This is a genomic window from Levilactobacillus fujinensis (assembly GCF_003946335.1).
Classification (GTDB): Bacteria; Bacillota; Bacilli; order Lactobacillales; family Lactobacillaceae; genus Levilactobacillus; species Levilactobacillus fujinensis.
This window is the reverse complement of record NZ_RHNX01000020.1, coordinates 1-55,386: the sequence shown is the minus strand read 5'-3', so window position 1 is coordinate 55,386 and position 55,386 is coordinate 1. Positions and strand designations below refer to the sequence as shown.

Sequence of the window (55,386 nt, the reverse complement as noted above, 5' to 3'; positions counted from 1 at the left end):
GAACTCAAACGTATATTTCTTCATAAAACCACCTCAAAATTATTAGTCTTTCTGTCTAATAATTTTACGGCACTTCATTTCGAACCGCTTACACCAAGTCACAAGACTGAACGCGTCAAAACACTCATTATGACTGTTGTCACAACGATACTGGGCCTAAAATTAGGCAACGCTGTCCAACCATCATCTTACCGGCTGACGCTTTTCCGGCTTACATCGTGGGACACCTGAGAGACGCCTGAACTTGGTGGCTTTCAGGCGAGTCGAAAGCCCGTCCTTTGGCTGGAGGCATTCCTCCATAGCCAGCGGAATCCCTGGTAGCCGGAGTACGGCTGTTTTCACTAATTTAGCCGTGATAATTCCTACTGTCACAAGAGCAACGCAAATATTTTGGCTTGACATATCACCACATGTCTTTAGTCAGTTAACTTAAAATAAACCGGTCACATTGCGGGAATGGCAATGTGACCGGTTTATTTATTAATCAAATTCAGTTTAGAGAAAGGACCCTAGTGGTGATCAAACATGTAACCACCAGCTTTTAGCCATGAACCCCCAAGGACACCTTCGCGTACCGGGTCATCTGCCCCATGTCCCAGGCTGGCTCCCAAACGAGATCAATATCACAGTGTTCGACACCGTCCACTGACAATGCGGCCGCTGTGATCTGGTCATTTAGCAGATCACTTAAGGGGCACCCCATCGTGGTCAACGTCATTTTAACAATACATTTATCGCCTTCAACGGTGACCCCATAAATGAGGCCTAAGTTCACAATATCAATCGTCAATTCTGGGTCAATGACCCCTTCTAACGCAGTCATGACAGCTTCTTCAACCTGTTCATTTTCAGCCATTCTAGTTTCCTCCTCTGACAGAAAAGCCGATAGCCAGTTTACCAGCTATTGGCCCTCCGTCTGTTGCTTTTCATTTTTAAGTCATTGGTGCCGGGTTGAAGATGCAGATATCGTTGTAGAGCTTCAAACGTTCTGCGGCTGGCTTTTCACCACTAGCGACATCCAAAATGAAGTTGAACAATTCCGTCCCGAGTTCTTCAACGGTCAAATCACCCGTTGCGACCTTGCCGGCGTTGATGTCGATCAAGTCGCTCCAGAATTCCTTCAGGTCAGTCCGCGTGCAGACCTTGATGACGGGCGCTGCTTGCAGGTTGTAAGGCGTGCCTCGGCCCGTAACGAAGACTTCCAGGCCCATCCCAGAAGCCAGTTGCATTGGTCCAGTCGTAAAGTCTCCAGCTGGCGTGGCATTGAAGATCAACCCACGTTTCGTTGGAATTTCACCGGCACTGACCACTTGGGAAATCGGTGCGGTCCCAGACTTCGCAATGGAGCCCATGGACTTTTCAACAATGGTGGATAACCCACCTTTGCGGTTACCTGGCGTTGGGTTGGCTGAACGGTCAACACCGCCCTTAGCCAAGTAGTTATCGTACCAAGACATTTCCTTAACCAGCTTATTACAGTTAGGTTGGTCTGGAATCCGTTGCGCAATGAAGTCGACCCCATCACGAACTTCGGTAACTTCGGAGAACATCGCAGTCCCCCCACCGGCAACTAACAGGTCGGACGCATACCCAGCGGATGGGTTGCCAGTCACACCGGAGAAGGCATCACTCCCACCGCATTGGAACCCAACGGATAGCTTCGACAATGGTTGTTCTGTCCGTCGATGGGTTTCCAAAACGGCCAATTTCTTATCAGCCATTTCCATAATAGCCGTGATCATTTTTTCAAAGCCCTTGTAGTTCTGGAGATACAAGAGGTTATCGTCATTAATATCTTCTGGGTCTAAGATTCGGTCTGGCGTCAACTTTTCACAGCCTAAGCCAACGACCATGATTTGACCACCAAAGTTCGGGTTCTTCACGATATTTCTGATTTCACGAATTGGGACCTTGGCTTCGGGTGCGTCAATGGCGACCCCACAACCGTACTGGTGACTGACAACCGTGACGTCATCCACGTGCGGATACTTCGGTAAAAGTTCCTGTTTGATCCGATCTACGGCAATCTTTAAGACCCCAACCACACATTGTACCGTGGTTTGAATCCCCAAAATGTTCCGCGTGCCGGCATACTTGTTCCCCGGCACTTCGTAGCCCATAAACGTGGTTCGTTTCGGCTTCGGTAAATCCTTACGAATGTTCGTACCATAAGTCAGCTTGTTCAAATCTGGCGACGGTGGTAATTCCAGACTGGTTTCATTGATCCAGTCCCCCGCCTGAATATCGCTCTTGGCATAACCCAGGACGACACCGTAACGTAAGACGGCATCACCCTTGGCTAAATTAACCAGGGCAATCTTATGGGCTTGGGGAATTTCGTCGTTGACGGTAATGTCGCCTTTAATCTTGTCCCCAACGTGTAAATCGTGGACCGCAATGGCAACGTTATCGTTTGGGCGCATTTTCACAACATGTTTGAGCATGGATGCAACCTCCTCAGCTTAGAAACAACTGTTAAATTTGGGATTTTTCCCTATGTAACACAGTTTTACTGCTCGCTTCAAAGCCAGCAGCAGGGTCGCCACCGTCCTTTTAAGCGCTTTCAACTTTACAACTACAATGTTAATTCCTTCACGTGATTGGAACAAGAGACAATCCGGCAAGGTTTTTGGCAAAACTTTAGTCAAATCAACAACGGGGTGTTTGCACGCCTTCTCTACGGGGTGGTCTCATTGCCTACCCCTCAGGTTACCGCGAGCCGCCAAAAATCACGGGTTAGTCCCAACATTTCATCCTAACTTATTTTCTCCTCGTGTACGATACTTTCCGTCCGTTCCTTTTATTGTAAGCATTCAGCGCACTCACCGCGACTAATCATCTAACCCGTGTAGTAATATTACATAGATGGGCACAAAACAGTAATGACAATGATATTGCCCCGCAACTATTCTGTAACCCAAAACGACTATCTTAGTAACTGAAGAGAATAAAAATTTACATATGAGGGATGGCAATATTCGATGAAAATCAAACAAATTAGTTTGGCCGTAGCATTTGCTGCAGCCGTCGTACCGGCTCTGAGCGTCGGTACCACCGCTCACGCCAACAGTACCAATACGATTCTCAGCACAACGTCCATGACAAATACGGCTTACGTCCGCAAGAGCACGACCGGGTGGACCTACAACCTAGGCGGAACGGCTAGCAACATGAGCTTTGGCAAGAAGACCCACTACCTGAAAAATTATCCCAACACCACTTGGCATGCAACGCAGAAGCGCTACATCGTTAAGAAAAATGGTGTCAAATACCTTTACTACTACGTCACCAACGGCCGGGGGACCGCGTCTGGCTGGATCTGGCACGGTTACCTGACGCCTAAGAGCTACGCGCACACCAACACGACCAGCGTCTCAACCACTGGTAACGGCACGTATGCCTCGATCCTGAGTGCAGCCAAGTCGCAGTTAGGAAAGCCCTATGCGTATGGGGGTAATGGTCCCAGTGCATTTGATTGCTCCGGTTTCACCAAATATGTCTTTAGTAAGGCCCTCGGGCAGACACTCCCCCGCACTGCCCAACAACAGTACAACAGTTACACTCACGTCAGTGCAGCTAATGCCCAGCCTGGCGACCTGATTTTCTTCGGCACTAGCGCGGCGGCTATCACGCACTGTGGGATCTACCTTGGCAATAACAAGATGATCGACGCCCAATTGAACGGCGTCATCACCGAGGCCACTAACGTTTCTTGGTGGCATACGGTCGGTTATTCACGGCCAGCCACTTTGAGCTAAGCCCAGATAGTGATCCATTGCATCGCCACGATTTTTAGTGACAATAATATTTCGACATCAATTCAGCACGCTGAGATTGTCTGTAAGCCAGACGATTTTAGCGTGTTTTTTCATCACCAAAAAGTTTTGTCACTGAAAATGGTCGTACACCGGCTGCCAAGGATTGCACTTACCGGGGGAAACACCACTAGTAAAGAGCCGACCTCAAGTTATGTTCGGCGCAATTTCAGTCCCTAGCGACTAGCAGGTAAGGCGAGGCAAGATTGCCTAATTTTAAGCACAGTATCACAGTGATAACCGTCATAGTAGGCATTGGGAAACTCACAATCCTTAGCTTCATCTCTTCAGAAATTGTGTCACGGGCCTGGAACACAGCCCCGGACTCCTTTGGTATTTCCGAATCTACATAGTTGAAACGCAGGACAGCGATCAACGCATTGATTATACCTTAATGCAAACGTTTACAAAACCGCAAAAAACAGCTAGACTTTTCAGTAAGACAAGTCAGCTAATTAACAGCTTGCCGGTTAATTCAATCTTAGATTAAGGAGTCTGACAGCATGAACGAACCCTTATTTCTACGCCCGGTGTTTCACGAAAAAATCTGGGGCGGCACCCGATTACATAGTAGATTCAACTACGACATTCCCTCGGATCAGACCGGTGAGTGCTGGGGAATCAGTGGTCATCCCAATGGTCTGACTCACGTCATGAACGGTCCCTTTAGCGGCATGGCACTCGACTCATTATGGCATCAGCACGCCGAACTTTTCGGCCACAAAGATACTAGCGGCGCTTTTCCTCTTCTGGTCAAAATTCTGGATGCTCACAACAACTTATCTATTCAGGTTCATCCCGCCAACCAGTACGCGGCGATCCACGCCCACGAGTTGGGGAAGACGGAATGCTGGTACATCATTGCAGCGGACCCGGGGGCTGTCCTGTATTACGGCCATAACGCAACCAGCCGGCAGCAGCTCACCAACTGGGTTGCTCAAGGGAACTGGGATAAATTATTGCGTGAAATCCCGATTCACGCTGGCCAGTTTGTCTACGTCCCAGCTGGTACCATTCATGCTCTGGGAAAAGGGGTCTTGGCACTCGAGACCCAACAGAGTTCCGACACGACTTACCGCCTCTACGACTTTGACCGCATCTCGCCTAAGACCCACCAGAAGAGACATTTGGATATTGCTGATGCCCTCAACGTGATCAGTGTCCCTCAAATCGACCCACAGTTGAAACGTACGACAACCACCAAGGAGGGCGCGACCCTCACGACATTTATCAAGAGTCCTTACTTTGGTGTCTACCAATGGCTTTTACCAAACGGAACATGTCACTTCGATCAACCCCAGACCAGCTTCACCCTGGCTTCCGTGCTCCACGGAACTGGGAGCCTTGGCATTGCTGGTACCGCTTATCCGTTGAAGACCGGCGATCACTTCATCTTGCCTTCTACGATTCAGCACTGGACAGTGACTGGTGAGGCACTAGAGATCATTGCCTCAACGCCTGGCCCTAAAATTGTCTAACTATGATACAGAGTGGGACATAACGAGCATTAACGTGATAACAGGAATTATGCCTGATTTTGGCATAACTTTTACTATCACGTTAAGCGCAATAAACTGCCTTATGGTGCACGTTTCAGCACCATAGTGGCATAAATAAAAGTTGCTGCTTTCAGAATTTAACGATTCTGAAAGCAGCAACTTTTAGAGTTAATCTTAGTATATTTAAGTCAATAGTCTTCTACTAAGCTGGTGAAACGCCCAATTTGTTGCCGCCGTTTAAAACCTTGAAGAAACTAGCGAGTTCCTTTTTCCGATAAGCAGCGGGAACGAATTCACGAATGGTTTCTAAGTCAAACCCAGTCGCTAACTTGTTACGATCGACCACGATTGGATTCTTCAAAATCCCGGGATTCTTTTGCAAGAGATCAACGAGTTCGTTCATCCCCATGTCTTGAACGGAAGCAGGAAGGGCCTTATAAGCCTTAGACCGGGTCGAAATCAAATCGTCGGTCCCCTCTTCGGTCAGAGACAACATGTAAAGAATCTCGTCTCGCGTTAATGGTTGTTTTTTAATGTCACGGGCGGTGAAAATGGCATCGTGGTTGGCAAGCCACTTCATAGCTTTAGTAACCGCCGTTGTTTTAGCATGAAAGTACATTTTAATCATATAGAATCGCCCTCCATTTGTTTGTCTTCGATGAGGTACTTCAGATTAGCACTCTTTTTCTTGAGTGCTAATTATGTTAATCATTGTACACCACATTAGGAAATGATGAAACCCATAACTCTCAGTATCGCGTACCTTTTAATACTTTCTCAAGAAACTCACTGATTAGCGATTATCTATAAACCCTAACTCTTCAGGCTTAAACTCACTTTAACAGGTGAATGCACCGGTTTTGCGACCTAAATTTGATTTTTTTTTGAAGATGCTAAATGTTGCTCTATTAGTATTGTAACAGCTTACATTATTTTTTGAGTTGACGCAAATCAATTCTACGATTTTTCGTTAAAAAGGTTCTGACTGAACAAACTGACGAATTCTGACTAAACGCTGTCGGCCCAGTTGCCAATCAGCCACAGCACATTAAAATCAGTAGAGAACGTGTCGCAAAAGCGAACAACTCACCTTAGCAGCCAGTAAGCTAGGCTCTCAATCCGGATCATTGCGCCCTGACACTAACAGTACCGACCAACTGCCTTTTCTCCGATCCAGCAATAGCGTTGGAAGACATCAAAAAGGAGTCTGGGGATTGTCCCAAACTCCTTTCACAGATTATCAATTATGAATTCAAGTCAAACGCCAGTGCCCGCGTCCAGAGGCCGTTTGCCAGCTGGTAGTAAGTCGTGACGTCACCGTTAGAATCCGTTCGCTTCGTTCGGTGCGTAATCGTCACCCGCCGTTCAGCAATATCTGCTGTGGTCCCCTTAGCCTTTGCTAATTGTGGATCATTGAACGGTAGAGAGTATACCGGATAGATCTTCATCAAGTTCAAATCCCGATCGTAAACTTCGGTTTCAAACTTGTCAAAATCCAAAGCACCAGCGCGAATCCAGTACTTCGTCGTTGCATTCTTACTGAAACGAATTCGGTACCATTTACCAGTATCGGCCGTAGCTCGCATATCAACATAAACCCGCTTGTTCTTCAAACTCTTCCAGTCATATTTCATAATGTTCCAGTTCTTATGACCACGAATATGATTGTACAACGAGTAGGTCTTGTAGTTGCTTGCCAGTTGCGCGTGTTGCGTGTTCAAACCGCTGACATACGCTTCACTCTTGTTGGTCTGCTTACGCTTCTTCAACTTTTGTGAGGTGGTTGGCTTTGGTTTAGGCTTGCTGCTATTTGAAGCCGTGTTATCAACCGTCGTGTCAGTGATCGTCTGCTGTGACGTCACACTCGTTGAGACGACCTTGCCCACAGTAATCTTGTTCTTAGAGATGCTCATCCCGGAACCCGTCAATGGGAAGTTTCCTTCCACGAAGGTTGACCCCTGACGTTGCGTGGTGACATTATTATTTTGAATCGTCACCCCAGTCATCGGATTAGTGGCGTCCGCCGTGTCGAGATAAACGTATTGTTTCGTAGGATTAACGTTGGTAAACGTATTATCCGTTACGTTTAAATTTGACATCTTGTAATCAGGTTCGGAATTGTACAGGTAAATGTAGGTTCCAGAACCTAACACATGTTGATTGATGAACTTGTTGCCGGTAATCCAAAGGTTAGACACACACTTAAAATGAATCGTTGCTACCCCATTAGATAACAGTGGTTTAGGATCAACGACCGTATTATTAGTGAAGTAGACATCGTGAATAATCCCAGCGGCACCGTGACCGTAGACTGCGTGTTCACCAATTGGATTTGGCGCATAAGAATCGACCTGCCCGGACTTCTTTGAAACTGGCAAAAATTGGTTATTGTCGACCTTCACATCGTAACTTGGTAAGTTATCGTACTGATCGCCAGGATTTTTATGCGACATCGCCTTCTTGTTTGAGTAATCAACTTGGATGGCTTCCTTAAAATCTTGGGAACCGTTGAAACCCGTAAAGACGGAGTTCGTAATGTCCACATTGTGGCTACCATCAATATCGATGTAGTGCCCAGTTGGTGATTCGGCGTTATCAAACACACATTTATCAAACGAAATGTTCTTAGCGTGGTGAATGCTTTGGGTAAAGACACTTTGTCCAGCCGCAGTATTATCACCTTGGAACGTTGCACCTTGCCACGTTACATTATTAATCCCGCCATCGTAGCCCGCTTCTGGACTAGGATACACGAAATTCACCCGGTTGCCATTAGTGATCCGGAAAACAGCACCTTTATCAAACTTAAAGGTCATGTTACCGTGTAAGACAATGTTGCCGGCGTCAAATAGATACGTTCCCTTCGGAACATGCACCGTAACGGCCCCATTGTCCCACTTGTCGATCAGCTTCTGTAGAGCGTCGTTGTTACTCGTCTTGGAATCACCCGTCATGCCTTGATGAACGGCATTAACAGTCGTATCAGCGTAAGCAACAGTTTCCCCAGTGGTCAGTCGTGGTGTTACTGAATTGACATTTAGTCCCAGTAACGTTGCTCCCACAGCAACCGACACGAACAGGCCAAGTTTTGCCCTCAATTTCAAAAAATCCCCTCCAGTTCCAAATTCTTTCCATCGGTTCCATTATAAGCTAAGACATGAAAGCGTTGGGTCATCTTAACCTAATTGTTACACGATTGAAAGATTCCGGACGTAAAGGGGAATCAAATTTTAATTGTAAATTAACTTTATCTTACATTAATTTGGCGATATCGTCATGTAAACCGTTTAAACGCGTAACCACTTGGCCACGTACTTGCGTGTAAACTTTAACCCCGTCTGGCGTCAGCTTCAGATTATGTTGGCGACGATCCACTTGTGACGCGATGCTTTCAATCAAACCAGCCCGCAGTAACCGTGAGATCTGGCCAGAGATCATCGACTTAGAGACGCCGATCTGACCGGCGAACTTTGTCGGTGTGAAATCTTCTCGTTGATCGGTGATCGCGTGTAGCAGATTAAATTGTTCCAGAGAAATTGTAATATCCTCCGTTTTGATAGTCGTTACTGGCCGCATAATTTTTTGGAGTTGTGAAAACCATTCCAAGGATTGGTTTAAATCGTTAGTTTGCGTCATTAAATTACTCTTCCTTTCCACATTAAAGACTAAGGGGGCCAGAACCAGTAGCTGTTACTATTCTGACCCACTAACCATTTATTATAGCCCTTATTTTCAGTCTTTATGTTACCGATTCATTAATAGTTTATAGCATTACGAATGAAAAAACTAGTGATTGCAATCAATTTATTATATTTACCCCAAACTACGGCATTGAATTCCCCGTAGCAACCCCTTATGATTAAAGTTAACAATATTTAAACTTTAACCAACTGAGGGAGACTGGTATGACACAGATTAAAATGATTGCAACCGACGTCGACGGAACATTTCTAAATGACCAACGACAGTACAACCACGAGCGGTTCTCAGCGCAACTTGCGCGCTTAAAGGCCGCTAACATTCGCTTCGCGGTCGCCAGTGGGAACCACCTTGGCCACTTACACAAGGTTTTCGCTCCCACCCCCGCTGTGCAGACGTTTGTGGCCGAGAACGGCGGTCTGATCGTTGATCACCATCACACGTTGTTCGAGGCCCCAATGCCAACAGATGTGGCCCACGCTGTTGTGGACGCCCTGATGACTGACGCCACCCTGCGACCCCACGCCTTCCGCTTATCCGGTGCTCATGGGACTTACGTGAGTCGCGACAGCAAGCCACTCGACCTTGACGCCCAGAACTACTTTTTCGACAATTTAGTTACAGTCGACGACCCCCGAAACGTCAACGATACCATCTACAAGGTCAATGGTGAGTGGCCTCACAGCTCGGTCCAACACGTTGTTGACCAGCTAAACACACGGTTTGCCAACCAAATTCACGCGACCCCCAGTGGCTTTGGTAGTATCGATATTATTGCCCCGCACATGAATAAAGCCGTCGGTGTCACCCAGCTCGCACAATCTTGGGGAATCGATTCCAGCGAAGTTGCGGCCTTCGGGGACAACGGGAACGACAAAGAAATGATCGCGCACGTTGGTCTCGGTATCGCAATGTGTAACGGTACCGAAGCAGTCCGCAGTGTTGCCGATCTGATAACCCCGACCGATAATAACCATGATGGGGTATTAGACGTTATCGATTCCATCTTAGCAGATAAAGTTTAAAGTCACCTAAACCTTTCAGTCATTGACCTAATTTGGTCGGTGACTTTTTTAATTCACCCATAGTAACTGGGCCACCAGCTGATACATCTGCCGAGCCGAATGTAATCGGCCGTGACCTAAACCCGCAATGTGATGTTCATCATAGCGAATCGCGCTATCAGCAACAATCTGCCGCAGGGCCGTGACTTGCTGAACCGGAACAGAGCCGTCCGTATGCCGTCCAGGAAGCGTGCCATAGACGTTGAACAGCTGGGCTTGCTCGTTAGCCCGCAATTGATGCCGCGCAGCTCTTAGACGCTCAAACGTGGCATCTACGGGGTGTTGGGCCGTGCCTTCATCCACCGGCGCGCCCAACAGGACCAATCGGTTTAACCGCGGAATATCCGGGGATGGACCGTGTAAGACCAGACTGTTCACGGCCGCACTGCCACCCCAGGAATGCCCCACCAGATTGTATTGACGAACGCCATACTGCCGATAGAGGTCCCTGAGAATGGCCGTGATCCATTGAATTTGTGGCTGATAGTCACGCGTTAAGCTATGATCAAACAACACCTGAATCAGAGGATTCGTAGCCTGTGAATCCCAGCTGCCAGAAAAATGACGTCTACCGGCCCAATCGACTCGAATCGTAGCGATCTTGTGCCCATATCCATGCCGCGCAAACCAGCGTAACATGCCATTATAGGTAATCGCACCACCACCCCACCCTGGAATGAACAAGGTGGGTATCGCCGCATAGTGGACGTCTGGTCGCTGCGTTACTAAAGGTTCTGGTCGTCCCGGCCGAGTCACCCACCGAACGCCCAGCCAACTCGACAGGCCCAGCGTCACTGCCACATGCCATTTTTTGATCATCTCAAAGCCCCCAGTAGCTCACCTATTATGCCAGTTATTTTGATTGTGTACAAGTGAAAATTAGTTCAGTCAACATTTATGCTAGTTAACCTTTGTCAACTGAAATTTATCCGCATAAAACTGGCAGTCACGAAATGGCGTAATCATTGGTAATTTAATTGGTTTTGCGCAAACTAACCGCTAATTATTGATTTTTTACCAGAAGTTCGGTTGACAGTTGTCCGTATAAAAATTTATAATGGACCTAAATATGAAAACGCTTTATTACATTAGAAATCGAGGACTTACTATGCAAACTACGACGAAACATTGGGATACGTATCAAGATCAAGCCGTGACTGAATATGCAATTGAAAACGACAATGGCGTTAAGTTGGCCATTTTAAGTTGGGGGGCCACGTTACACGCCCTCTCCGTGCCAACCGACAAAGGCGACAAGAATTTGGTCCTATCTTATCATAAGATGGCCCACTACTTGGACAATCCCTTCTACGTTTGCATGGGGATCGGCCGGACAGGCGGCCGTATCACACGGGGGACCTTTCCCCTGAACGGTACGACTTACAACGTTGACACCAATGAAGGCCGTAACACCCTTCACGGTGGTCCTCATGGTTTCAACACGGTCAACTGGGCCGGCGAACTGGATGCCACCGATCCTGAAATTGCCAAGATCACGTTAACGCACACGTTCAAGTCCAGTGACGACTCTTACCCAGGTGATCTAACCGCTAAGATGACGTACACGTTAGACAACCATGATGAAGTCACGCTAACTTTCGAAGCCAACTCGACTGATACCACGCTGTTCAACCCAACGTCTCATTGCTATTTCAACTTAAGCGACGACCAATTAATTTCCGGCCAGAAGTTGCAGGTCAACAGTACGGAGCATTTGGACCTCGATGGTGAAAAATTACCAACTGGGAAAATGATTGCTAACGCTGGTACCCCATTTGACTTCGCGCAAGGTCAAAACCTTGGCCAAGCCATCCGCGGGATGCAAGCTATCCCCGAAAAGGGCTTCGACGACGTTTATCACGTCACACCTACTGCCGACCAAACCATTGCCAAGCTGACCGACCCACAATCGAATCGGTCATTGACCATCAAGTCTGCTCGAAATGGTCTGGTCGTTTTCACCGCTAACTCCTTCACATCAAACATGAAGCTCGCTGCCGGTGCTGGTCAGCCTTACATGGGGGTTGCCCTTGAACCACAGACGTTACCAGACTCACCAAATCATCCAGAATTTGGCGACATCACCTTACCTGCTGGTAAGACACAGAGCTACCAAATCAAATACGATATCACTTATTAATAATTAAGTGAAGCGCCCACACACCACTCTGGTGTGCGAGCGTTTTTTATTGTCTATCTTTCCAAACGCCGCTTATGACTGGTGTAACCGATACCGAAGTCAAACTTAGGTAACTTAGTTCCGTCATCGCCTTACCGGGATATGAGCTGGATCGGTGCGAACACGCCTGAACCCATATCCGCCGAATTCTCGGTTTATTTGGGTGACCTGAGGCAACACGACTTATGCTTCTAGCAACGTTGTTGAATTAAGTTCAAACTCTGACAATCAACAGGGATTCAGCGCTTAAAATTGGCCTACCCAATTTAAGCCGGAGGCGGTCATTGCCACTCATTCAGCGGTAACGATTCTTACTATCCTACATTGAAGATGACCGAACCACGCTACCTAAGCCTAATCTCAGTATCATTGTTCCAACAACTATAAAGAGTTAGTCGTGACAATGTCAACCTTATCTAACCTAAACATTAAAACTAGCTAATAGTAAGACCACAGTTCTTCAATTAGTCTATCATACGATTTTTGAGATGTACACTAAAAATCACCCAACCCCTAAACTATTTTACCGTCTAACCGCTGAGTCGAGATAATTGACAGTTTTATGTGTGCATGCTAAGTTAGTAAAACGTAACTATTATCATTTAATGTGCTTGAATAGCGACTCTAAAAACCGTGAATCATTCACTGCTGAATGCTTCACAAAGGATTCTCGTATCACTATCTATTATAAAGGAGACTTCATTCATTGGCTAAGAAATCAAAAATTGCGAAAGCAAAACGCATCGCCGCAACCGTTGACCGTTACGCAGAACGTCGAACAGAACTTAAAGCAGCCGGCGATTATGCCGCATTGGCTCTACTTCCTCGTGATGCCTCACCGACGCGGATTCACCGACGTGACCATCTGGACGGTCGGCCTCACGCTTACATGCGCAAATTTGGGCTCTCCCGCCTGAATTTCCGGGAACTGGCCCACGCTGGGAAGATTCCTGGTGTTAAGAAAGCCAGTTGGTAGGTAGCATGCGGCGTCAGTCGGTCAACCCCTAAGAATTAACCCTAAGTAGCAGCCCACTAGAACTCCTGCTTGAGATTAAACAGAGAAGATTGCCTTAATTTCAGCAACTAAGGGTCAGACCTGCCACCGTGACACCCCGCGGAATCACGGTTTCCAGCAACAACTTCACCACAGACAGTGTCATTATATTTCGCGACTATTCGCGGCCAAAACAAGACACAAAGCCCGCATCAAACAGCCATTAACTGGCCGCTTGATGCGGGTTTTCTAGTGATTATTTCCACGACATATCTGGCACGTGTATAATAATAGATGTCAATTACGACACATAATTTATTTTGCACTGGTTAGTTCGCAATCTAGATAATTGGTCCCACACTTAGTCCAATCAATTTAAAGGGAGTTTTTCTAACATGAATGAAGTTTTAACGGTAATTCGTGAGTTCGACCTGTTCGGCGGCGACTCATCACAGTATGGCATTGAAACGCCCAAGATCAACGCGCAATTTGTCGGTGTCGAACCGGCCATGGTCTTTGACATCCACAATCAGCCCAAGCTGGCGCGCCAGACCGAACGACAACTGCGCACCATTGAAAATGAGATTCGTGACCAATTCCACGTTGAAATGGTCGACATGGGCGGCGGCGATATCAATCAAACCTTCCAAATCTTTCAAGCCATGATTACGATCTTCAAACAGCGGGTCGAAAAGGAATTGCTTATCGACAATCAACTCGCGTTAGAAAGTCTGACCACCAGCGGTGAATGGCTACTCTACTGGCACGAAGACGCGCCACTCGTCAAGGCTAAACGGCAGCAACAAGAGAATCTGCCACAGGACTTCTAGGCTGACCAAATCTGCTCACACTCTGGTTGTCAGGGATTCTGTTTGCTACGAGAAACGTCGTCAGCCCCAAAAAGCATTCTCCGGCTAGGAACATTTCTGGCCTCCTCTGGCTCCGAATATGCCGTCAGTTTCAAGCTCTAAACTCCAGCTGGTTATTGCAAGCTAGCTTGAAACTTATAACCCTTAGCAATACACAAAAGGAACGTCTCCCATCAACAATACAGTTGATGGGAGACGTTCCTTTCTTCTTCTAAGCTGTGATTCGAATCGTTGTCAGCCCTGACCGATTCAAGTTTTAGGTTGTACTCAAGTGGTGTCATGCCAACCTGGAAAGAGTCTCTCCGATTGGTTTCAACTTGTCAGAAACAATTTCCAAATCCGTAAGCTCGCCGGATATGGCCGGTTCTATTTCAAGTTAACAGCCACACCAGCAACATCGATAGTCAACGGATCGCCGCTGATCAGCTTAAAGTGAGGCCCATCTGCATGGACACTAACTTCAATCAAGCGGCCATGGAAGACCTGACGGAACGTGTAGCTGGTCCAGGTCTTAGGTAAGAATGGATCAAAGTGTAGCTTGTCATTGCGGACCCGCATGCCAGCGAACCCTTGAACAACAGCAATCCAACCACCAGTCATGGCCGTAATGTGCAGCCCATCTGTGGTGTCATTATTGTAGTTGTCCAGATCCAACCGTGCCGTCCGTGAGTACAGTTCGACGGCCTTGTCTTCGTAACCCAAGTCGGAAGCCAAAACGGAGTGAATGGCTGGTGACAAGCTGGATTCATGAACCGTAAGTGGTTCGTAGAAGTCAAAGTTAGCCTTCTTTTGGGCTTGTGTGTAATCGTCAATAAAGTCCCAGATACCTTGAAGGACATCCCCCTGCTTAATGTAAGGCGAACGTAAAATCTTGTCCCATGACCAATGTTGGTTGATTGGCCGTTGGTCGGCAGGAATAGAACTGGCTGGTTCGATATCTTTATCAAGGAACCCGTCGTGTTGAACAAAGATGTTTAGGTCCTTGTCATACGGCAGGTACATCCGATCAACAATGTCTTGCCACTTGGCCTTTTCTTCGTCGGAAACGGCAAGCTTCTTGGCGGTTTCCTTGTCGACTTGACCCAGGATCTCCAATGTATATTTCAGCGTCCACTGTGCCAGCATATTCGTGTCCCAGTTGTTATCGACGTTGTTCTCGTATTCATCAGCACCTGTGACCCCATGGATCATGTACTGCTGGTTACGTTTGCTGAAGTGTACCCGGTCGGCCCAGAAGCGAGACATTTCGCTCAGAACCTTGGCGCCTTCATGTAAGACGTAGCTGGTGTCGCCGGTATAACGTGTGTAGTTGTAAATGGCGAACGCAATGTCCCCATTTCGGTGAATCTCTTCAAAGGTAATTTCCCATTCGTTATGGCATTCGATCCCGTCGAATGTCACCATTGGGAATAAGGCGCCCTTTAAGCCTTGTTCTTGCGCATTGATGTAAGCACCGTCGAGTTGCTTATAACGGTACATCAACAGATTGCGAGTAACTTCTGGATTCGTAATTCCCAGGTAAACGGGAACAGCGAAGGCTTCGGTATCCCAGTAGGTCGCACCACCATACTTTTCGCCGGTGAACCCTTTTGGTCCGATATTCAACCGAGAATCTTTCCCATAATAGGTGGAGAAGAGCTGGAACAAGTTGAACCGAATCCCCTGTTGTGATTCGTCGTCGCCTTTGATGATAACGTCAGACTTTTCCCAACGAGCGGCCCAGACATCCGTATGGGCTTGTAAGAGGTCATCGTAGCTTTCTTGAGCAACCTTGTCACTTAGGTCGTGCATGGCAGCAGTCAGCTTTTCTTGCGTGTCATAATCACGAGAGGTGACGACGATGACCCGCTTCTCCAATTGCGTTTCCGCTTGGGGTGCCAAGCTACCAGTGTAAGCCGTCACAACTTCCTTGTCGCTCGGTTGAGTAACGGCAACGTTGTTGAGAGCCGTAACCAGTCGCATCTCCATGCCAGAAGTGAATTGTGGCGTGCCAAATGGATTAGGCGTTGTCTTAGCAACGATACTCCCACTGTCGGCTTGTTGGTCGGTCGCTAAGACATCCCAAAAACGTTCGTCGTAGTTGGCTTCTTCATTCTTAACGTCAGCATCAATACTTGGCTTGATCGTGATAGCAACGTTTGTATCACTTAAGTTTTTCACACTGACCCGTTGCACAGAAAGCTGCTGTTGACTAACACTTAAGAAACGTTCGAATTTGAAGGCTACCCGCGTCTTACCCCGTTCGAGGGTAAATGACCGGGTCAAAACGGCTGTCTTCATGTCGAGGTCCAGTGTGAAATCACTGATTTGATCCTTGGCGAGGTCAATGGCATCACCGTTGACTTCGATTGGCAGCTTGATAAAGTTGACGGCATTGACTACTTTTCCAAAGTACTTGGGATAACCGTTCTTCCACCAGCCGACCCGAGTCTTATCTGGATACCAGACACCGCCCAAGTAGATTCCTTGAAGGGAGTCGCCGCTGTAGCCTTCTTCAAAGTCCCCACGCATCCCCATGTATTCATTACCAAGGCTGGTCATGGATTCCTGGAGGCGCTTATCTTTGGGGTCAAAAGTATGGGTAATGACATTCCACGGTTGCACTTCAAAAATTCGTTTCATGCTAAACATTCTCCTTTTCTACGTTCCGCTCAAGAGCTGCTACCGGCGACTTTGAGGTCGCTCAGTTCACAACTTCATTGTAAGTTTTAAACGTGACAGTGCACGTAAATTGGCTTGATACGACCAAACGCTAACATCGACCCATACAACTCGTATCAGCTAATGTTAACGTCTGTTTTCCTTTAAAACACATTTAGATTAAGCGCGGTAAGTTTCCTTGATGGTGAAGACGGACAAAGCACCAATGGCCATGACGATCCCACCTAACAGGAACATGTTAGCTTGCGCACCACCCAATAATGGGAACAGCGCGAAGCTGGCTAATGAAGCCACGATTTGTGGCAAACAGATCGATCCGTTGAACAGACCCAGGTAAGTCCCCATGTGTGCACCGGATAACGCGTTGGTGACCATGGTCAGTGGGTAAGTGTTCATTGCAGCCCAAGCAATACCGACCAAGATGAAAGAAGCAATCAAGGTGTACTGGTTGTGAATGAAGAAAACGGAAACGAAGCCAATGGCCCCTAACCCTAAGCTCCCAGCGTAACCTAGCTTATGCACATTGTTAGGCAACTTAGCTAACACATAGGACCAGATAACAGCGGCGATAGATTGAACGGCAGCCAAGACCCCGTACCAATTCCCAGCAGCCTGGTAACCAGCAGAAGCGGCATTCGTTGTGTGCCAAACGTTAGAAGCAATGGCACCGGCGGAATAAGTCCAAAGGTATTGGAAAGCAACCCAACAGAAGAACTGAACTAAGGTAACGGTCCAGAAGACCTTGGGAGCAGACTTCAGTAACGTCCACCAGTTTCCACCTTCAGCGTTATCTTCCTTGGTGATTCCATGATATTTCGCATAAGTATCTGGATCATATTCCTTGACCCGGAAGATGGTAAATAGACTTGTGATGACCAAGAGAACGGCACCGACGTAGAAGGCAACCTTAACCGTTGAAGGAACGACACCCTTGCTGGCCGTGTTGGCAATCCCAATAGCGGCAAACAAGAATGGCAAGATAGCGGCTAAAACGGCACCCGTATTGGATAAGAAACTTTGAATCCCGTAAGCGTAACTCTTCTGGTCATCGTTGACCATGTCCCCAACCATCATCTTGAATGGCTGCATAGCAACGTTAGAAGACAAGTCCAGGAAGGCCACGGTGATGGCGCCGAAGAGTAAAGCCGCTAGTGACGCGTAGCCAAAGCCCATACTACCTGAGTTTGGCAGCAGACACATGACAATGACCGCAACAATAGTTCCTAATAACAGGTAAGGCAACCGGCGACCACCGAATTTTGGTGCCCAGGTCCGGTCAGAATAATAACCCACGATTGGTTGAACAATTAAACCAGCTAGTGGTGGCAAAATGAAGAACCATCCTAAACTGTTCGGGTCGGCCCCAATGGTCTGGAAAATCCGACTCATTTGGGAACTCTGTAATGTGAAGGCGGTTTGGACACCTAAGAAACCAAAGTTGATCATCCAAATCGTGCTAGCAGGTAATGTGGGTAAGCCACTCTTTGGCTTAGCCGCTACCTCAGCGGTGTTATCTGACATACGAAAACCTCCTAAGAAAACTGACAATTTTTAACTATAATGGCAACTCATTTAACTACATGTGTTATTATGGCACCGCTTTCATCTTAATGCAACCGTTTGCGCAAATCTTTTTTAGGAAATTGGTCTACCCTTTCCATACCATGACAATTAAAAAAGGCCTGTCCGTTGGCTTCAGCGCCAATCGAACCGACCGCAAAAATTTATTTGATTTCGTACGGAATTTTAATCTGACCTGGTGTACTTGTTTCCAACGGCTCACGGTCGCTGAACAGCAGCGCGACGGTTGCCGACCCCATTTTTTCCGGAAACAAATTAACCGAATGTAAGTCAGCATCGGTTAATCCAGCCGGCAACGACTGATTAAAGCTGACAATAGGGAAATGTCGCACGCCGAACTGTTCACGAACTAACCGATAAAATTCAATCGCATTGAAATCATCGGTAGCCATAATGCCATCAATTTCTGGGTGTTGCTTGATGAACTGACGAACACGGTCGAGTGCTCCCAACTTACAGGTCAAAGGTTCGACGTTAAAGCTAGCAGCAACTCGTTCGTATCCAGCCCGGCGTTGCTCTTCATACGCCCAATCGTGCGTGGATTCAACGAAGACGGGATGGGTCACGCCCAACTGATTCAGGAGAAAATTAGCGCCCCCAATACCTGCCTGTAAATTGTCATTATCAACAAAGTCGTCATTCGCGTTGTCCATGGGCTGGCCGATCGTGACGAACCGCAACTGATTCTGGCGTAAAAAGTTGGCGATAGGATCGTCCTTGTGTGCGTAGAAGAGGACAAAGCGCTTGATTTTCCCCTGCGCCACCATTGACTTCACGTTCTTTAAGAGGTCCTCAGCCGTCTTACTGATGGCCACGGACAAGACGTAATGGCGCTCGACCAGTTCCGAATTAATTCCCCGCAACAGGTCAATGTAAAATGGGTTCTCCGGCAAGCTGTGGTCCGCGGTGGGAAAGACGACCCCCACAGCGTTGGCTTCCCCGGACGTTAAGTTTTTAGCGTTATAGTTTGGTAAATACCCCTCGGCGGCGGCCAACGCCTGAATGCGCTCACGAGTCGCCTGACTGATACGAGGATTATTATTAAGTGCCCGCGAGGCAGTCGAGACCGACACCCCCGCCTTGGCAGCAATATCACGAATAGTTAACATTTTAATTTCGAAGCTCCTTATACGCTTAGACAGTTTCGGACGTGGACCACGAGATAACTTACTCATCCCCGTTACCACCTGGCCTGACAAACGGCCGAAACTCGGGCCGTTGCACTTAGACTAAGTGCCTGGCCGCCGTACTCTTAATGCCTTAAATCTTACCATACAAGCGCCCCCATTGGAACTCTTTCCCATACGGGCCGAACGATTACCCCCCATTTTGTTCGGTAAGCTCCTTTGGTTTCGTAAAAACGGGCATAATCCGTATTGTTTCTGAACCAGCAAGTAAGGATAACCAGACTTCACTACCTAACATTAGTCTCAGGCGCATCGTTCTACTAAGTCAGTGAGAAAAACCACCCACTGACTTAGTAGAAAACCAAATTTGGAGACTCAGTACTTTCGAGGCTTCAAGTTGTGTTCGCACCGGTCCAGCCCATATCTGCCAGCCGGTAAGGCGATGACTGGACAACGTTGCCTAGTTTTACTCTCAGTATTGCTGTTACAACAGTCATACTAGATGTTTTAGAACCTTCATTCTTTACACTGGACTAAAAAAGACGTTGCCATTATCCCAATCGGACAATTGTAACGCCTAGATTTGTTAAAAATCTACTAGCCTCGCTTTTGCGACTTACCACGGTGCGGTGTGATACCAGCGTTTGGATTCAGTGGTAGGGTCGTTACAAACTGACTACCTTGCGGCTGATTCTCCTTGACTGTAATGGCACCGTGATGGAGGTTAACGATCCAATGAGCGATCGACAACCCAAGCCCATTGCCGCCAGTTTGGCGACTACGAGACGTATCAACCCGGTAGAACCGGTCGAAGATCCGTTGCCGGTCACCGGCTTTGATACCAATGCCTTGGTCGGCCACAATCAGTTGCCATTTCCGACCGACCAGTTTGGCCGAAATCGTAATGGTACTGTCGCGTGGTGAATATTTTAAAGCATTATCAATCAAAATGTTCATGAGCTGATGTACCAGGCTCTGATCCAGAGTCGCTTTGAAATCGGTCACCGGTGCTAATACTAGCTTCTTCCCCTGACTCGCCGCAATTTCTGTGTACGGTTCCACCGTGCGTGTCAGGAATGGCGCGACCTGAGTCACCTCAAAGTTCGTCTGCAACGTGTTGGAGTCGGACCGGGCTAATGCCAGCAGGTCTTGCGTCAGTTTCTGTAGCCGTTGGCTTTCGCTATTGGCAATCGCAATATTTTCTGCCTGATCGATAATTTTATCGTTCGGTTTTGTCAATAGAATTTCCAACTTATTCTGAATGATGGTCAGTGGTGTCCGCAGCTCATGTGCGGCGTTCCCTACAAATTCGGTCTGGCGGCCCCACGACCGCAGAATCGGCCGCATCGTCATCCGTGACATCCAAATACTCATGATGATCGACAGAAGCCAAAAGACCCCCATCGTAATCAACATGACCCGCGTAAAGTTGCTCATCGCAGCCTTCTGAGGGTCAATATTTTCCATGATCAGTAAATACCGACCAGCCACCGACTTGTCTGCATTACTCTTGGGAACCTTGACTAACAATGTTCGGAAATTATACTTGCCGCTAACCACAATCGTGTGCAGCTGACCCTCCTGCGTTCGTTTCAACGTGATTCCCCGCAATGTGTCATAACGCGACCCTAACTGAGATTTATTCATAATCTTCCCGGCATCATTGAAGATCAGTGTGGTTGTAATGAACGGGTGAATGGCCTTTTTTTGTGCCTGCATCGCCTGCTGATTGTGTTGGGAGAACGGCTGAAGCTTATTCGTGTTTTGCTTAGGTGGTCCCGCCAATCGTGCCGACCGTTCCACGCGTAATGCCTGGTCCGTACTGGTCAGCATGGCCCGTTTAAACAGCACGAACACGATGACCCCCAGTAATAAGAAGATAATGGTAAACCCAATAAAACTACTGAGAAATAATCGTCGCCGTTGGGCCCGATTGACCTTATTGCTCATCTGGGGCCTCCACAATGTACCCGGCATTACGGATAGTCCGCAACGACAAGTCACTACCGGCGTGCTTGAGCTCCTTTCGCAGGTTACTCATGTACACTTCCACGACGGAGAGACTGGTCTCCGAATCAAAACCCCAGAGACGATTGAAGATCTGTTCCTTGGTGATAATTGTTCCCGGATTGGCTACAAGGTATGCGAGCAGATCAAACTCCCGGCCCTTGAGTGTCAATGGTTCCCCATTGAACGTTGCCAAATGTTTGCTGGTATTGATTTCTAATTGGCCTAGAGTAATCGTATCACTGTCATTCAGATGCCCGGTTCGTTTCAACAACGCCTTCATCCGCGCTAATAGTTCCTCACGGTGAAATGGCTTGGTCACGTAATCGTCGGCACCATCGTTAAAGCCCCGCAATTTATCGGCAATCGTATCTTTTGCAGTCAAAATCAATACGGGCGTCTTCACACCCTTACTGCGAATATGCAGCAGCAGATCCAACCCACTTTCGCCGGGTAACATCAGGTCTAAAATGATGGCGTCAAAGACATCCTGACTCGCCAAAAATTCTCCCTGTTCCCCGTCATAAGCAGTCGTGATTTCACAAATCGGTTTAATCAGTTCAACAATATCCGCGGATAATTCGCGCTCATCTTCAACAACTAAAACTTTCGCTGTGGTCGGCAACGGACATTCCTCCTTTTAAAAACTCTTGAATTTTTTCTTTGCGTGGGTGTGAGTGGCTTTCACTTGCTTAGCAAAAGCCAAGCTTGTAGCCGCGATATTTCGAGGCTTTAAGTTGTGCTCACATCGTTCCTGGCACCCGGTGACTCAGCTCCCTAATTTGGTCTCAATATCGATATCCCAACCGTCATCAGTGATGGTTGGGAACTTTTAATTCCTTGTAAAATAGCTACGATTTCACCCGTAACAGGAACCGTTTGATTATTTCTGACTGCTCATCCTTGCTTGTCATCTCAAAGCTTCCTTAATTTTGATTTTCATCATAGCTCATTCAGGCGCCACCAGACCGCTTACTCTATAGTATAAACATGTCCGCAACACTAGTCACGACACAATTACTTCCACCCAGTCAACTCGGCTGTAGCGAATTGATCCACGCGACCACGTTTTATCTCATCATTATCGCTAGTGTGCGCCGGTCCGGCGGCAAAACCGTCATTTAAAGTTACAGTCTACAGACCCAACGATAACGGAACCTTAAGCTGGCGGTCAAAACAGTAGCCATCTGGGATTCAAGGCTTGGCAGTCTGCACGATTGGCGCCGATAGAAGTTCGCTTTTCAGGCTGGTAGGATCCCCCCTAGCAGGTAGAATTTCACCAGCAAGTCGTATGACCATCTCCCACGTTAAGTTTTGTCAGCTAACTAAAGGCTAAGTTTTTGCCAAGATTAACCCGTTGTTCACGGAACTGTTCGAAAAATGCGGTAGACTTTCGTCAAAGCAGTCTGCATGGTATTCTATTAAGGACAGACATCTTGATTGTCATTAACGGAGGGGTTTTCATGAAGCAGCAGCGAAACACCCTCGCGGCGCTAAGAGTCAGCCGTTGGGTGTATTTGGGGGCATTTTTCGTTCCATTTGCCATCATGGTCGTTATCTTCTGGCAACTAAAGATTACGCCATTTGGCAGTCGAAATTTGATGTTTAGTGACATGGGGGCACAGTACGTTCCGATTCTGGAATATCTGCGGTCGACCGTCACGACAGGGCAGTTCCATCTCTTTTCATTTTCTTTGGGGACGGGCAGCGGAATCATTCCGTTACTCACGTATTACGTGATCAGTCCGTTTAACTTGTTAATTTTTCTCTTTCCAGCAGCGAAACTTCCGCTGGCGGTCACCTGGATCGTCATCTTAAAAATCAGTACGATTGGGTTAAGCATGGCCGTTTTCATCCGGCACGCCTTTTTACGGAGCGGCTGGTCGTTGATTCTCTTCTCCACCGCATTCAGTTTGTGTGGCTTTACCGCCATGTACTTCTACGACATCATGTGGCTGGATGCTTTGATTTGGTTGCCACTAGTCGCGTTAGGGTTACATCGATTAGTCAGTCTACACCATTATGGGCTGTACACGTTAAGCCTCACTGCAACTATCATTTCCAACTATTACATGGGTTACATGACCTGCCTATTTTCAGTGATGTACTTCATTTATCTAGTCATTGAACATCAATCAACCGCTACGCCATTCAAAGAAGTCTGGCGGATGCATTGGGCAGCGATTCGCCAGTTTCTGATTGGCTCAGTATTGGCTGGTGGTATGTCCATGATCGTCTTAATTCCAACGGCGATGGGCATGCTACTGACGGGTAAAAGTACCGTCTTTGTCAATAACTATCTGCCAACGCCACTCTTTGGTCCGGAAGTCCTGGCCCAATTTGGACTGGGTAGCAGCAATTATGTGACCCACCTGTACCACGCACCAAGCCTGTTTATGGGCACCTTGATGTTCTTACTTTTAATCGTCTACTTCGTTTCACCAAAGATCCTAGCGGTCGAAAAACGCCGGACGATGTGGTTACTCATCGCCATGGGATTGGGGTTACTCATCACCCTCTTCAACACCGCTTGGCACATGTTTCAGCAACCAGCCGGCTTTCCATTCCGTAACGTCTACTTTTTCACGTTCTTGGCGTTAACGGCGGCCTACCGTGCTTGGCAAACACACCCATCCCAGACCATGAATGATCCGCAAAAGGTACTCGCGCTAGTCTGGGCCGCAGGGCTGTTGACCATTGGCTACTTGTCCGCACAGGTCATCCCCAGCATTTGGGAACGAGCCTTGCCCAGTTATAACAACGACCTCTACCTACAAAGTCAGCCCCAGTTTCATTTGCTGTGGCTATCCTTAGCGCTGTTGTTGGTCAACACCATGCTCCTATTTGTGAGCGAATGGCGGCCCATCCGGATCGGTCTCATGGGATTGATTATCTCGGTTGAATTAGGGGGGAACTTCTTAGCGGCCACTCATGGTATTAGCTTTGGCTCCCAAACCCAATTTGAGAAATATTACAAAAAGGATGCCGCCGCGTTGCGCAAGGTCACTGCCACCAAACACAAGCCAAACTTACACCGCGTCGAATTTCTTCATTCCCAGATTGGCGCAGCCTACAGTGGTGCGTACAACCATTACAACGATCCGCTACTTTACGGGTATGCCGGGAACAGTTCGTATAGCTCAACGTTGGTCGAACAGGCGCGTGTCTTTCAACACGATCTGGGCTACTTTAGTCCAAACGTTCGCCGTATCAGTTCCCAAGGCTACACGCATCTGACCGATACGCTATTTGGGGTAAAATACCGGTTGAACGCCAATAAGAAACCGGTCGTTAACCGACTCAACTCTTACGCGGGTATCGGCTTTGCCGTTCCAGATAAATTAGCTCATTTGACATTGAATGACCAGCAGGCGTTGACTAATCAGCAGCGCTTGCTGGCTACCCTAGGCGCTCGCAAGAATACGTTGGCCCCCGTCTCCGTTCTCAAGATGAACACGAAACGCGCCACCGCTCAGGATCTCGCGACCATTCCGAAACGCACAACCTTACGTGGCCCACAGTACCTGCAAACATTTACTGTCCGGGTCAATGCGACCGGCCTTCTGCACGGGTACTCGCCATCTGGAACCATGATTTACTCAAGCTTACGGGTCAACGGTAAGAAGGCGAAGCCGCTGATCAATGCTGATGGCTTCCGCTATATCATGAACTTTGGAGAACATACTAAAGGGACGATCATGACTATCAGCTATATCACCCGGCGACCGGAAACTGGCTCCAGTAATCAATTTGCGACGCTCGATCAGGCCAAATACCTGCAACTAGTCGCCAGTCTGAAGCAACAGCGCTATAAGCTTCGGGCTAATAGCGGGGTCACCTGGTTGTCTGGTGACGTGACAGGGACGGCCGATCGTCGGCTCCTGTACGTCTCCATTCCAGATATACCTGGTTGGACGGCTAAGGTCAACGGCAAACCCGTGGCTATTAAGACTGTCATGCACGCCGAATCCTTGATTCCCGTCAAACAGTCTTATAAGGGCATGATTGGCGTTCCACTGAAGTCTGGCAACAACCATGTCACACTGACTTATCAGACGCCTGGCCTCAAAATTGGCGCCCTGATCAGCCTTATCAGTGGTACCCTGTTCATTCTCTTCTGGTTCACAGTCGAATGGCTACGACCTGTTGGCAAACACAAGGATCACTAGTTGTCTTTATCCAGAGCCTGGGGAATCTCAGGCTCTTTTGTTTAAAAAAATTCAGACAAAAAAATCGGCTCACCGGCCGATTTTTTAAGTTACCTAATTTTTTTAGCGTTTCGTGATCAACTGCAGTGCCGACCGTAACTTTGTTTCCCACCCGTTGTGGTATCGCAAATCAGGCCACTAGTCAGGAAGACCAGTCCCGCCACTAACATGACTAACGTTCCCCACCAGAAGAGGCTGTGAATCTGAACCGGCCAGCCGAGCACGGCGTTCAGGACGATTAAGACCAGTCCCAGCCAAAACGACAAACTACGATAGAACCGTCGATTGAAAATCATCAAAGTCGCCCCCCTTTATGTTCAATTATAAGGGACAATTAGTCAAACAAGTGAACTTGCTAATCGCTTGTGTTCCTTAAGTTCGGTCACTTAACTTAGCGGTTATTCTGCCGGGCGAACCTTCGACTTGTCGACCTCGCCTTTACGCACGCGATTCATATAAAAACGTAGGAGGAAGGGTGCAAGTAGAGTTGCCACAATAATGGCCGCCACAATAGCCGAGTAACGGACTGGCGACATCAACTTGGCCTGATACCCAATTTGGGCGATAATCAACGCCATTTCGCCTCGGGAGACCATACCGGCACCTACGGCCATCGAGCTGGTCCAGTGAAACCCAGCCATTTTGGCACCTAGACCCGCGCCCAGTTGTTTGGTCAACACCGCAACTATCGTCAGAACAATGATAAAACTAATTTGATTGCCCAGGCCCTTGAAGTCCATATTGAGACCAATGCTGACAAAGAATACCGGGATAAATAGCGCGTAGCCGATCGGCTCAATATGCCGGTCCACAGTCGATTTTGCCGACGTCTGGGAAATCGCGATTCCCGCGAAGAAGGCCCCCACAACGTTACTCAACCCAACTAATTCGGCCACGTAAGCCATCCCAAAGCACAAGATAACTGCCATCAAGGTTGCGCCCATCGGAATCATCAGGCGATCGCCAATCTTGACCAGGTACGGGGCCACCCACCGCACGACAAAGTAAATCGCAGCGAAGTAAATGATCTGTTCGAATGTCGTCAAGAGGAGGCTACTGGACGCCGCAGCGCCATCAGCAACCGCCGTCCCCGTTGTACTGACCAACACACTTAAGATCACGACGGCCAACACATCATCGACGACAGCGGCTCCTAGAATCGTGGTCCCCTCACGGCTGTTCAAGGCGTTCATTTCTTTCAAGACCTCCACGGAGATCGAGACGGACGTTGCCGCGAAGATGACGCTTAAGAACATACTTTCCGTGACGTTCAAATGATAGAAGATACCGACCAGATACGTCCCGGCCACCGGAATCAAGACTCCCATAATAGCTACTAACACGCTGGGTTTTAAGTAACGTTTCAGTAGCTGTAGGTCACTTTCCAATCCAGCAATAAACATTAAAACGATGACCCCAATTTCCGCAAAGCTTTCCAAGTCATGCGTTAAATGTAGCCAGCCCAAGACGGCCGGGCCCATCAAAACACCGATGACTAACTGACCAATTACGGCCGGAATCCCGATTCGGGTGCTATAATGGCCCACAATTGTTGTTGCCAATAATATTAGTGTTAAATCTCTTAATAGTTCCACGCGCTTCCTCCTTTGCAAACAAAAAGCGACCGCCAAAAATGGCCCCCCCAACCCAAGGAGAACACAGTTCTTGAAAGCAGTCGCTTCAACCATCATTAATTTAGTTAGTTTATATTATACGGAAACTTCCTTAGCAAAGCAAACTTCCCGTTTCAACCGGTTCGTTGGTTAACTTACTGACGCAGCTTAATTATCTAACTCAGTCTAAGGCGTTGCCCGGTTTCTTTTTTCCTGACTGACCGTTAAGAATCACGATTATCCGCAAGACCACACCTTGGCGTCTCCGCTTCGATGACAGATATTTTTGACCTGAAGAAGTTCTCGCCAAAACTTAACTACCTGTTGACCAGCAATCGTGGTAAACTAATAACGATTGTGAGGTGACGCGTGTGAAGTGGCTTGAATCTAATTTAGTCGTGATTTTCTGGGCGGTTATCTTCGGAGAAGTTATTGGTTATATCGGTGGTACGTTGAAACAGATGACCTGGCAACCTATGCAAATTGGTGTCATGATGGCAATTGTTGGCGTGATCGCCGTCAATGGGTGGTACTTACTCAGTCGTGACGACCAGACTTCGAAGAAATAAGTAGCTCATTTAAGCATGACCTAAACAACCAACCTTGGCAGCTGCCAGGGTTTTTATTTCATCTTAAAAGTTGGACAACTCTTCGTTAACGAAGAACTGTCCGACTTTTTATGTCTCTAAAGCTGAGGTTTAAAGTCCAAAATACGCATTATGACTGTTGTCACAGCGATACTGGGTCCAAAAAATAGGCAACGTTGTCTATCCATCACCTTACCGGCTGGCAGCTATGGGCTTAATCAGTGCGAATACAACTTAAAGCCTCAAAAAAACCGCGTCTCCAAGCTTGTCAACGAAGAGTTTTTGCGGCTTCCAGTTGTATTCATAACGTCTCTAGATTATATTTCTGCTAACCACTACCCTTACTAACCCAAGCCTAATTATCCTGAGCACGAATCTGGTTCTTGATGGCATTCATATCTTGATCGAGTTGATGAACCAACTCAGCCTTTGAGATCAACTCTTGGCGTAACTCGTCTTGATGCTGTACGTTCTTTTTATAACTCAGTTCATGTTCCAAGGACGCCCAAAAATTCATTGCAATCGTCCGAATCTGGACCTCGACCGTAACCTCGGCCACCCCAGCATCCAAGTAGACCGGTACGGCTAAGATCAAATGCAGGCTCCGGTAGCCATTGGGTTTGGGATTCGTCACGTAATCCTTGCGCCGCAAAATTTTGATGTCCGGTTGCTTAGCTAAGCGGCGTTCCATAGCAACCATATCGTCCTCGAACCGCACAATGATGCGGATGCCAGCGATATCGTGCATTTGTTTCGGCAACGTGTCGAAATTGAAGTCAAAGTGTTTTCGTTGGACCTTTTCCAAGATACTTTCCGGCGACTTGATTCGCGACTGCAGGCTGTCAACCAGTGTATGTCCATGTTGAATCTGATATTCCTGGTCAAGGTAATGAATCTTGGTGGTCACGACCTGAACAGCACTGTTGTAATTCAGCATCAGCGATCGGAACCGGTCAATGGCTTCCAATGCGGTTGGGTTGTTTGGAAATTGCGTTGGCAAATTCTGTGCGGGTAAATTCGTATTCGTCATTATTTCTCTCCTAGTTAGCCTGCCGACTGCGCCAATGCCGAATGTCCGGCACCAACCACCACAGTAGTAGGAAATTCAGTAACAGAGTGAGCGCCGTAAACGTAAAGACCCCATTATAGTTGAACCAGTTGGCTACTAAACCACCAAGCATTGACCCAAACATACTACCTAACGCTTGAAACGATTGATTCCAACTGAAGACTGTCCCCGTCAATGAATGTGGCGAGTTTTTGGTCAGCATTGTTTGCACGGCTGGAAACAGCGCACCGTCAGAAACACCAATCATAAATCGAAAGATACCCAGTAACCAAACACTCGATACGAATCCTTGGGGAAAGTACATCAGGACGGCAAAAACGTAGCCAAAAACTAGAACCCGTTGCGTACCACGGCGGTCGCCGTACTCGCCTAGTTTCGGAGCGGCTAGTAACGTTGAGAGGCCCGGCAATGCCGCAATGATTCCGGCAACCAACGTAATTGGACCCGTATTATTCATCAGCTGTTTCACGTATAAGCTAATAATTGGTGTGATGGAATTATTTCCCATTTGAATAATCATAGTTGAGACTAGCAAAACAATGATCAACGTTGGGTTTTCAACCTGTCGTAGGAAGCTGCCAGCTTGTGCCTGCTTCTCCTTGCTGATGGGCGTGAAATGTTCATGTACTAAGGTCGCGCTCAGGAAGAATACGATAATTAGAAAAATCCCAGTGAGCAGGAATGTCCACCGAATGGAGAAGACTTGCGCTAAGATTCCACCAAGCACTGGTCCAATCAGGTTACCACTGACATAACCGGTCGTCAGGATTCCCAGGGCATTCCCGCTCTTCTCCGGTGGCGTCTCCGCCGCAATCAAGGCGCTGGCGTTTGGAATATAGCCGGCAAAGAACCCCTGTAAGAAACGGAGACCAATCAATTGCCAAATATTGGTGACAAACCCCATCAGACCGATGACGATGGCCATCCCCATTGAAGAACGGAGCAGCATCAGTTTTCGCCCCTTACGGTCGGCTAACTTCCCCCACAATGGCGAAACCAGCGCGATAACCAAGAAGGTTGCCGCGTAAGTCACGCCACTATAGATGGTCAATTGCCCCTTGGTAAAGGTTCCCAAGTCATCCACATACAACGATAAAAATGGCATGATTTCACTAAACCCCATGCCCGCAATAAATGTTCCTAACCACAGAACAGCTAGGTTGCGCCGCCACTGCTCTGTCTTTCGTGTGCCCACGACGTAATCGCCTCTTCTTTCTCAAACCCATCTTGCCTAAAATCAGGTATCTTCTATAACATTACTTATTAGTTTAGCATACCGCGGCAAGTCCGTTTGGGCGAAAAATTAAAGCTGTCTAGGCCTTTTGAAAAAAATTTACAAAACTACTTGTCATTTTTGTAAACAAGTTGCATAATAGGCTCATACATGTGAGAGAGTTCACTTTAATTTTATGGAGGTAATTCAAATGGCTCATCGTTTAGACGGAAAAGTTGCAATCGTTACGGGTGGTACGCTTGGTATTGGTTTAGCCATTGCTACCAAGTTTGTTGAAGAAGGCGCCAAGGTTATGATTACCGGTCGCCATAGCGATGTTGGTGAAAAAGCTGCAAAGAGCGTTGGCACACCAGACGTCATTCAATTCTTCCAGCATGACTCTTCAGACGAAGATGGTTGGGTAAAATTATTTGACGCAACCGAAAAAGCTTTCGGTTCTGTTTCAACTGTTGTAAACAACGCCGGTATTGCCGTTAACAAGAGCGTTGAAGAAACGACTACTGAAGAATGGCGCAAGCTGCTCTCCGTTAACTTAGACGGTGTCTTCTTCGGTACCCGTTTAGGGATTCAACGGATGAAGAACAAGGGGCTTGGTGCTTCTATCATCAACATGTCTTCTATCGAAGGATTCGTTGGTGACCCTAGTTTAGGTGCTTACAACGCTTCTAAGGGTGCCGTTCGGATCATGTCCAAGTCAGCCGCTCTCGACTGTGCTTTGAAGGATTACGATGTGCGGGTCAACACTGTCCACCCAGGTTACATCAAGACCCCATTAGTTGACGATTTACCAGGTGCCGAAGCAGCCATGTCTGCTCGGACCAAGACACCAATGGGCCACATCGGTGAACCTAACGATATCGCTTACATCTGTGTCTACTTGGCTTCCAACGAATCCAAGTTCGCTACCGGTTCAGAATTTGTTGTCGACGGTGGTTACACCGCACAATAGACCACATTTAAACTTAAACTTGGAAGGTCGCTGGCTGTTGCTGGCGGCCTTTTTTAGACGAAACTGAAGGTTGAAAGGTCTGAAATGCCCATCATGACCGTTGTCACAACGATACTGAGACTAAAATTAGGCAACATTGTCCAATCATCGCCTTACCGGCCTCAAGTTTCCTCGTACCCCAAAAGATATCCCGTAACCAACCGACTTTCGTGTGGTACACGCTATTTGTCAAATAGCCGCTTTTCAAACACCGTTAGGAACGACTGGTAACGCTCGCTGTTGTTCTGCCGCGTAATTTGGAAGATATTTAGCTCCGGAATTTTCTCATTCACTTCAACGGTTTGAACCCCCACATTCATTTTCTTAATCAAAGTAATGACTGAACTTGGTGCAATGGTCCAAGCATTCTCAATTTCAATAAACGCTCCCAGCATGGAACCGGTGTTGACTGTTAATCTGGGAGCAACTGAATTATCCCACACCTTACTGTGCCATTCTTCAAACTCGTGGCTCCAAGGGAGGTAAATTTCATTCTGTCGCCGTAATTCTTTTAACTGACTAACGGTCTGTTGTCGTGTTGCCGTTATTAAATACATCGGCTCACGACGCAGTAAAGTACTGGTCGTATTTTTCCTATACAATTTAGAAAATGTTAAGCCTATATCATCTAGACCATCTCGTACCCGATCATAAATTTCGTTCGTGTGAAATGTCTTAATGCTAAGTTGATATTCCGGATAAAGCTCAGCCACTCTTTTAAAATCACTGGTTAAAATTTGATTATTGATTGCGTCGACCCCACTGACATTTATTGGTGTTTTATTAATTGTCTCTTTCAATTGCAGTGCTTTTTGGGATAAATATAACCATTGCTCAGCAAGTGGCACTAATTTTTCACCTGCACTCGTTAAAGAGAGGTCTTGATGTCCCTGTTCTCGGTCAAATAAGCGCGTCCCCAATAGCTTTTCCATTTTTGCTAGTCTTGAACTCACCGTTGACTGCGTGACAAATAATGCATTCGCAGCGATTGAAAGCTGTTGACAACGGACAATCATCAGGAAAGTTTCTATCAAATCTGTACTCATAATAGGCGCCTCCAAATATCTATTTTTTTAATATTATATATAAAAAACTATCGTTATTCAAATGTAAGCGTTTAATATATAATTTATTGTGAATCAAGGAACAATAAATATTGGAGGCTATCACATGTCTGTCTATGATGAATTTAAAGGAATTCCAACCGGTAATATTTGTGACGTTAATGGATTATACGGGGCTATGGAACACGATATCAAGCCGTTATCAACTAACTTTAGTTTTTCAGGTGAAGCCTATACCGTTGACTGCCCTGCTCGAGATAACTTAACAATTCACAAGGCTATTGCGGAGGCAAGACCAGGTTCCGTACTCGTCGTTAACTGCCACCAATTTGTTGATGCCGGAATATTTGGTGAAATGTTAGCAACTTCCTGTATTGCAAAGGGACTCAAGGGAATCGTCATTGACGGTGCCTGCCGTGATAAAGCCGAATTGATTCATTTAGGATTTCCAGTATTCTCACGGGCCGTCTGCCCAAACGGAACAAACAAAGCTGATTTTGGGGCCGTTCAAAATCCGATTATCTGTGGTGGCCTGCCTGTAAAACCCGGCGACGTGATTATTGGTGACGCTGATGGTGTGGTCGTCATTGCCAAATCTAAAGCAGAAACCATACTACGCTTGGCTAAGGCTAAGATGGCCAGTGAGCTTAAATTAAAATCCGAACTCGCCAAAGGTAAAACAACGGCCGATTTATTTAACTACACACGCCTCTGGAACTAGTCCTTGGAAAGAGTGGTGAACATTAATGAAAAGCAAAAGTAGTTGGTATCGTTGGGTCATCCTATTAGTCTGTATGCTAATCTACTGTACTGCCGAATTAATTCGGTGGAATTATACCGGAATTAGTGGTCATTTGATGACAGCTTGGCATATCAATCAGGCCGATCTTGGCATTCTGGGTTCCGTATTCTTTTACGCCTATGCTATCGGCCAAGTTCCGTGGGGAATTGCCACAGACAAATTTGGTGGCACTCGCGTCATCCCCGTTGGCTTAGTTGTCGTCGCCATCTGCATGTCTGCCTTCGTCCTCAGCGGCTCTTTTCACTTAGCAATTTTCTGGCGAGCCGTTTTAGGTTTCGTATCTGGGGCAGCTTTTATTCCGGCCAGTCAAATTCTAACGGAATGGTTCTCACCCAAAGAGCGGGGACTGGCCATGACTTTATTCATTGGAACCGGCGGTGGTTTAGGCGAAATAATGTCCTTTCTTTTGATGCCAATCTTTACCCTTCTTCTCACGAACGGTCACTCTGTATTTGGGTTTACCAGTTGGAAAGGCTCAACTATTTTAACGGCCGTTGTTGTTGTCATCTTTGCATTTATTTCAATTATCTTTTTAAAACACAATCCCGCAGTCAACAATGGTCACAGTAGCGTAAAGAGCATGAACTATAAACAAAATACCAAGAAAATATTTTCAGACATCAAGTTCTGGATGTTTAGTCTTATTTGGTCGGGCTTTACGGTTGGGACGCGACTCATTCCCGCCTGGCTTGTGCTCTACGCAACCGATTATTATTTACAAACAGGCGTCAATAAAAGTAAGGCAGTCGTTTTTGGTGGCTTACTTTCAACTATTTATGTACTAGGTCGCGCTATTGGTACGCCAATCGTTGGTATAGTTAGCGATCACCTAATTAAACGTGGTATCCCGCGTACATTGATTGTATTCGTCGTTCAATTTCTAATGATTTTTATGTACGCTGCTTATATCATTCAAATTCATTCAGTTATTTATTTAGGCGGATTGGCCTTCGTTACTGGTATACTAATTAATCTAGTAAGTATGATGAATACGATTGGCTCAGAATACTGGTCTAGCGACATCTATGGTACTTTAGTTGGTCTAGCCAATATGGTTGGTCAATTCATTGGTGCTGGAATGCTTGCAATTAGCGGCTTCATGGCCATCTATTTCAAGTCTGTGGGTACTGGATTTTACACACAGTTCAATGGCATCTGGATTACCGGTATCATTTACACCATTATCACAACGACGTTAGCCTTTTTATTTTTAAAGTTAACTTCTGCAAAACGTGTCGCCCACTAGCCAATGTAGCACACCTAATTTCTAAGAGCTAAAAATGATCATTTACGCCAGCTTCATAGTGACCAATCCTACGAGCGATAGTCATGCCCCAGCCTTCCCGTCAACACGTAAAAAAGGCATCATCAACTATCGAGAAGTAATTGATGACACCTTTTTAGACTCCATCTAAAGAAAGCCAAATCATTCACGTTACGCTTGTGACAGTGGAGATTTTCACGGCTAAATTAGTAAAATAGCTGCCCTTCAACCCTGATTAAGTACGTCACTTTTAACCTCTTTAGGATTTAGTTCTCCACTCAAAAACCCCTGCAGCTAACTCCCCGCAGAGGTTTTTCAAATTCTCTATTCTGCTAAATTACTCAACCATTGATTCCGATGAACAGCGCTACCAATAAAATAAATAAAACCAACGTCGTAATCGCCACGTATAGATGATCGCGCTCCTTATAAAATGCGTAGATGGAGACCACGACCCGCAGGACCGGCGTCAGGATGAGGCAGTAAACCCCTAGCATCATGATGGCATACGGTCGCAGTTGCCAGGTACCCACTAAGATCTGGCCCATGCGCCGTGGGACGTAGCTCCCGTCATAGCCCGAGAATCCGGTCGTTAGAAACATGACGAGGCCAATCAACATGACAATGGCGGAGAAGATGACGCCGACCTGTAGGATGCGACCAATCACCGTTTCCACTTGCGCCATTTCATTTGCTGTCGATTTATTTTGTGCCATTAGAAATGAACCCCCAATCCCTTAAACAACATTTCCAACCCAATGTACAAGATGATTGGGATAAACACAATACGAATCCAGCGTGCTGGTAGAATCTGCATGATGCGCGACCCAATCACTGCCCCGACCAAGATACCTAACGCCATTGGAACGGCAATTCCGGGCAAGATCGCCCCGTTAAAGAAGTACACGGTCGCGCTGGCAGCCGCGGTAACGCCCATCATCAAGTTGGACGTTGAGCTGGAGGGCTTGAGCGGCATCTTCATAAAGGTATCCATGGCCATAACTTTAAAGGCCCCGGAACCGATTCCCAGTAAGCCACTGGCCACCCCGGCACCAAACATGACGGAGAAACCAGCCGGAACGTTTTCCACTTGGTAATCGATATTCTTCGCTTCAGCCTTGTCAAAGTAGCTCCCATTTAGCTTCAATTTGGAAGCAATCTTATCCGGTTCGACCCGCTGGAGGACTTCTGACCCCCGTCGGAGCTTCCGGTACATGTTCCAACCGGAGAAGACCAATAAGCACCCAAACAAGAGATACAGGTACTTCGGGTCCAACACCCCGGTCAGTAAGGCCCCAACAATAGCCCCGGTCGTCGTTGCAATTTCCAAAAACATGGCGACCCGTAAGTTCAACACATTGTCGCGTAAATAAGCGATAGTCGATCCGGAACTCGTGGCAATCACGGCGATGATGCTAGCCCCAATTGCATATTTAATATTTAATCCCATTCCCAGGGTCAAGATTGGCGTGATGATCATGCCCCCACCGATACCCAGGATTGACCCGGCAATACCCGCAAAAACACCCACGGCCAACATGATTAAGGCTGTTTGAATCATAACAATTTATCCTCCTCATGAACCAAATTACAAATTCGATTATCATCTTTTCTGGGAACGGGGGCAACCTCGTGTGGTCGCAAACGGGCCACCTGATAGAACTTTTATCACAAGAAGTGTTGCAGTGATACCAAGAATTGCCTTTTAATATCGGGATCGTTGTGAACCGTTGCATTTAATGCTATTTTTAGTTGTTACCCTTATCAGTATAGCGCTGGCTCGCGTAAATCCCAATCTTGACGGTCACTAAATCGGTTACAAGAAAAAGCAATCATCCCATACAAAAATAATATGGGACAACTGCCTATTTTGTATTTCAAATATATTTAATTCACATTTTTTTACCATCAATAGCTGTCAATAAAGCGTTGTAGTAGGGGACTCGGCGTAATCTGTTCTGGCCAAACTAGTTTCAGCGTCGTCCGCCACGGCTGGTACCGAATTGGGCGGACGACCGTCCCAATGCCGCTGACTTCATCCGCTACCGACTGTGGCACGATAGCTACCCCCATCCGGTTGTTCGCCCACTGAACGGCTGTCCGTGCGTCATCGCAGGTACAAGCAATAAATGGGACCATCTTCTTTTCAGCAAAGGTCGTTTCAAATAGGTGCTCGAAACGCCGGTAGACAATCAGAGGCACCGTCGTCAAGTCCTCTACTCGCAACGTAGCACCTTGAAAATGGTCATACTTCTGTGGCACGACCGCCGCCATCGACTCGGTGGTCAACTCTTTACTGGCCAGTCCCGGTGCCGTAAAGGGCGTCCGCACAATAGCCACGTCAATCAGATGCTTGTCCAACCGGTCGATCAGGCCATACGTATTGTCCTCAAACAATCGAATCTGGACCTTGGGATAGTGCCGCGTCAATGTGCGTAACTTGGCGTTAGGTGTGGCCCCCATCGACGAGGAAATGACTCCTACTGAGAGGACGCCCGCTAGCCCTTGCCCCAATGACCGCACCTGACTATCCGCACGGTCACGTAAATCCAGTAATTGCTGCGCATAATCACGCAACAGTTTGCCAGCCGGTGTCAGCGTCGTTCCACCAACGGTCCGGTTCAACAGCGTCACGCCCATTTCGGCTTCCAATTGCTTTAACTGGTAGCTTAGCGGGGGCTGTGCCATGTGTAACTGGTGGGCCGCTGCCGTAATTTGACCAGCATTTGCCACTGCCAAAAAGTATTCTAATTGGCGGAAATTCATAGTCGCCACCTGCCTTCACTTCATTTTTAAGGCAATCCGGGATCGTCGGACGCATTACGACTATCCACTTGATTCTGTGCCTGATTTTGGTACCGATCCTTTACCGGCAACGTTTCTTGTAAGAGGTACTGCCGAATCAGAAGGACGATCTGCTTGTTTTGTGGTAGCGCCGAATGCGTTGTGTCGTCCCCAGTCACCGTGATCTGTGTATAGTGGGAGACCTGATTTTGAAAAACGTACTTCCCCTGATTGACACTATTAGCGGGCACAGTCCCGTCACTTGAATAATTCTCAGTACCGGCCACGGAATACACCGTCAGGGACTTTGGCAACTGTTTCCGGTACTTGATCAGTTCCTTTAAAATAGCAGTCTGTGTCGTCGTACTGTTGGATTCCATATTGTATGGCGTAGCAATCGTCATCAGCCGGTCAACGTTGACGTCCTTAATCTGACTGAGGTAACGTTCTAAGAACAAACTTAATATCAGACCACCATTGGAATGTCCCAGCGTGGAAAAGTGATTGAAATGATACGTTTTGATCAGGTCCTTCATCGCTAGATTCAACCACTGAGCCTGCTTCACGATATTGGCGTAACCGTCACGATTGTTCTCAAAGGCCACAACGATAAAGGGCTGGTTATCCCCTCGCCGAATCGAACCCGTATAGGAAAGCTGTCCGTTCTCCGCCACCTTAACCTTCAACACACTGTGAGCGGTCTTGGTTTCCTTTCGCAGTTCCTTGATCAACGCGTCAAACCGGTTTTGGCTGGCACTGGATCCGGGCACCATAATGGTCGGATCCAGCGGCGTTTTATAATTTGTTTTATATTGGGTGATTTGGTTCTGCATCCAAGTCATACTTGGCAAAAAGACGGCCAAAACTAACAGGATACCCACCAACCACCGCCACCAACTATGCCGCATGGTCGCTGCCCCCTTCATGATTGAGTAGCCGAACAAACGGCAAATAAATCAAGACAGATACGCTCAAACACACAAGGCTCAACACCAAAGCTCGCCAATCACCACCAGTTCCCAGGTAGGCAATCAGTGGCCCCGGCGTCGTTCGTGGCACAGGGTACACAATTGGCGGCACTAATTTCCAAGTCAGCGCAAACCAAGCCAATGTGATATTCACGGCCGGTGCAACCAGAAATGGCACTAACAAGATGGGATTGAACAATAACGGCAACCCCAATAACGTCGGTTCATTTAAATTAACCAAGTTTGGTAGGAAGGTCTGGTTGGCGATCCGCCGATAACTAACCTGCCGCGACCCAATCCAAATGGCGATGACCAAAGAAAGGGTCATCCCCGCACCCCCAAAGTTGGCGTACGCGTCACCCAAAGTATGTAAAGTCACGAGATGGGGTGCCCCCCACCCGGAACCATGTTGAATGGCATAGGATAAATTTTGTAGCGACGTCACGGAACTATTGCCTGCTAGGCTCACGGGACCAACGAATCCAATCCACCACAGAAAGTTACTAATCGTAGTAACCATCACAATAACGATACCTTGGTGCCCCGGATTGGCGACAAGCGTGCTCAGCGCCTGATAGACGACCCCATTAATCCCATACGGGGTCAAGAGGCTTAATCCATAACCCACAGCCACCATGATCAGGAGAATCACGGTCAGCGGCAAAACAATCCGTCCAGTCCAAGATGGCTGACCAAACTGTGGATGACGCAACCGCCACCGGCTGAACCACGTCATCAGATGACTGGCGCCCCAGCCGACGCCGAGCCCCACAACAATTGCTAGAAAGATGCCTTGGGGCCCCAAGTTTGCTTCCATAAACTGTGACATACTGGTCGTCTTACGTCCTAACGCCTGGTAGTTCACGTTCAAGGTTAGAAATGACAGTGCACTAATAATGCCAACTGCCAGGGCATCGCTACGATATGTTTTGGCGAGATAGTTTGCAATCATAAACGCCACCATAACAGCTACTAGCCCATTGATGACGATGCTCATGACCTGAACCACCACCCGCCAGACCGCAATGGCTGGCAACCAGCTCCCGATATGATAAATCTGAAAGAAAAATCCGTCGCTGGCTAAAATACTCTGCCCTAAAACATCCACGACCGTCATTAATAAAATAAACGGGTAAACCACCCGTAGCGCCTCTTTAATCGCACGTATCGCGCGCCATTGATTGAGTCGTTGATTCAATCCCCATAATTTTCGCAAGGTGATACACCCCTTTAATCCGCTTTGTTCCTATTATACCCACGTGACGCGTACCACCCAGTCTAAACGCCTTATAACTTTTACAATATTTAAATAAACGGCAGGTCGATTGGGATGAAAGACACTTAGATTAATTAAAAATTGTCGCACGCTGACCGCTAGGAATTCTATCACCTCTACTCCGAATTCTTATCACTCTCCAGATACGTTCACTTCTCAATAACACCAACCAAACCGCAACAATATCAGCGAAAGTCCCTATCGAACACCCTATGTGGTATGCTTACATTAGGCGGTACACCATATAAAACAAAAATAAAATCGTCTAAGTAAAACCATTTACCATTTGTATGCGTTTTCAAAACGTGTTAGTATGTTGGAGTAAACAACCAACCAACTTTGGTTGGCCGACTTAAAATAATTATAGGCGGTGAAAACAGATTGGTTTCATCATCTAAGTCGTTAGCGTTAAACTAACGTGTTGCTTTCATGGCGTGAAAAATTCGGTTGGGCTACTGGAAATTTTACGCACGGTTTGTTTTAATATTTCTAACGTATCTGCTATTCTTCCACGCAAAGCGTGCCAAGAATTGCCGGTATCGTTATCTTGTTCCCCGTTACATTCAATCCGTAATTGGTTGCAAGATAACTTCTGGACAAGCTTCAGGCGTATGATCCGTCACTTAGTGATTGGCTCACACGTTGGCAAATTGTTTAAGGTCAACCCAGGGACTCCTTGAATTGACTGGTTGGAGGTAGTTGGCGTTTAAGTGTTTATGACCTTTATAAATATGTATGCGGTTCCAACAATCCGTATGCCAAACTGTCAGATGCTTAAATTTTCTGGCTACTATGTTGTTATGGTGGTTTCATCTTCAGCGTAGCGCTAGTTGAACGTTATGTTGAATCTTAATCAAGTTCTCAAATATTATGAATAGGAAGTGGCTACTTTGAAGTTTACTAATGGTTATTGGTTAACTCGTGACGAGTACGACGTTAACTCACCGGCTGAAGCATTCGAAGCCGAAAAAGAGGGTAAAGCATTAAACGTCTACGCACCTTACAAACGGATTTTAACTCGGGGAGACGAATTAAACCTCGGGATGAGCACAATTAAGCTCACCTCCCCCGTTGAGAATGTTATCGGTGTTAAGTTAACCCACTTTGATCAAGATACCAAAGGTCCTTCATACGAGCTTAACAACTCAGATCCTAACGTTGACATCGACGTTACGGAAAAGAAAGCATCATTGAAGAGTGGCGATTTAACTGTTACCCTGCCATTGCGTGAAGACTTCGATATGGAATTCACTGCTAACGGTAAGGTCTTGACTGCTTCTCGGAACAAGGCTCAAGGCGAAATCTTAAACCATGATACCAACGTCCATTACATGCGTGAACAGCTTGCTGTTGGCGTTGAAGACAAGGTTTACGGTTTAGGTGAACGCTTCGGGAACTTCATCAAGAACGGCCAAGTTGTTAAAATCACCAACCAAGATGGTGGGACTGCTTCTGAACAATCTTACAAGAACATCCCATTCTACTTAACGGATGCTGGCTACGGTGTCTTCGTTGACCAACCACAAACGGTTGACTTCGAAGTTACCTCTGAAAACGTTGACGCCGTTCAATTTAGTACTGAAGGTGAATCCTTACAATACTACGTTATCTATGGGCCAACTCCTCAAGAAATTTTACATCGTTACACTGAACTCACTGGTAGCATGCAATTACCACCTGCATGGTCATTCGGTCTTTGGTTGACGACTTCCTTCACCACTGATTACAGTGAAAAGACCGTTTTGAAGTTTATCGACGGCATGAAGGAACACAACATTCCATTGGATGTCTTCCACTTTGACTGCTTCTGGCAAAAGGGCTTCGAATGGAGCAACATGGAATGGGATCGTGACGAATTCCCAGATCCAGAAGGTCTGATCAAGAAGATTCATGACCGTGGGATCAAGGTTTGTGTCTGGATCAACCCATACATCGCCCAAAAGGGTAAGATGTTTGAAGAAGGCAAGAAGAACGGTTACTTCGTCAAGCGTGAAGACGGTAACCTTTGGCAATGGGACCTCTGGCAAGCTGGTAATGCCTTCGTTGACTTTACCAATCCAGACGCCGTTAAGTGGTACAAGAGCAAGTTACAAGCCCTGCTTGACATGGGTGTTGATTGCTTCAAGACCGACTTCGGTGAACGGATTCCTGTTGATGATGCTGTCTTCTTTGATGGCTCAGACCCTAAGCGCGAACACAACTACTACACCCTGCAATACAACAAGGCTGTCTTTGACACCATTGCTGAAGACAAGGGTAAGGACCAAGCGGTTGTCTTCGCACGTTCCGCTACTGTCGGTTCTCAAAAGTACCCAGTTCACTGGGGTGGTGACGCCTTATCTAACTTCAAGAACATGTCCGATACGTTACACGCCGGCTTGTCCTTCTTGAGTTCCGGCTTTGCATTCTGGAGCCATGATATTGGTGGGTTTGAAGATGGACCTGATACCCCTACGCCAGACCTTTACAAGCGTTGGTCACAATTCGGTCTGTTGTCTTCTCACAGTCGTTACCATGGTAGTAACGTTTACCGTGTACCATGGAACTTCGATGACGAAGCCGTTGAGAACACTCGTAAGTTCGTCAACTTGAAGTTGTCCTTGATGCCATACCTGTACACACAAGCTGCCCACAACACCGCTTATGGTAATCCATTAATGCGGCCAATGTGGTTCGACTTCACCAATGATTTGACGACCCACAGTTTGGACAACCAATACATGTTTGGGACCCAACTGTTAGTCTCCCCTGTCTTCAACAAGGAAGGCCACGTCAACTTCTACCTGCCAGCTGGTAAGTGGACAAGTATCATTGACGACAGTGAAACCTACAACGTTGCCGAAGGTAAGTGGATCAGTAAAGACTATGGTGAATTGGATCTCCCTGTACTGGCTCGTGACAACACGATCCTCTTACGGAACCCTAAAGCCGTCCATGCTGATTACGACTTCACCAAGGATCTGGACATTCATTTGTACGATATGCATGAAGGTTCAACGTCCGTTGCCGTTGTTGACCAAAAGGGTAAGGATGCTGGTAAAGTCACTGTTGACCGTAGCGGTAACCAATTAAAGGTTACAACTACTGGTTTGACTGGCTCCGCTACCATCTACGTCCACGAAGACGGTAAGGTTACGAAGGCTGCTTTAGACGGTGCCAACGCAACGATTACCCTGTAATCTAAAACGTTAATGTTAGCCATTAAATGAGAAAGCACGCTTAGCGACCCGTGAGTCGCTAGGGGTGCTTTTTTGCTGTCCCCACTTCGTTCAGTTAACCCGTTCTCCGCCGTGCTTGACTGCTCGCCACACCGTACTGGCACTGACACCGAACCGCGTCGCTATCTCCCGGTAAGTCTGTCCGGCTTGCCGCAACTCCTGAAAGGTCGCTGGCGACTGGGACACCGTTCTGCGCGGTTTAGGCTGAGAAGAAATGACTTGCGGCGCTCCCAAAATCAGTGGTTCCATTTGATGGATCTTAGCAAGCTCTTGGACAACATAATGCGTCGTTTCGGCATCCCATAAAGCATTATGCTGATTAGGATTAAACACGTTCAGCAGCCCTGCAACCCCATTTAACGGCAGGTAATGGTGAACGCTCTCCCGTTGATGATTACTCCGGGTAATGACGCGGTTGGTGTACTCGCTCCCATCAAAAATGGCTAAGGGCTCCGCTAGTATCCGCTGTTCCGCCGTCGACAAGTCATCATAATGGACGGCAAATAGATTTCTCAGTAAGCGCAGATCGTTCGTTCGATCCCAAAACACTAATGGATAATGCTGACACAATATCTGCGCAATAAACGCTTGTAGCACGGCCAATGGTGCTGCTTGCTGTTCATATGCTGCCAGTGTTAAGCCCGTTTCTCTTAGACCACGTAACTTCATTTCAGGCGTAAATGCGGGGTTGTCGACGTAGCGGTTAAAATTCAGCATTGGGGTGCAATCGTCCGCGTAGCCCAACGCGCCCAACTGAAAGATTCCCGCCTTTTCTCCTAACGTTACTGCCTGTTCCCGAATAATTTGACTGCCTGTATTCTGTGTGCGAAAGAGTATCCCAAATTCACAGTCCACCACGACGTACGCCTTGGGTAAACTATCCAGACATTGAATCGTTGGCAACACTTGCCGTAGGTGCTGGGCTAACTGTTTGTCTGCCGTAGGTATCACTGGCGGTAGCTGATATCCCTGATGACGGAGGACTTGATTGAGATCATCGTCCGTCGTTGCCTGCTCATAAGTGGCGACATTCTTTTCATTTAAGACGATATTCTTGTCTGTTGAAAAACCAATGACAAATCGTCGATGTTCATCAAACGTTATCGTTGTCACCAAGCCCCATCCGGCCATCGACTTGTTATAAGCCAGTGTCCCCTCTTCACCAGTTTGAAGAATTGGCTGGCCAATAACAAACATATTATGTACGCGTGGATGCCCCTTATCTGCATGGCGTTGCACTAAAAACGCAATTCTCATCGCCACCATCCATCGCCCCCTTTCCTGCGAGTTCTGATACTGACTATCTTAACGGAGCCGTCTGCAGAAAGCTATCATTTTGCTTAATAAATTTAATTATATTAGGTGTTATCTATTATAATAAAAAAGAAACCGTTCAGTTGAACGATTTCTCCCAACCAAATTTACTTCTTGAATGCTTGTCGTTGCAGCTTTTCTTTCTGCTGATTGACCCAGGTTGCCTCCGGAAATTCCTCAAGTAAATTGTCTGCAAAGGCACCAAGATCGTTGCCCACCACTTGTTCTACACTCACGCTATCCGCTGCGGCCGACTCAAACATGTCCAGGATATTCTTTAACACAGTGTACATCGCATCACCACTGGCTAAATTCCACAGATATTTTTCCAACGATGTCATTGCTTGCTCATAGGGTGCTGGTAAGGCCGCCACCCGTCGTTTGAATTCACGATAATCGCGCTTCTCTTGCCGCATTTTCTTAATGTAGTTAATCATGTGTTTTCTCCTTTAACTGCGTCATCTGAGTGCTGACGTAGGCCCACTGCTGCCAAAATTGAGCGCGCCGCTCTTCGCCAGCTGCATTGAGTTGATAAAATTTACGGGCAGGACCACGATCTGATTTTTTCTTTTCAATAGCGACTAACTGTTGTTTTTCTAATCGCATCAAAATTGTGTAGACTGTGCCCTCAACAACATCCTCAAACCCGTGATCATTCAGGTATTGGGTAATCTCGTAGCCGTACGTTTCACCGGTGCCAATTCGTTGCAAGACGATGCCTTCCAACACACCCTTTAACAGCTCTGTTGCAATTTTCATAGGGTTACTCCTCACTACTCTGTAATAACAAGTACTGCTATATAGTAATACAAAGTAGTTTACCTGTCAACTTCCATTTGCATCAAGCGCTCGTTCCATAATCCGACTTGATCAAAAAGGCCGTCTCAGTTAAAGAGAACGGCCTTGGCTTAATTTACCAATTTAATGAATTACCTACCAATACTTCTGGCTGATGATTGCTCAACAAGTAGGCCTTGCCATCGTAACCAAACGACAAGCCCTCAAACTCTCGCTTGGAGGCAAAGTGAGTCCATTTCACATCCCCACTTGTCAGGCTCCCATTCCCAGCCAACTTGCTGGCTGGTAGGCTGGCAATTGACTCATCGGCGACCAAATAAAGACGGCCGTTGTTGGGATTGTATGCCATACTTTGAACGCAGGTGCCGGGACCGTGCTGCAGTATCTGACTGGTTAAGTGAAAGTGCACGTGCCGCCGGCCAATGTGACCCCGATAGAGGTAGACCTCGGTTGCGTTGGGCCGTGACCAGAAATAAGCATTGCCTTGCCGGTCGAACGCCAGCACATGACCGCCAGGAACAGCTAAGCTCTTGGACTTCAAACGGAAATGAACCAGCCGGACAGGCCTTAGGCTACTAGGATTCAGCTGTTGAATGACCCCGGCCTGACTGATAGGAATCCGTGGCGCGGACTCACGGTCCTGCCACATATAAAGCTGATGGTCATGCCAGTTATAGGCCAACGATTGCCCATGACCCGTGGTAAATGCGGGGCCAACTTTAATGGCCGCACGAATCGCTTTGGTCTGGCTCGTAACAGGTGTTTTCGCGCGGTAGATACTTTGAATCCGCTGCGGTGTCGCCTTTAAACTGCTCAACTTTGCCATATCAAACCGGATCAGTCGCCCACGATTATGCCAAGCCGTCGGACAGTAGATCACGTACAGATACTGGCCGACGACCGCCATACTCTGCGGATCGCCCCAGGCCTGGTGTTGATAACCAGGGATGGGCAACAAGTATTTCGTCGTAAACGTGACTGGGCTTCCTTGATCACTAACAATGGTGTTGATTCCATTTGGATTAGTCGCCGACGCATAACTACTGGGCACTGACACAAAATGAACCTGACTGTCATCCAGCGGTCGCTGCTTCGACGTAGTCAGTGCCGCCTTAGTCTGGTCAACCATGGTGATGGCATGCGCTGGAACTAACGGTGTTATCCCCAGCCCCACACCGAGAAGTAACGCCCCAAAAACGACTAACTTTCGCATAATCCCTAACCCCCCAATCTTTTCAGCTAGTCTATCACTAGTGCTATCAATTGAGGAGTAAAGCTCATTTTTTTAAGATCTGAACTTACCAACTGATTCGATTTCCCCGTAGAATTTCCGGATCATGATTGGTGAGTAAGTAACCGTGTCCACTAGTCGTAAACGCGAGGCCTTCGAACTCTCGGCGCGACGCGAATCGCGTCCAGCGAACCTGTTTAGCGGTCAGATGGCCCCGTCCCGCCAATTTCTGAATCGGCAGACTGGCAATCGATCCATCAGCAACCAAATACAAGCGATTATTATGTGGATTTACGGCAATCCCTTGCACATGAGTTCCGGGTCCACGACGTAAAACCTGATGGGTCAAGCGAAAGGAGACCTTATGCCGTGAAATTCGCCCCTGATAAATATTTGCCCGATACCCGGCTGGATTCGACCAGAAGTAGGCCCGGCCGGCCTTATCAAAGGCGAGAACATGACCCCCAGGAACGGCGTAGTGCCCGCGATGCAAGCGAAAACGAATCTGGTAGGCTGGCCTCAGACTGTGCGCACTAATTTGCTGAATATAACCATACTGATTGATGGGTACCCGCGGTTTTTTCTCCCGGTCACACCACATGTACAAATGATGATTATGCCAGTTATACGCTAAAGATTGACCGTGCCCGGTGGCAAAAATGGGACCAACTTTAATGGCACCACGCAATCGTTTTTCCTTTGGCGTTGCGTGTTTGGCATACGTATGCTGGAGTTCAGTTGCTGTAGCCTTTAATGCTGTTAATCTTTTGACATCGTAGCGGACGATTCGACCCCGGTTGTGCCAAGTCGTCGGGCAATAAACAACATACAAATATCGACCGGTCATCGCCAGGCTCTGCGGATTTCCCCAGGCCTGATGGTGATATCCCGGTTGTGGCAATAGGTACTTAGTCTTAAACGTCACGGACGTTCCCCGTGATGACTTGATGGTATGGGTCATAACATGTTTGGTATGCGCATAGTGCTTTGGTGCGTGTACAAAATGCACCCGCGTATCATTTAGTATTCGCAGGCGTCCCACCGGCTGCAATGCCGGCGTTTTCTGTTTGACCATAGCTTGGGCCTGTATACCCCCAAAGAGGCCCGTAAAACATGCGATGACGATTAGCCATCTGCTAATCCGCTTCATCACTAACACACTCCCCCTTACGTCATCTTTACAATTGACAGCCATTCATTACATTAAGCGTACCACAACAAATAGCGCGCTAGCCTATTGGCCGGCGCGCTAGGTTTGTTTAATAACTGAACGTCCTCTAGACGACTTCGCGAGTGAAGGGATCTTTAGAAATACCCTTGTCCAAAATATCCTTGCTCCATTCCTTAGCAGAGAAGAGGCTGTGGTCTCGGTAGTTACCACAGCTGTACTTGTCAGTGCCTTGAACGTCTTTCCATTCCGTGTCAAAGGCAATCCGGTGAAGTGCAGCCTTCAACGCCTTGGCAACTTCTTCAGTAGATTGTTCACCCCAAGTAATTAAATGGAAACCGGTCCGACAACCGAATGGGGAGCAATCAATAACCCCGCTCATCTCATCACGTAAGTAACCTGCCAGTAAATGTTCAATCGTGTGTAACCCGGCCGTTGGAATTGCATTGGTGTTGGGTTGAACTAACCGTAAATCAAAGTTCGAGATAACGTCGCCTTTAGCGCCCGTTTCCCGGGTAATCAACCGCACGTATGGTGCCTTAACAGCTGTGTGGTCCAAAGTAAAACTTTCAACTTTTGCCATTATTGCCAACTCCCTTTTTCAATTGTATGTAAAGTATTTGTACATTCCTACTTTACACCAAAAGTTAGGTCGACGGCTATTAATTTAACGTGCTTTCACGATTGCTTAGTAAATTTGCAAACTGACCTCTAAGAAACAGTAAAACTCAAGGCGCTCCTGCCACCATACTAGGCAAACGTGGGTATACTGGATTTCGAAATTAGAGGAATTAGAGGGGGAGGATTCACTATGAAAAATACACCATTACCACCACGCCAGCGTCACTTTATTCACGGACCTCATCGACCTTGGCGTTGGTTGTTCGCACTTCTTTGTTTACTACTTATCGGCGGTGGCGTTTACGGCTTTCGAGCTTGGCATGCCGCCCAGAACACATTTTCCAAGACTTACCACGCCGCAGGGGTCAAGCCAAACGACACGGCATTGACTAGTGGTAAACCCTTCGCCATTTTACTTTTAGGTACCGATACGGGAGCCTTAGGACGCCACGACATTGGGCGAACGGATACCATGATCGTAGCCACCATTAACCCGTCCAAACAAACAGCTAAACTCACAAGCATTCCGCGAGACACGCTAGTCAACATCTGGGGTAGCCAACAGGACGAAGAAAAGATCAACGCGGCCTATCCACTGTATGGCGCCAAAGCCACCATTAAGACGGTTGAACATCTCGTTAACATTCCTATTCGCTACTACGTCTTACTCAACATGGGCGGACTAAAAAAGATGATCAATGCGGTCGGTGGTGTCACCGTCGACCCACTGCTGACCTTTCACTATGAACAGGCTAACGTGACGAAGGGAGTCAAGATTCATTTGAACGGCGCCAGTGCCCTCGCTTATTCACGGATGCGTGACGATGATCCACGCGGTGACTACGGTCGTCAGGCACGACAACGCCAAATCATTAAAGCCCTAGTCCTCAAGGAAGCCGGCATCGGCTCATTGGCCCGTTACCAATCTGTCTTGGACTCACTGACCAATAATCTACAGACAAACTTGAGCTTTAACGACCTCATGTGGCTACGTACCAAAGACAGTCACACCAGTCGGCACATCGAATCTCAGACCTTGCAGGGCGAAAATGCGACCATAAATGGTATCGACTACCAGATTGCCCCTCAAAACGAGATCGAACAAGTTTCTAAAAGTTTACGTAACGCTTTAAACTTGTCAACCACCACTACTTTCCAAACAGATGCCATTCAACCAGCTGGATTCTAGGCGTTTTGAACGAAAAATAGTCATTTAACTAAGGAGGTTTAAAGGTCCCAAATGCCCATAGAAACGTTATTGATTTACATTAAATGTTAGCACTCATCTGGAACTCAACATTCGAAATGGATGTGCCCAATCAGAGCCAGAGAAGCAGCTAGCTGTGTCGACAACGTCAGTCGGGGTCCTTTCTGGCTTACATCGTTGGACGACCTGGCAGCCCACTCTTTAGCTGGAGGTGTTCCCCAAGCGGAATTTCCGGCAGCTGGAGTGTGACTGTTTTCCACTATTTTAGTGGTGCTAGTCTCTACTATCACAAGTCATAACGCAAACATTTTAACCTTCAACCTCAGATGCCAATTTGAAAATACCTAAGAAGGAGCGATGACATCCATTACCGCTCCTTTTTGCATCTGCCAATGTGGGACATTTATAAAGCCTACACTCTAGGAACCAAGAATATCATCCCCGTTCCCGGCCCTGAGCCCTCCAGGTCACTGTCCGTTGGCAATACGCTACCACCGATCGACCATCCCTTAAAGCTGGCCCGCTTGGCGGTAGTGTATCCCGCCTTGGTTAAGGCTGTATCGAGAGATTCCCTGCTAGTCGGGTCTTTAGCCTCAAAAATAATACAAACGAATGTTTTGGGTGCCACCCCGCTTTGTCGTAACAAATAAGCTAATGACTTACGGCCAGTCACCGTTTGTGGGTCATAGCCCATCGCATCCGGTCCATCATCGATCGACAAGTAGGTATCCGCAGCGCGATACAAGCTCTGATCAAAATGGGTTCCCGGAAATAGGGTCATCACTGGAATCGCCATGGCATTTACCGGACTCGCATAACCTTTACTTGTTTCCCGATGAATCGCCGTTTGAATCGACTTCAATGGTTCGGATTGCGGGCTCACCCTGGCGCTTTGTTTTATCGGTGTCAGGTAGCCGCGCCAAATCCAACCACCAAGAGTGCCATCTTCACTTTTGACGTGGTAATAGATGGCCGACTTTCCCCGGTCCTTTGCATACAACTTCTCGTGAGCATCTGTCACCCACGTTACAGTCGGAGTCACGTCGTTATTGCTATATCGAATCCCCAGATGACGCGAATATCGTGCTCCCCGCTTAGCCTGCAGCACATGCCGACCCATTCGTTGTCGCCAGACTAAGCGAACTGAATGCGACCGCTGCGCTGAGTACTGACTACTTGCCTGTGCCGTTACGCCCTTCCCATTCCCAATAAGAAACGTCATTAAACCAAGTAGAATTCCCCGATAGAGGCCCCTCATTGTTGATCACCATACGCCGCTTGAAAGCTGTGCAGACGTTCTGGTGAAATCAATACAATAGCATAGTGTAAAGGATGTTCGTCGGCATCGCCATGTGGTTTCTGATTAACATTGTGTACATCATCTTCGTCCGTCGTCGCTGCCGCAGGAAAATCGTCCACAAAGTCGAGACCAATCGACCATCCCTGTAAGCTTTGCCGTTTAGTAGCCGGGAGCCCCTGTTGTGCCAGACGCTTTTTTAGCCAAGTCAATCGTGTTGTCAGTGGCTGATCTCGGGTGTCCTGAAAAGTCCCCCAGTCATTGCCCAAATCAAAATGAATAATGTGTTTTTTATCCAGCATTCCCTTATCCCGTAAGCCATTCTCCGACGGAAAGTCGATCGCCATCCGTGACAATTCCAAATTCAGTTTCGTTCCTGGGAAAAGTTGCCACACTGCTTTTGAGAGGCGATAGACTGGTTCCGTCTGAATCGCCCGGGCATAGGCCACTGAACTTTTGGCAGTATAAAGACTTACTGCTGGTATCTCTGCTTTTCTCGGCCGTTCAGGATCCGGACCTGTTTGTACTGGGACAGTCCCCGCCGTTAAATAACCACGCCAAATCCAGCCGCCGTGTTGACCATCAGCTGACTTCACGTGGTAGTATATCGCAGACGAGCCCTTGGCCTTTCGATAGAGCTTTTCATGTGCATCTGTCACCCATGTCACGTCCGGCAAATCAGAATTTTCGCTATACCGAACGCCTAAATGTTGCGAGTATCGGGCACCTTTGACCGTGTGAAAAACATGTTTCCCCATTCGGTGACGCCAGATCAATTTAACCGAATTCGACCGTTGCGCTGAATACTGACTACTAGCCGATCCAACCTGCTCAGTTCCCCAAAAAGCGTTCAAGATAGCTACACCTAACACTAAACCCATGCTGAGCCACCGCATTCGCCGTCCCCCCAATATCCATAATTTTCTTAGTTCCCCAATCATACGCTACTCGCACACAATTAGTCCAGCATATCGACTATTTATATAGTTATAAATAGCTAATTTTATTTTTATATTCGATGTTAATCCTCATATCAACTGCTATTTAGCCGTACTAAATACACAATAAGCCCCCTTATACCGCACGTTTCGGCACCATAGTGACGTAAATAAAAGTTGCTCCTTTCAGAATCTAACGATTCTGAAAGGAGCAACTTTTTAAGTGATATCTCAGACGCCTTAACTATTTTGTCTGATTTTGTCTTGCTTGCCAAATGTGCCAGCCAATGATTAAGATACTCAGGTCTCCTAGGATGGTCCCAAGCGCAATCAACAGATTTCCTGCCGACGTGACCATTAAGCCCGACGTTGCCGGAATTCGGGCAAGCAAGGCTAATAGTGTCGTAATCCACAGACTCCCTAAAATGGCCGGAAACCAAGAGTTCGTGTGCCGTCGGTGATGCCACCACGTTAATCCGGTCACAACGACCGCAAAGACCAACAACGTGATGCTACCGCCGATCCGCGTCAGGTAGACTAATCCTTGAGCTGGTACCGTCTGTGCGGCCACCCGCATGGCAAGTAGCAACGCGACGATAATGATCAACCAACTTGCAATCTGACCACGCTGCGTATGGACCCGCTGCGATACGCCAATTCCTAACGCCATGGCAATGACGAAGAAGACATACTCCAAACCGACCAACAACAGTTGAAACGGCACCGCGGGCAAGATGGCGCTCGGAATAATCGTCCCCAACGTAAAGATCAAGAATGGTACCAGTAAGTCCCAACTTAACCAGCTAGGCTTCGGCCGTGTGATCCGGCCCATTTTAGCAGCAACCGTTGCTGGATCTGCGCCATAGAACTGTTGCGCGGTTTGTTGCGCCTCTTGTGCGACTAACAGGCTTGGAAGTAACTCCCGTAAGTACTTTTGCAGGACCGCCTCGTCAGCGAACTTTGCTTGTTGACGTAAATTGTCGACCAATTCATCCCAGTATGCTTGATTCTGCGGTGACAGTTGTTCTCGTAGCGCCGTATTTTGTTCCGTAATCGTTGTGTGTTCCGCCAAAACCGCCACTCCTTTCACAATTCCTCATTATTTCTATGATAGGGAAGTTAGCGTTAAAACACCACTGATTTATCGGCTACCCACCGTATGTAATCCCTAAATAGAAGCCAAGGCCAGCGAGTCCAAGCCCACCGACCACACTCAACAATAAGTAGCTCATCGCCGCTCCCCACCGTCGCTGGTCGACCAGCATCACAAACTCGTGGCTAAAGGTCGAGTAGGTAGTGAATCCACCTAAGACCCCCGTTCCCAGTACGACCGTCAACGTATATTCCGCGTGCCAACCCGTTAATAAACCCAGTAATAAGGACCCTAACCAATTGATCAGTAAGGTTGCTAACGGCCAGTATGTGCCCGTCAATTTGGTGACGAACTGACTACTCCCGTAACGACCTAAAGCACCAATTGCTGCGCCAACGCCCGCTAATCCAGCCATCATTTTTCAACCACCCGGAAAGTCGACCATTTCCGCGCACTCCAGACACCGAAAGCGCTACAGAACACACCGCCAACCAAGGTCACGGTCAAATAAGCACTGACCACTCCCCACTGTTGCTGGGTTATCAGTCGCACAGCATCCACACTAAATGTTGAAAATGTCGTGAATGCACCGATGCCACCGATTCCCAGCCCCACAGTCACCGCACTGGGCCAGTGGGCCGTGACCCGTTTGGCATGCGACAACCAGGCCAACGCCAAACATCCAAGCAGATTCACAATCACCGTTGCCCAGGGAAATCCCGTCGTAGCCGGCAGAACTTGCCCAATCAAATAGCGCCCACTTCCCCCAACAAACGCAAACACCAGAATAGATAGATAATTCGCCACGACCAAGTCCTCCTCGAAAAGTATCCCTCAATTATAGCAAAAAAGGCCGCCCCTGGGACGACCCTTTACTACTCACTTAATGTGTTTTTACGACGAGATCTAAAGCGGCCTGTAACTCGGCCTGTTGGTCGTCGGTCAGCTGATCTTGTGCCACGCATTGCTTGACGTTTTCAGCGACCACCACCCCCATCATCCGGTCAACACCGGAGCGAACAGCAGCCAATTGGGTCAAAATGTCCTTGCACTCGCGGCCATCGTCAACCATCTTTAAAATGCCTTGTAATTGCCCATCAGCCCGTCGCAACCGGTTCTTTAATTGGCTGGCCGTCGTTTGCACCATTAAGCGGTCACCTCACCCAACTTTTCATCGAGATACTTCTTGAGCGCGGCCTTAGGATGGAAGCCCACAACCTTTTCCGTTGGCATACCGTTCTTGAACACGACCATTGACGGAATACTCATGATTCCCAGAGACTGTGCTAACTCTTGATTCTGGTCAACGTCGAGAGAAGCAAACTTGACTTGGTCACCATACTCTTGGTCCAAAGCCTCTAATACCGGTGTTTGCATCTTACAAGGACCACACCAGTCCGCCCAAAAGTCCACGACCGTAACCGCGGTATCGTCGCCAATATGTTCAAATTCCTTACTCGTAATTGCCTGCATGTTGAAGCTCCTCCTGCTCGTTTTAATAATAATCATTCACTTAACGGAACCCATTTTACCTGACTCGATCGTCTTAATCCTGATGATGACTACAGTCACTACAGTCCATTAGGTATAACACTGTTAGCCTGTCCACCATGCCTAACGATGCCATTAGTATACCCCACGGGGCATATATTGGCTAGTATTTCGACTTATTTTGATCTCTCGGTCTCATTTGACCCCACAGAAAAGCGGTCGCTCCCCTATTCGGGTGAACGACCGCCATGACTACAGCTAAATTTAGTTGGCTTTCTGTTCTGACTTCATACCAGCAGTTAACCGTGGCTTATCATTGCCCCGCTTAACTTCTTTTTCAACGGCCATTTGTGCTACCAGGTTGAGATAGTTGAATGGATCATCGAAGTTCGGGTTGAAGAGCATGTCTACAAAGGCTAAGTCATCAATCGTGTTGCGGTTCTGAATCGCAATTGAGATGGCGTTAGCGGACTGGGCAATTTCGTGCTTACTCAACAATTGAGCGCCTAAAATCCGTCGGTCGCTCCGATCATAGACCAAATTGATCACCAAGTGGTCAGTTGTTGGCATATATTCTGGCCGCCAAGTTCCCTCAAAGGTAACCATGTCAGCATCCAGCCCTGATTGTAAGGCATGTTCGATGGTCAGCCCAGTGGAAGCTAAGGTGTGCCCAAAAATCTGCATGGCAGAAGTGGCCTGTGTGCCCATATAACGTTGAATGTTCCCAAAGATATTAATACCGGCTAACATGCCTTGACGAACAGCATTTGTCGCCAATGGCGTGTAGGCTGGCTTGCCGGTCGGGTTGAAGTTAACGACACTAGCATCCCCGCAGGCATAAATGTCCGGGTTAGACGTTTGAACGTAATCGTTGATGATGATTGCGCCATGCCGATCCATTTCAACTTGCCCCCGCAAAAGCTCGGTGTTTGGAACAAAACCGGTACAAACGATGGCTAAGTCAGCCGTAAAGTCGCCGTTGGTCGTTTCAATGACTAACTCTCCATCTTCGTTCCCAGTAAAGGATGTTACCCGCCGTTGTAATTGCACATCGACCCCATTGTCGCTTAATAATTTCACAATCCGGCCAGATAATCCTTCATCAACATAGTGATTCAAAATGATCTCGCGTGATTGGAACAATTGGACTTCGTGACCGGTCCGGGCATAGCTTTCAGCCAATTCCGTTCCGATATACCCGGCACCGACGATAGCAATTCGTTTGTTGCCTGCAGCGGCCTTGTCAATGGCTTTGGCTTGGTCGTAATTTTTACATAACATCACTTTATCTTCATCGATACCAAAAATAGGTGGCACAGTCACGGTCGAGCCCGTCGCCATGATTAATTTATCATAGGTGTCCGTGGTCATTTTACCTGTATCCATATCAACAATATCAACTGTCTTGTTTTCTGAGTCGATCTTTAAGACGTTGTGCCGTGTCTTAATCTTGGCCCCCATATCGGTCAGTTGTTCAGGAGAAGAATAAAACATGTCCTCGAGATGCTTGACTTGACCGTCCAGGAACAAGGAAATTCCACAGGACAAGAAAGAAACATTGGTGTGGCGTTCGTAAATAGTGGTTCTACAATATCTGTTGTTGGTAATAGATTTTTATCTATTAATGATGACAGATTTTTTGTTTATCATTAGAATAA

Annotated in this window: 48 protein-coding genes; 13 read left to right on the top strand and 35 right to left on the bottom strand. The window is 47.4% G+C overall.

The features are described 5' to 3' along the window. Positions 1-541: 541 nt before the first annotated feature. Complete coding sequence (locus EKM89_RS08415; RefSeq protein ID WP_125687573.1) at positions 542-856, bottom strand: metal-sulfur cluster assembly factor; 315 nt, start codon at positions 854-856, stop codon at positions 542-544. Between the two features lie 76 nt (positions 857-932). After that, a complete protein-coding gene (locus tag EKM89_RS08410; protein WP_125687571.1) occupies positions 933-2,444 on the bottom strand; it encodes a UxaA family hydrolase in 1,512 nt (503 codons plus the stop codon). A gap of 537 nt (positions 2,445-2,981) precedes the next feature. On the opposite strand from EKM89_RS08410, the gene EKM89_RS08405 reads away from it, so the two are divergent. Both EKM89_RS08405 and manA read left to right on the top strand, forming a co-directional pair. Further along, a complete protein-coding gene (locus EKM89_RS08405; protein WP_125687569.1) occupies positions 2,982-3,758 on the top strand; it encodes a C40 family peptidase in 777 nt (258 codons plus the stop codon). Between the two features lie 560 nt (positions 3,759-4,318). Further along, a complete protein-coding gene (gene manA, locus EKM89_RS08400) occupies positions 4,319-5,293 on the top strand; it encodes a mannose-6-phosphate isomerase, class I (protein WP_125687568.1) in 975 nt (324 codons plus the stop codon). A 223-nt stretch (positions 5,294-5,516) separates the two neighbouring features. Here manA and EKM89_RS08395 read toward each other — a convergent pair whose 3' ends face one another. From EKM89_RS08395 to EKM89_RS08385, 3 genes are all read right to left on the bottom strand, one after another. Further along, on the bottom strand, positions 5,517-5,942 hold the full coding sequence (locus tag EKM89_RS08395; RefSeq protein ID WP_125687565.1) for a Spx/MgsR family RNA polymerase-binding regulatory protein: 426 nt from the start codon (positions 5,940-5,942) through the stop codon (positions 5,517-5,519). Between the two features lie 616 nt (positions 5,943-6,558). Continuing rightward, positions 6,559-8,418: a glycoside hydrolase family protein gene (locus tag EKM89_RS08390; RefSeq protein WP_125687563.1), complete on the bottom strand. Its 1,860-nt coding sequence runs from the start codon at positions 8,416-8,418 to the stop codon at positions 6,559-6,561. 148 nt (positions 8,419-8,566) lie between these two features. Beyond that, complete coding sequence (locus tag EKM89_RS08385) at positions 8,567-8,950, bottom strand: MarR family winged helix-turn-helix transcriptional regulator (protein ID WP_125687562.1); 384 nt, start codon at positions 8,948-8,950, stop codon at positions 8,567-8,569. 269 nt (positions 8,951-9,219) lie between these two features. Here EKM89_RS08385 and EKM89_RS08380 point away from each other — a divergent pair, with 269 nt between their 5' ends. Next, the gene (locus EKM89_RS08380; RefSeq protein WP_125687560.1) at positions 9,220-10,038 is read left to right on the top strand and encodes a Cof-type HAD-IIB family hydrolase; all 819 of its coding nucleotides are present in this window, start codon (positions 9,220-9,222) and stop codon (positions 10,036-10,038) included. A 48-nt stretch (positions 10,039-10,086) separates the two neighbouring features. Here the strand turns inward: EKM89_RS08380 and EKM89_RS08375 are convergent, their stop codons facing one another. Beyond that, positions 10,087-10,896 (bottom strand): alpha/beta hydrolase, encoded by an 810-nt coding sequence (locus EKM89_RS08375; protein ID WP_125687558.1) that lies wholly within the window; start codon positions 10,894-10,896, stop codon positions 10,087-10,089. A gap of 289 nt (positions 10,897-11,185) precedes the next feature. Between EKM89_RS08375 and EKM89_RS08370 the strand changes: the two genes are divergently transcribed. From EKM89_RS08370 to EKM89_RS08360, 3 genes are all read left to right on the top strand, one after another. After that, on the top strand, positions 11,186-12,217 hold the full coding sequence (locus tag EKM89_RS08370; protein ID WP_125687556.1) for an aldose epimerase family protein: 1,032 nt from the start codon (positions 11,186-11,188) through the stop codon (positions 12,215-12,217). 745 nt (positions 12,218-12,962) lie between these two features. Then, positions 12,963-13,232, top strand: a complete 270-nt coding sequence (gene rpsN / locus EKM89_RS08365; protein WP_125687554.1) for a 30S ribosomal protein S14 — start codon at positions 12,963-12,965, stop codon at positions 13,230-13,232. A gap of 413 nt (positions 13,233-13,645) precedes the next feature. Beyond that, the gene (locus tag EKM89_RS08360; protein ID WP_125687552.1) at positions 13,646-14,080 is read left to right on the top strand and encodes a hypothetical protein; all 435 of its coding nucleotides are present in this window, start codon (positions 13,646-13,648) and stop codon (positions 14,078-14,080) included. A gap of 405 nt (positions 14,081-14,485) precedes the next feature. On the opposite strand, the gene EKM89_RS08355 is transcribed toward EKM89_RS08360, so the two are convergent. The 5 genes from EKM89_RS08355 to EKM89_RS08335 all read right to left on the bottom strand — a co-directional run bounded on the left by EKM89_RS08355 (position 14,486) and on the right by EKM89_RS08335 (position 22,120). Then, positions 14,486-16,741 carry a glycoside hydrolase family 65 protein gene (locus EKM89_RS08355; RefSeq protein WP_125687550.1) on the bottom strand — a complete coding sequence of 752 codons (2,256 nt, stop codon included), beginning with the start codon at positions 16,739-16,741 and terminating at the stop codon, positions 14,486-14,488. A 198-nt stretch (positions 16,742-16,939) separates the two neighbouring features. Next, positions 16,940-18,301, bottom strand: coding sequence for an SLC45 family MFS transporter (locus EKM89_RS08350; protein ID WP_125687548.1), 1,362 nt, complete (start codon positions 18,299-18,301; stop codon positions 16,940-16,942). A gap of 203 nt (positions 18,302-18,504) precedes the next feature. After that, positions 18,505-19,470, bottom strand: a complete 966-nt coding sequence (locus EKM89_RS08345; protein ID WP_125687546.1) for a LacI family DNA-binding transcriptional regulator — start codon at positions 19,468-19,470, stop codon at positions 18,505-18,507. A gap of 615 nt (positions 19,471-20,085) precedes the next feature. After that, complete coding sequence (locus EKM89_RS08340; RefSeq protein ID WP_125687544.1) at positions 20,086-21,438, bottom strand: sensor histidine kinase; 1,353 nt, start codon at positions 21,436-21,438, stop codon at positions 20,086-20,088. Next, positions 21,428-22,120: a response regulator transcription factor gene (locus tag EKM89_RS08335; protein WP_125687542.1), complete on the bottom strand. Its 693-nt coding sequence runs from the start codon at positions 22,118-22,120 to the stop codon at positions 21,428-21,430. Before EKM89_RS08335 ends, EKM89_RS08340 begins: the two co-directional genes overlap by 11 nt. A gap of 838 nt (positions 22,121-22,958) precedes the next feature. On the opposite strand from EKM89_RS08335, the gene EKM89_RS08330 reads away from it, so the two are divergent. Then, positions 22,959-25,664 (top strand): YfhO family protein, encoded by a 2,706-nt coding sequence (locus tag EKM89_RS08330; protein ID WP_125687540.1) that lies wholly within the window; start codon positions 22,959-22,961, stop codon positions 25,662-25,664. Positions 25,665-25,780: 116 nt separating this feature from the next. Here the strand turns inward: EKM89_RS08330 and EKM89_RS08325 are convergent, their stop codons facing one another. Both EKM89_RS08325 and EKM89_RS08320 read right to left on the bottom strand, forming a co-directional pair. Then, the gene (locus tag EKM89_RS08325) at positions 25,781-25,999 is read right to left on the bottom strand and encodes a hypothetical protein (RefSeq protein WP_125687538.1); all 219 of its coding nucleotides are present in this window, start codon (positions 25,997-25,999) and stop codon (positions 25,781-25,783) included. Between the two features lie 102 nt (positions 26,000-26,101). Continuing rightward, entirely contained in the window at positions 26,102-27,298 is a 1,197-nt protein-coding gene (locus EKM89_RS08320; protein WP_125687536.1) for a cation:proton antiporter, read from the bottom strand. Between the two features lie 389 nt (positions 27,299-27,687). Between EKM89_RS08320 and EKM89_RS08315 the strand changes: the two genes are divergently transcribed. Further along, positions 27,688-27,885, top strand: a complete 198-nt coding sequence (locus EKM89_RS08315; protein WP_125687534.1) for a YjzD family protein — start codon at positions 27,688-27,690, stop codon at positions 27,883-27,885. A gap of 373 nt (positions 27,886-28,258) precedes the next feature. On the opposite strand, the gene EKM89_RS08305 is transcribed toward EKM89_RS08315, so the two are convergent. Together EKM89_RS08305 and EKM89_RS08300 are read right to left on the bottom strand one after the other, a co-directional pair. Next, positions 28,259-28,933, bottom strand: coding sequence for a GTP pyrophosphokinase (locus EKM89_RS08305; RefSeq protein ID WP_125687530.1), 675 nt, complete (start codon positions 28,931-28,933; stop codon positions 28,259-28,261). A 10-nt stretch (positions 28,934-28,943) separates the two neighbouring features. Further along, positions 28,944-30,167, bottom strand: a complete 1,224-nt coding sequence (locus EKM89_RS08300; protein ID WP_125687528.1) for a multidrug efflux MFS transporter — start codon at positions 30,165-30,167, stop codon at positions 28,944-28,946. Positions 30,168-30,396: 229 nt separating this feature from the next. Here EKM89_RS08300 and EKM89_RS08295 point away from each other — a divergent pair, with 229 nt between their 5' ends. Further along, positions 30,397-31,155 carry an SDR family oxidoreductase gene (locus EKM89_RS08295; RefSeq protein WP_125687526.1) on the top strand — a complete coding sequence of 253 codons (759 nt, stop codon included), beginning with the start codon at positions 30,397-30,399 and terminating at the stop codon, positions 31,153-31,155. A 221-nt stretch (positions 31,156-31,376) separates the two neighbouring features. Here EKM89_RS08295 and EKM89_RS08290 read toward each other — a convergent pair whose 3' ends face one another. Next, positions 31,377-32,240 (bottom strand): LysR family transcriptional regulator, encoded by an 864-nt coding sequence (locus tag EKM89_RS08290; protein ID WP_125687524.1) that lies wholly within the window; start codon positions 32,238-32,240, stop codon positions 31,377-31,379. Positions 32,241-32,364: 124 nt separating this feature from the next. Here EKM89_RS08290 and EKM89_RS08285 point away from each other — a divergent pair, with 124 nt between their 5' ends. Both EKM89_RS08285 and EKM89_RS08280 read left to right on the top strand, forming a co-directional pair. After that, positions 32,365-32,979, top strand: coding sequence for an RraA family protein (locus tag EKM89_RS08285; protein WP_125687521.1), 615 nt, complete (start codon positions 32,365-32,367; stop codon positions 32,977-32,979). 25 nt (positions 32,980-33,004) lie between these two features. Further along, the gene (locus tag EKM89_RS08280; RefSeq protein ID WP_125687519.1) at positions 33,005-34,306 is read left to right on the top strand and encodes an MFS transporter; all 1,302 of its coding nucleotides are present in this window, start codon (positions 33,005-33,007) and stop codon (positions 34,304-34,306) included. Positions 34,307-34,665: 359 nt separating this feature from the next. On the opposite strand, the gene EKM89_RS08275 is transcribed toward EKM89_RS08280, so the two are convergent. The 5 genes from EKM89_RS08275 to EKM89_RS08255 form a co-directional block, all read right to left on the bottom strand. Next, entirely contained in the window at positions 34,666-35,040 is a 375-nt protein-coding gene (locus tag EKM89_RS08275; protein WP_125687517.1) for a DUF1634 domain-containing protein, read from the bottom strand. Continuing rightward, positions 35,040-35,885, bottom strand: coding sequence for a sulfite exporter TauE/SafE family protein (locus tag EKM89_RS08270; protein ID WP_125687515.1), 846 nt, complete (start codon positions 35,883-35,885; stop codon positions 35,040-35,042). Before EKM89_RS08270 ends, EKM89_RS08275 begins: the two co-directional genes overlap by 1 nt. 347 nt (positions 35,886-36,232) lie before the next feature. Then, entirely contained in the window at positions 36,233-37,090 is an 858-nt protein-coding gene (locus EKM89_RS08265) for a LysR family transcriptional regulator (RefSeq protein ID WP_125687579.1), read from the bottom strand. A 26-nt stretch (positions 37,091-37,116) separates the two neighbouring features. Then, positions 37,117-38,016: an alpha/beta hydrolase gene (locus tag EKM89_RS08260; RefSeq protein ID WP_125687513.1), complete on the bottom strand. Its 900-nt coding sequence runs from the start codon at positions 38,014-38,016 to the stop codon at positions 37,117-37,119. Beyond that, positions 38,006-39,292 (bottom strand): PTS transporter subunit EIIC, encoded by a 1,287-nt coding sequence (locus tag EKM89_RS08255; RefSeq protein WP_225421854.1) that lies wholly within the window; start codon positions 39,290-39,292, stop codon positions 38,006-38,008. The genes EKM89_RS08260 and EKM89_RS08255 overlap by 11 nt, the downstream gene beginning before the upstream one ends. 950 nt (positions 39,293-40,242) lie before the next feature. On the opposite strand from EKM89_RS08255, the gene yicI reads away from it, so the two are divergent. Then, on the top strand, positions 40,243-42,531 hold the full coding sequence (gene yicI / locus EKM89_RS08250; RefSeq protein WP_125687509.1) for an alpha-xylosidase: 2,289 nt from the start codon (positions 40,243-40,245) through the stop codon (positions 42,529-42,531). Positions 42,532-42,621: 90 nt separating this feature from the next. On the opposite strand, the gene EKM89_RS08245 is transcribed toward yicI, so the two are convergent. The 6 genes from EKM89_RS08245 to EKM89_RS08220 form a co-directional block, all read right to left on the bottom strand. Next, positions 42,622-43,836: a helix-turn-helix domain-containing protein gene (locus tag EKM89_RS08245; protein WP_125687507.1), complete on the bottom strand. Its 1,215-nt coding sequence runs from the start codon at positions 43,834-43,836 to the stop codon at positions 42,622-42,624. A gap of 155 nt (positions 43,837-43,991) precedes the next feature. Then, positions 43,992-44,321, bottom strand: coding sequence for a DUF1048 domain-containing protein (locus EKM89_RS08240; RefSeq protein ID WP_125687505.1), 330 nt, complete (start codon positions 44,319-44,321; stop codon positions 43,992-43,994). Next, positions 44,314-44,643, bottom strand: a complete 330-nt coding sequence (locus tag EKM89_RS08235; RefSeq protein WP_125687503.1) for a PadR family transcriptional regulator — start codon at positions 44,641-44,643, stop codon at positions 44,314-44,316. The genes EKM89_RS08240 and EKM89_RS08235 overlap by 8 nt, the downstream gene beginning before the upstream one ends. A gap of 154 nt (positions 44,644-44,797) precedes the next feature. After that, on the bottom strand, positions 44,798-45,895 hold the full coding sequence (locus EKM89_RS08230) for a hypothetical protein (protein WP_125687501.1): 1,098 nt from the start codon (positions 45,893-45,895) through the stop codon (positions 44,798-44,800). An 85-nt stretch (positions 45,896-45,980) separates the two neighbouring features. Continuing rightward, complete coding sequence (locus EKM89_RS08225) at positions 45,981-47,063, bottom strand: hypothetical protein (protein ID WP_125687577.1); 1,083 nt, start codon at positions 47,061-47,063, stop codon at positions 45,981-45,983. 127 nt (positions 47,064-47,190) lie between these two features. Then, entirely contained in the window at positions 47,191-47,664 is a 474-nt protein-coding gene (locus EKM89_RS08220; RefSeq protein ID WP_125687499.1) for an S-ribosylhomocysteine lyase, read from the bottom strand. A 228-nt stretch (positions 47,665-47,892) separates the two neighbouring features. Here EKM89_RS08220 and EKM89_RS08215 point away from each other — a divergent pair, with 228 nt between their 5' ends. After that, complete coding sequence (locus EKM89_RS08215) at positions 47,893-48,891, top strand: LCP family protein (RefSeq protein WP_125687497.1); 999 nt, start codon at positions 47,893-47,895, stop codon at positions 48,889-48,891. 430 nt (positions 48,892-49,321) lie between these two features. Here EKM89_RS08215 and EKM89_RS08210 read toward each other — a convergent pair whose 3' ends face one another. From EKM89_RS08210 to EKM89_RS08175, 8 genes are all read right to left on the bottom strand, one after another. Then, positions 49,322-50,131, bottom strand: coding sequence for a hypothetical protein (locus EKM89_RS08210; protein WP_125687495.1), 810 nt, complete (start codon positions 50,129-50,131; stop codon positions 49,322-49,324). Positions 50,132-50,163: 32 nt separating this feature from the next. Next, the gene (locus EKM89_RS14220) at positions 50,164-51,102 is read right to left on the bottom strand and encodes a hypothetical protein (RefSeq protein WP_225421853.1); all 939 of its coding nucleotides are present in this window, start codon (positions 51,100-51,102) and stop codon (positions 50,164-50,166) included. Positions 51,103-51,388: 286 nt separating this feature from the next. Continuing rightward, on the bottom strand, positions 51,389-52,216 hold the full coding sequence (locus EKM89_RS08200; RefSeq protein ID WP_125687493.1) for a DUF1129 domain-containing protein: 828 nt from the start codon (positions 52,214-52,216) through the stop codon (positions 51,389-51,391). A gap of 76 nt (positions 52,217-52,292) precedes the next feature. After that, positions 52,293-52,655, bottom strand: a complete 363-nt coding sequence (locus EKM89_RS08195; protein ID WP_225421852.1) for a fluoride efflux transporter FluC — start codon at positions 52,653-52,655, stop codon at positions 52,293-52,295. Then, a complete protein-coding gene (locus tag EKM89_RS08190; RefSeq protein ID WP_125687491.1) occupies positions 52,652-53,044 on the bottom strand; it encodes a fluoride efflux transporter FluC in 393 nt (130 codons plus the stop codon). Before EKM89_RS08190 ends, EKM89_RS08195 begins: the two co-directional genes overlap by 4 nt. 76 nt (positions 53,045-53,120) lie before the next feature. Continuing rightward, on the bottom strand, positions 53,121-53,384 hold the full coding sequence (locus EKM89_RS08185; protein ID WP_048734623.1) for a metal-sensitive transcriptional regulator: 264 nt from the start codon (positions 53,382-53,384) through the stop codon (positions 53,121-53,123). Then, positions 53,384-53,710, bottom strand: coding sequence for a thioredoxin (gene trxA / locus EKM89_RS08180; protein ID WP_048734622.1), 327 nt, complete (start codon positions 53,708-53,710; stop codon positions 53,384-53,386). Before trxA ends, EKM89_RS08185 begins: the two co-directional genes overlap by 1 nt. A gap of 282 nt (positions 53,711-53,992) precedes the next feature. Continuing rightward, entirely contained in the window at positions 53,993-55,336 is a 1,344-nt protein-coding gene (locus EKM89_RS08175) for an FAD-dependent oxidoreductase (protein ID WP_125687489.1), read from the bottom strand. Positions 55,337-55,386: the final 50 nt, after the last annotated feature.

What these genes read in the sequence shown, in the direction of transcription:
- EKM89_RS08415 (WP_125687573.1), bottom strand. Translation starts at nt 856, where the DNA reads ATGGCTGAAAATGAACAGGTTGAAGAAGCTGTCATGACTGCGTTAGAA.
- EKM89_RS08410 (WP_125687571.1), bottom strand. Translation starts at nt 2,444, where the DNA reads ATGCTCAAACATGTTGTGAAAATGCGCCCAAACGATAACGTTGCCATT.
- EKM89_RS08405 (WP_125687569.1), top strand. Translation starts at nt 2,982, where the DNA reads ATGAAAATCAAACAAATTAGTTTGGCCGTAGCATTTGCTGCAGCCGTC.
- manA (WP_125687568.1), top strand. Translation starts at nt 4,319, where the DNA reads ATGAACGAACCCTTATTTCTACGCCCGGTGTTTCACGAAAAAATCTGG.
- EKM89_RS08395 (WP_125687565.1), bottom strand. Translation starts at nt 5,942, where the DNA reads ATGATTAAAATGTACTTTCATGCTAAAACAACGGCGGTTACTAAAGCT.
- EKM89_RS08385 (WP_125687562.1), bottom strand. Translation starts at nt 8,950, where the DNA reads ATGACGCAAACTAACGATTTAAACCAATCCTTGGAATGGTTTTCACAA.
- EKM89_RS08380 (WP_125687560.1), top strand. Translation starts at nt 9,220, where the DNA reads ATGACACAGATTAAAATGATTGCAACCGACGTCGACGGAACATTTCTA.
- EKM89_RS08375 (WP_125687558.1), bottom strand. Translation starts at nt 10,896, where the DNA reads ATGATCAAAAAATGGCATGTGGCAGTGACGCTGGGCCTGTCGAGTTGG.
- EKM89_RS08370 (WP_125687556.1), top strand. Translation starts at nt 11,186, where the DNA reads ATGCAAACTACGACGAAACATTGGGATACGTATCAAGATCAAGCCGTG.
- EKM89_RS08360 (WP_125687552.1), top strand. Translation starts at nt 13,646, where the DNA reads ATGAATGAAGTTTTAACGGTAATTCGTGAGTTCGACCTGTTCGGCGGC.
- EKM89_RS08355 (WP_125687550.1), bottom strand. Translation starts at nt 16,741, where the DNA reads ATGAAACGAATTTTTGAAGTGCAACCGTGGAATGTCATTACCCATACT.
- EKM89_RS08350 (WP_125687548.1), bottom strand. Translation starts at nt 18,301, where the DNA reads ATGTCAGATAACACCGCTGAGGTAGCGGCTAAGCCAAAGAGTGGCTTA.
- EKM89_RS08345 (WP_125687546.1), bottom strand. Translation starts at nt 19,470, where the DNA reads ATGTTAACTATTCGTGATATTGCTGCCAAGGCGGGGGTGTCGGTCTCG.
- EKM89_RS08340 (WP_125687544.1), bottom strand. Translation starts at nt 21,438, where the DNA reads ATGAGCAATAAGGTCAATCGGGCCCAACGGCGACGATTATTTCTCAGT.
- EKM89_RS08330 (WP_125687540.1), top strand. Translation starts at nt 22,959, where the DNA reads ATGAAGCAGCAGCGAAACACCCTCGCGGCGCTAAGAGTCAGCCGTTGG.
- EKM89_RS08325 (WP_125687538.1), bottom strand. Translation starts at nt 25,999, where the DNA reads ATGATTTTCAATCGACGGTTCTATCGTAGTTTGTCGTTTTGGCTGGGA.
- EKM89_RS08305 (WP_125687530.1), bottom strand. Translation starts at nt 28,933, where the DNA reads ATGACGAATACGAATTTACCCGCACAGAATTTGCCAACGCAATTTCCA.
- EKM89_RS08295 (WP_125687526.1), top strand. Translation starts at nt 30,397, where the DNA reads ATGGCTCATCGTTTAGACGGAAAAGTTGCAATCGTTACGGGTGGTACG.
- EKM89_RS08290 (WP_125687524.1), bottom strand. Translation starts at nt 32,240, where the DNA reads ATGAGTACAGATTTGATAGAAACTTTCCTGATGATTGTCCGTTGTCAA.
- EKM89_RS08285 (WP_125687521.1), top strand. Translation starts at nt 32,365, where the DNA reads ATGTCTGTCTATGATGAATTTAAAGGAATTCCAACCGGTAATATTTGT.
- EKM89_RS08280 (WP_125687519.1), top strand. Translation starts at nt 33,005, where the DNA reads ATGAAAAGCAAAAGTAGTTGGTATCGTTGGGTCATCCTATTAGTCTGT.
- EKM89_RS08275 (WP_125687517.1), bottom strand. Translation starts at nt 35,040, where the DNA reads ATGGCACAAAATAAATCGACAGCAAATGAAATGGCGCAAGTGGAAACG.
- EKM89_RS08270 (WP_125687515.1), bottom strand. Translation starts at nt 35,885, where the DNA reads ATGATTCAAACAGCCTTAATCATGTTGGCCGTGGGTGTTTTTGCGGGT.
- EKM89_RS08265 (WP_125687579.1), bottom strand. Translation starts at nt 37,090, where the DNA reads ATGAATTTCCGCCAATTAGAATACTTTTTGGCAGTGGCAAATGCTGGT.
- EKM89_RS08260 (WP_125687513.1), bottom strand. Translation starts at nt 38,016, where the DNA reads ATGCGGCATAGTTGGTGGCGGTGGTTGGTGGGTATCCTGTTAGTTTTG.
- EKM89_RS08245 (WP_125687507.1), bottom strand. Translation starts at nt 43,836, where the DNA reads ATGGTGGCGATGAGAATTGCGTTTTTAGTGCAACGCCATGCAGATAAG.
- EKM89_RS08240 (WP_125687505.1), bottom strand. Translation starts at nt 44,321, where the DNA reads ATGATTAACTACATTAAGAAAATGCGGCAAGAGAAGCGCGATTATCGT.
- EKM89_RS08235 (WP_125687503.1), bottom strand. Translation starts at nt 44,643, where the DNA reads ATGAAAATTGCAACAGAGCTGTTAAAGGGTGTGTTGGAAGGCATCGTC.
- EKM89_RS08230 (WP_125687501.1), bottom strand. Translation starts at nt 45,895, where the DNA reads ATGCGAAAGTTAGTCGTTTTTGGGGCGTTACTTCTCGGTGTGGGGCTG.
- EKM89_RS08225 (WP_125687577.1), bottom strand. Translation starts at nt 47,063, where the DNA reads ATGAAGCGGATTAGCAGATGGCTAATCGTCATCGCATGTTTTACGGGC.
- EKM89_RS08220 (WP_125687499.1), bottom strand. Translation starts at nt 47,664, where the DNA reads ATGGCAAAAGTTGAAAGTTTTACTTTGGACCACACAGCTGTTAAGGCA.
- EKM89_RS08215 (WP_125687497.1), top strand. Translation starts at nt 47,893, where the DNA reads ATGAAAAATACACCATTACCACCACGCCAGCGTCACTTTATTCACGGA.
- EKM89_RS08210 (WP_125687495.1), bottom strand. Translation starts at nt 50,131, where the DNA reads ATGACGTTTCTTATTGGGAATGGGAAGGGCGTAACGGCACAGGCAAGT.
- EKM89_RS14220 (WP_225421853.1), bottom strand. Translation starts at nt 51,102, where the DNA reads ATGCGGTGGCTCAGCATGGGTTTAGTGTTAGGTGTAGCTATCTTGAAC.
- EKM89_RS08195 (WP_225421852.1), bottom strand. Translation starts at nt 52,655, where the DNA reads ATGATGGCTGGATTAGCGGGCGTTGGCGCAGCAATTGGTGCTTTAGGT.
- EKM89_RS08185 (WP_048734623.1), bottom strand. Translation starts at nt 53,384, where the DNA reads ATGGTGCAAACGACGGCCAGCCAATTAAAGAACCGGTTGCGACGGGCT.
- trxA (WP_048734622.1), bottom strand. Translation starts at nt 53,710, where the DNA reads ATGCAGGCAATTACGAGTAAGGAATTTGAACATATTGGCGACGATACC.